The organism is Acinetobacter sp. YH12145, from assembly GCF_013418335.1.
Lineage (GTDB): Bacteria > Pseudomonadota > Gammaproteobacteria > Pseudomonadales > Moraxellaceae > Acinetobacter > Acinetobacter amyesii.
Genome location: NZ_VPCE01000003.1, coordinates 115343 through 172880 on the forward strand (window position 1 = coordinate 115343; position 57538 = coordinate 172880).

General features: G+C 39.7%; 59 protein-coding genes and 1 tRNA gene (2 of these 60 cut by a window edge). 34 read left to right on the plus strand and 26 right to left on the minus strand.

Annotation, left to right across the window (positions count from 1 at the left end; translation table 11 throughout):
- Positions 1–489, minus strand: the 5' portion of a protein-coding gene (locus FTU80_RS03395; protein ID WP_180084252.1) for a flavin reductase family protein. Its footprint begins 120 nt before the window's first position; the window shows 489 of its 609 coding nt (coding positions 1–489); it begins with the start codon at positions 487–489; its stop codon lies off the left edge, out of view.
- Between the two features lie 104 nt (positions 490–593).
- On the opposite strand from FTU80_RS03395, the gene FTU80_RS03400 reads away from it, so the two are divergent.
- The gene (locus FTU80_RS03400) at positions 594–1415 is read left to right on the plus strand and encodes a PhzF family phenazine biosynthesis protein (RefSeq protein WP_180084253.1); all 822 of its coding nucleotides are present in this window, start codon (positions 594–596) and stop codon (positions 1413–1415) included.
- Positions 1416–1564: 149 nt separating this feature from the next.
- A complete protein-coding gene (locus tag FTU80_RS03405; RefSeq protein ID WP_180084254.1) occupies positions 1565–4333 on the plus strand; it encodes a pitrilysin family protein in 2769 nt (922 codons plus the stop codon).
- An 81-nt stretch (positions 4334–4414) separates the two neighbouring features.
- Here FTU80_RS03405 and FTU80_RS03410 read toward each other — a convergent pair whose 3' ends face one another.
- Positions 4415–5479, minus strand: coding sequence for an amidohydrolase (locus FTU80_RS03410; protein ID WP_180084255.1), 1065 nt, complete (start codon positions 5477–5479; stop codon positions 4415–4417).
- A 172-nt stretch (positions 5480–5651) separates the two neighbouring features.
- Positions 5652–6053 carry a DUF3144 domain-containing protein gene (locus FTU80_RS03415; RefSeq protein ID WP_078188837.1) on the minus strand — a complete coding sequence of 134 codons (402 nt, stop codon included), beginning with the start codon at positions 6051–6053 and terminating at the stop codon, positions 5652–5654.
- Between the two features lie 106 nt (positions 6054–6159).
- Between FTU80_RS03415 and FTU80_RS03420 the strand changes: the two genes are divergently transcribed.
- Complete coding sequence (locus FTU80_RS03420) at positions 6160–6792, plus strand: hypothetical protein (RefSeq protein WP_180084256.1); 633 nt, start codon at positions 6160–6162, stop codon at positions 6790–6792.
- Positions 6793–6827: 35 nt separating this feature from the next.
- On the opposite strand, the gene FTU80_RS03425 is transcribed toward FTU80_RS03420, so the two are convergent.
- The gene (locus tag FTU80_RS03425) at positions 6828–8072 is read right to left on the minus strand and encodes an MFS transporter (protein ID WP_180084257.1); all 1245 of its coding nucleotides are present in this window, start codon (positions 8070–8072) and stop codon (positions 6828–6830) included.
- 117 nt (positions 8073–8189) lie between these two features.
- On the opposite strand from FTU80_RS03425, the gene FTU80_RS03430 reads away from it, so the two are divergent.
- Positions 8190–8906, plus strand: coding sequence for a TetR/AcrR family transcriptional regulator (locus FTU80_RS03430; protein WP_306669684.1), 717 nt, complete (start codon positions 8190–8192; stop codon positions 8904–8906).
- A 40-nt stretch (positions 8907–8946) separates the two neighbouring features.
- On the opposite strand, the gene FTU80_RS03435 is transcribed toward FTU80_RS03430, so the two are convergent.
- Both FTU80_RS03435 and FTU80_RS03440 read right to left on the minus strand, forming a co-directional pair.
- Positions 8947–9276, minus strand: coding sequence for a hypothetical protein (locus tag FTU80_RS03435; protein ID WP_180084258.1), 330 nt, complete (start codon positions 9274–9276; stop codon positions 8947–8949).
- 325 nt (positions 9277–9601) lie between these two features.
- Positions 9602–11062: an inorganic triphosphatase gene (locus tag FTU80_RS03440; RefSeq protein WP_180084347.1), complete on the minus strand. Its 1461-nt coding sequence runs from the start codon at positions 11060–11062 to the stop codon at positions 9602–9604.
- Positions 11063–11382: 320 nt separating this feature from the next.
- On the opposite strand from FTU80_RS03440, the gene FTU80_RS03445 reads away from it, so the two are divergent.
- The 4 genes from FTU80_RS03445 to FTU80_RS03460 all read left to right on the plus strand — a co-directional run bounded on the left by FTU80_RS03445 (position 11383) and on the right by FTU80_RS03460 (position 14838).
- Positions 11383–11766: a DUF962 domain-containing protein gene (locus FTU80_RS03445; RefSeq protein WP_180084259.1), complete on the plus strand. Its 384-nt coding sequence runs from the start codon at positions 11383–11385 to the stop codon at positions 11764–11766.
- A gap of 604 nt (positions 11767–12370) precedes the next feature.
- Positions 12371–12991: a thiamine phosphate synthase gene (gene thiE, locus FTU80_RS03450; RefSeq protein ID WP_078188828.1), complete on the plus strand. Its 621-nt coding sequence runs from the start codon at positions 12371–12373 to the stop codon at positions 12989–12991.
- 35 nt (positions 12992–13026) lie between these two features.
- Complete coding sequence (gene hemL, locus FTU80_RS03455) at positions 13027–14325, plus strand: glutamate-1-semialdehyde 2,1-aminomutase (protein WP_180084260.1); 1299 nt, start codon at positions 13027–13029, stop codon at positions 14323–14325.
- Positions 14326–14427: 102 nt separating this feature from the next.
- Positions 14428–14838, plus strand: a complete 411-nt coding sequence (locus tag FTU80_RS03460) for a heme-binding protein (RefSeq protein ID WP_180084261.1) — start codon at positions 14428–14430, stop codon at positions 14836–14838.
- 115 nt (positions 14839–14953) lie between these two features.
- Here the strand turns inward: FTU80_RS03460 and FTU80_RS03465 are convergent, their stop codons facing one another.
- Positions 14954–15868: a LysR family transcriptional regulator gene (locus FTU80_RS03465; protein ID WP_180084262.1), complete on the minus strand. Its 915-nt coding sequence runs from the start codon at positions 15866–15868 to the stop codon at positions 14954–14956.
- Positions 15869–16024: 156 nt separating this feature from the next.
- Between FTU80_RS03465 and FTU80_RS03470 the strand changes: the two genes are divergently transcribed.
- The 5 genes from FTU80_RS03470 (at position 16025) to rapA (ending at position 22147) form a co-directional block, all read left to right on the plus strand.
- Positions 16025–16807 (plus strand): hypothetical protein, encoded by a 783-nt coding sequence (locus tag FTU80_RS03470; protein ID WP_180084263.1) that lies wholly within the window; start codon positions 16025–16027, stop codon positions 16805–16807.
- A 383-nt stretch (positions 16808–17190) separates the two neighbouring features.
- The gene (locus FTU80_RS03475) at positions 17191–17331 is read left to right on the plus strand and encodes a hypothetical protein (RefSeq protein WP_180084264.1); all 141 of its coding nucleotides are present in this window, start codon (positions 17191–17193) and stop codon (positions 17329–17331) included.
- 354 nt (positions 17332–17685) lie between these two features.
- The gene (locus FTU80_RS03480; RefSeq protein WP_180084265.1) at positions 17686–18390 is read left to right on the plus strand and encodes a phosphopantetheine-binding protein; all 705 of its coding nucleotides are present in this window, start codon (positions 17686–17688) and stop codon (positions 18388–18390) included.
- 133 nt (positions 18391–18523) lie between these two features.
- Positions 18524–19168 carry an RluA family pseudouridine synthase gene (locus tag FTU80_RS03485; RefSeq protein ID WP_180084266.1) on the plus strand — a complete coding sequence of 215 codons (645 nt, stop codon included), beginning with the start codon at positions 18524–18526 and terminating at the stop codon, positions 19166–19168.
- 141 nt (positions 19169–19309) lie between these two features.
- Positions 19310–22147, plus strand: a complete 2838-nt coding sequence (rapA, locus tag FTU80_RS03490) for an RNA polymerase-associated protein RapA (RefSeq protein ID WP_180084267.1) — start codon at positions 19310–19312, stop codon at positions 22145–22147.
- Between the two features lie 112 nt (positions 22148–22259).
- On the opposite strand, the gene FTU80_RS03495 is transcribed toward rapA, so the two are convergent.
- Complete coding sequence (locus FTU80_RS03495) at positions 22260–22697, minus strand: hypothetical protein (RefSeq protein WP_078193593.1); 438 nt, start codon at positions 22695–22697, stop codon at positions 22260–22262.
- 510 nt (positions 22698–23207) lie between these two features.
- Between FTU80_RS03495 and FTU80_RS03500 the strand changes: the two genes are divergently transcribed.
- Positions 23208–23471 (plus strand): PAAR domain-containing protein, encoded by a 264-nt coding sequence (locus tag FTU80_RS03500; RefSeq protein ID WP_078193592.1) that lies wholly within the window; start codon positions 23208–23210, stop codon positions 23469–23471.
- A 106-nt stretch (positions 23472–23577) separates the two neighbouring features.
- Positions 23578–24375, plus strand: coding sequence for an alpha/beta fold hydrolase (locus tag FTU80_RS03505; protein ID WP_180084268.1), 798 nt, complete (start codon positions 23578–23580; stop codon positions 24373–24375).
- A 62-nt stretch (positions 24376–24437) separates the two neighbouring features.
- On the opposite strand, the gene fabR is transcribed toward FTU80_RS03505, so the two are convergent.
- Positions 24438–25112, minus strand: coding sequence for an HTH-type transcriptional repressor FabR (gene fabR / locus FTU80_RS03510; protein WP_372491111.1), 675 nt, complete (start codon positions 25110–25112; stop codon positions 24438–24440).
- 168 nt (positions 25113–25280) lie between these two features.
- Here fabR and FTU80_RS03515 point away from each other — a divergent pair, with 168 nt between their 5' ends.
- Together FTU80_RS03515 and FTU80_RS03520 are read left to right on the plus strand one after the other, a co-directional pair.
- Entirely contained in the window at positions 25281–26348 is a 1068-nt protein-coding gene (locus FTU80_RS03515) for a ferredoxin reductase (protein WP_180084269.1), read from the plus strand.
- Positions 26349–26361: 13 nt separating this feature from the next.
- A complete protein-coding gene (locus FTU80_RS03520; protein WP_078193588.1) occupies positions 26362–27456 on the plus strand; it encodes an acyl-CoA desaturase in 1095 nt (364 codons plus the stop codon).
- Between the two features lie 84 nt (positions 27457–27540).
- On the opposite strand, the gene FTU80_RS03525 is transcribed toward FTU80_RS03520, so the two are convergent.
- From FTU80_RS03525 to FTU80_RS03535, 3 genes are all read right to left on the minus strand, one after another.
- Entirely contained in the window at positions 27541–27744 is a 204-nt protein-coding gene (locus tag FTU80_RS03525) for a hypothetical protein (protein ID WP_078193587.1), read from the minus strand.
- Positions 27745–27920: 176 nt separating this feature from the next.
- Positions 27921–28550, minus strand: coding sequence for an HAD-IB family hydrolase (locus FTU80_RS03530; protein WP_180084270.1), 630 nt, complete (start codon positions 28548–28550; stop codon positions 27921–27923).
- Positions 28517–29722, minus strand: a complete 1206-nt coding sequence (locus FTU80_RS03535) for a DUF1615 domain-containing protein (protein WP_180084271.1) — start codon at positions 29720–29722, stop codon at positions 28517–28519. The genes FTU80_RS03530 and FTU80_RS03535 overlap by 34 nt, the downstream gene beginning before the upstream one ends.
- Before the next feature lie 276 nt (positions 29723–29998).
- Here FTU80_RS03535 and FTU80_RS03540 point away from each other — a divergent pair, with 276 nt between their 5' ends.
- Positions 29999–30181 carry a hypothetical protein gene (locus FTU80_RS03540; protein ID WP_078193584.1) on the plus strand — a complete coding sequence of 61 codons (183 nt, stop codon included), beginning with the start codon at positions 29999–30001 and terminating at the stop codon, positions 30179–30181.
- A gap of 114 nt (positions 30182–30295) precedes the next feature.
- Complete coding sequence (locus tag FTU80_RS03545; RefSeq protein WP_257221416.1) at positions 30296–30511, plus strand: acyl-CoA thioesterase; 216 nt, start codon at positions 30296–30298, stop codon at positions 30509–30511.
- A 91-nt stretch (positions 30512–30602) separates the two neighbouring features.
- On the opposite strand, the gene FTU80_RS03550 is transcribed toward FTU80_RS03545, so the two are convergent.
- Both FTU80_RS03550 and FTU80_RS03555 read right to left on the minus strand, forming a co-directional pair.
- A complete protein-coding gene (locus FTU80_RS03550; RefSeq protein WP_168377461.1) occupies positions 30603–30773 on the minus strand; it encodes a hypothetical protein in 171 nt (56 codons plus the stop codon).
- Positions 30774–31089: 316 nt separating this feature from the next.
- Positions 31090–31464 carry a hypothetical protein gene (locus tag FTU80_RS03555; RefSeq protein ID WP_180084272.1) on the minus strand — a complete coding sequence of 125 codons (375 nt, stop codon included), beginning with the start codon at positions 31462–31464 and terminating at the stop codon, positions 31090–31092.
- 475 nt (positions 31465–31939) lie between these two features.
- On the opposite strand from FTU80_RS03555, the gene dusB reads away from it, so the two are divergent.
- A complete protein-coding gene (gene dusB / locus FTU80_RS03560) occupies positions 31940–32944 on the plus strand; it encodes a tRNA dihydrouridine synthase DusB (RefSeq protein WP_313042773.1) in 1005 nt (334 codons plus the stop codon).
- Between the two features lie 155 nt (positions 32945–33099).
- Here the strand turns inward: dusB and FTU80_RS03565 are convergent, their stop codons facing one another.
- Positions 33100–34143 carry a nitronate monooxygenase family protein gene (locus FTU80_RS03565; protein WP_180084273.1) on the minus strand — a complete coding sequence of 348 codons (1044 nt, stop codon included), beginning with the start codon at positions 34141–34143 and terminating at the stop codon, positions 33100–33102.
- A gap of 214 nt (positions 34144–34357) precedes the next feature.
- Between FTU80_RS03565 and FTU80_RS03570 the strand changes: the two genes are divergently transcribed.
- From FTU80_RS03570 to FTU80_RS03580, 3 genes are all read left to right on the plus strand, one after another.
- A complete protein-coding gene (locus FTU80_RS03570; protein ID WP_180084274.1) occupies positions 34358–35617 on the plus strand; it encodes a putative DNA modification/repair radical SAM protein in 1260 nt (419 codons plus the stop codon).
- Positions 35618–35626: 9 nt separating this feature from the next.
- Positions 35627–36406 (plus strand): TIGR03915 family putative DNA repair protein, encoded by a 780-nt coding sequence (locus FTU80_RS03575; RefSeq protein ID WP_180084275.1) that lies wholly within the window; start codon positions 35627–35629, stop codon positions 36404–36406.
- 65 nt (positions 36407–36471) lie between these two features.
- Positions 36472–36993 (plus strand): hypothetical protein, encoded by a 522-nt coding sequence (locus FTU80_RS03580; RefSeq protein WP_180084276.1) that lies wholly within the window; start codon positions 36472–36474, stop codon positions 36991–36993.
- A 39-nt stretch (positions 36994–37032) separates the two neighbouring features.
- Here the strand turns inward: FTU80_RS03580 and FTU80_RS03585 are convergent, their stop codons facing one another.
- The 5 genes from FTU80_RS03585 to metK form a co-directional block, all read right to left on the minus strand.
- Positions 37033–38244, minus strand: a complete 1212-nt coding sequence (locus FTU80_RS03585; RefSeq protein ID WP_180084277.1) for a YeeE/YedE family protein — start codon at positions 38242–38244, stop codon at positions 37033–37035.
- A 135-nt stretch (positions 38245–38379) separates the two neighbouring features.
- Positions 38380–39081, minus strand: coding sequence for a VIT family protein (locus FTU80_RS03590; protein WP_180010154.1), 702 nt, complete (start codon positions 39079–39081; stop codon positions 38380–38382).
- 145 nt (positions 39082–39226) lie between these two features.
- A complete protein-coding gene (locus FTU80_RS03595; protein WP_078193577.1) occupies positions 39227–39571 on the minus strand; it encodes a hypothetical protein in 345 nt (114 codons plus the stop codon).
- Positions 39572–39722: 151 nt separating this feature from the next.
- The gene (locus FTU80_RS03600) at positions 39723–40163 is read right to left on the minus strand and encodes an SMI1/KNR4 family protein (RefSeq protein WP_180084278.1); all 441 of its coding nucleotides are present in this window, start codon (positions 40161–40163) and stop codon (positions 39723–39725) included.
- Positions 40164–40332: 169 nt separating this feature from the next.
- Entirely contained in the window at positions 40333–41499 is a 1167-nt protein-coding gene (gene metK, locus FTU80_RS03605) for a methionine adenosyltransferase (protein ID WP_078188779.1), read from the minus strand.
- A 445-nt stretch (positions 41500–41944) separates the two neighbouring features.
- Between metK and FTU80_RS03610 the strand changes: the two genes are divergently transcribed.
- The 4 genes from FTU80_RS03610 (at position 41945) to FTU80_RS03625 (ending at position 45856) form a co-directional block, all read left to right on the plus strand.
- Positions 41945–42370, plus strand: coding sequence for a pilin (locus FTU80_RS03610; protein ID WP_180084279.1), 426 nt, complete (start codon positions 41945–41947; stop codon positions 42368–42370).
- Between the two features lie 463 nt (positions 42371–42833).
- Positions 42834–44822: a transketolase gene (gene tkt, locus FTU80_RS03615; protein ID WP_180084280.1), complete on the plus strand. Its 1989-nt coding sequence runs from the start codon at positions 42834–42836 to the stop codon at positions 44820–44822.
- Positions 44823–45005: 183 nt separating this feature from the next.
- Complete coding sequence (locus FTU80_RS03620) at positions 45006–45221, plus strand: hypothetical protein (RefSeq protein WP_180084281.1); 216 nt, start codon at positions 45006–45008, stop codon at positions 45219–45221.
- Between the two features lie 191 nt (positions 45222–45412).
- Positions 45413–45856, plus strand: a complete 444-nt coding sequence (locus FTU80_RS03625) for a GNAT family N-acetyltransferase (protein WP_373685168.1) — start codon at positions 45413–45415, stop codon at positions 45854–45856.
- Between the two features lie 65 nt (positions 45857–45921).
- On the opposite strand, the gene FTU80_RS16370 is transcribed toward FTU80_RS03625, so the two are convergent.
- Entirely contained in the window at positions 45922–46437 is a 516-nt protein-coding gene (locus FTU80_RS16370) for a nuclear transport factor 2 family protein (protein ID WP_227591805.1), read from the minus strand.
- A gap of 293 nt (positions 46438–46730) precedes the next feature.
- Between FTU80_RS16370 and FTU80_RS03635 the strand changes: the two genes are divergently transcribed.
- The gene (locus FTU80_RS03635; RefSeq protein ID WP_078188771.1) at positions 46731–47327 is read left to right on the plus strand and encodes a YceI family protein; all 597 of its coding nucleotides are present in this window, start codon (positions 46731–46733) and stop codon (positions 47325–47327) included.
- A gap of 75 nt (positions 47328–47402) precedes the next feature.
- Here FTU80_RS03635 and FTU80_RS03640 read toward each other — a convergent pair whose 3' ends face one another.
- Positions 47403–48032 carry a LysE family transporter gene (locus FTU80_RS03640; RefSeq protein WP_180023833.1) on the minus strand — a complete coding sequence of 210 codons (630 nt, stop codon included), beginning with the start codon at positions 48030–48032 and terminating at the stop codon, positions 47403–47405.
- Positions 48033–48098: 66 nt separating this feature from the next.
- A complete protein-coding gene (locus tag FTU80_RS03645; RefSeq protein ID WP_180084282.1) occupies positions 48099–48806 on the minus strand; it encodes a glutamine amidotransferase in 708 nt (235 codons plus the stop codon).
- A 417-nt stretch (positions 48807–49223) separates the two neighbouring features.
- Between FTU80_RS03645 and FTU80_RS03650 the strand changes: the two genes are divergently transcribed.
- Positions 49224–49499 (plus strand): hypothetical protein, encoded by a 276-nt coding sequence (locus FTU80_RS03650; protein ID WP_078193570.1) that lies wholly within the window; start codon positions 49224–49226, stop codon positions 49497–49499.
- An 87-nt stretch (positions 49500–49586) separates the two neighbouring features.
- Here the strand turns inward: FTU80_RS03650 and FTU80_RS03655 are convergent, their stop codons facing one another.
- The 3 genes from FTU80_RS03655 to cysS all read right to left on the minus strand — a co-directional run bounded on the left by FTU80_RS03655 (position 49587) and on the right by cysS (position 53874).
- The gene (locus tag FTU80_RS03655; protein ID WP_180084283.1) at positions 49587–51686 is read right to left on the minus strand and encodes a TonB-dependent siderophore receptor; all 2100 of its coding nucleotides are present in this window, start codon (positions 51684–51686) and stop codon (positions 49587–49589) included.
- 628 nt (positions 51687–52314) lie between these two features.
- Positions 52315–52390, minus strand: a tRNA-Gly gene (locus FTU80_RS03660).
- A gap of 62 nt (positions 52391–52452) precedes the next feature.
- On the minus strand, positions 52453–53874 hold the full coding sequence (gene cysS, locus FTU80_RS03665) for a cysteine--tRNA ligase (protein WP_180003842.1): 1422 nt from the start codon (positions 53872–53874) through the stop codon (positions 52453–52455).
- 356 nt (positions 53875–54230) lie between these two features.
- On the opposite strand from cysS, the gene FTU80_RS03670 reads away from it, so the two are divergent.
- The 5 genes in view from FTU80_RS03670 to lptB are tightly spaced (at most 35 nt apart) and all read left to right on the plus strand, a layout consistent with a single transcriptional unit that may run on beyond the window.
- Positions 54231–55208: an SIS domain-containing protein gene (locus tag FTU80_RS03670; protein ID WP_168377848.1), complete on the plus strand. Its 978-nt coding sequence runs from the start codon at positions 54231–54233 to the stop codon at positions 55206–55208.
- 4 nt (positions 55209–55212) lie between these two features.
- Positions 55213–55752 (plus strand): HAD family hydrolase, encoded by a 540-nt coding sequence (locus tag FTU80_RS03675; RefSeq protein WP_078188762.1) that lies wholly within the window; start codon positions 55213–55215, stop codon positions 55750–55752.
- A gap of 35 nt (positions 55753–55787) precedes the next feature.
- Positions 55788–56330, plus strand: a complete 543-nt coding sequence (lptC, locus tag FTU80_RS03680; RefSeq protein WP_180078343.1) for an LPS export ABC transporter periplasmic protein LptC — start codon at positions 55788–55790, stop codon at positions 56328–56330.
- On the plus strand, positions 56320–56886 hold the full coding sequence (lptA, locus tag FTU80_RS03685) for a lipopolysaccharide transport periplasmic protein LptA (protein WP_111883783.1): 567 nt from the start codon (positions 56320–56322) through the stop codon (positions 56884–56886). The genes lptC and lptA overlap by 11 nt, the downstream gene beginning before the upstream one ends.
- Positions 56886–57538, plus strand: partial view of an LPS export ABC transporter ATP-binding protein gene (lptB, locus tag FTU80_RS03690; RefSeq protein WP_078188759.1) — the 5' portion only. Its footprint extends 91 nt past the window's final position; only the first 653 of its 744 coding nucleotides appear in the window; it begins with the start codon at positions 56886–56888; its stop codon lies off the right edge, out of view. Before lptA ends, lptB begins: the two co-directional genes overlap by 1 nt.

Below are 57538 nucleotides of genomic sequence, written 5' to 3' on the forward strand. Positions count from 1 at the left end.
GAAGACGCGGTCGTCTGCATAGGCAGCAATGACTTCGCCAATAAACAGATCGTGCGCTTGTTGATTGTGCGGCTCAGGAATAAGTTTGCACAGTAGCCAAGCAGCACAACCTTCAACCACAGGAATATTTGAGTTATTAAATTGAAATAATTCCACGCCACATTGGCGTAATTTTTCTGGCGCATCACGTTGGCTCATCATGCCAAGTGCATAGACCAGTTTGAGTTGTTTTAGTGTTGGTACTTGTAAGGCGAAATAGCCTGAATTCTCGATAATCTCACGTGTTTTAGTTGATTTATCCAGTACTACCGTCACTTTTGCAGGATTGAACTCTAAGGCGCATGCCCATGCCGCAGTCATCACACCGGTATGGGTTTGATCCTGAGCAGAGACGAGCACAGTCGGCCCATGATTTAAAAGTCGGTATGATTTTTCTAAAGGAACGGGGTGAATATGCGTTTTCAAAATTATGCCTATAGTTAAGTGCATCTAAAACTTAGATGTTTTATTAAAAAGTGTTGCTACATAGCATATAACGCATGAAATATTTTCAAAAGCCTTTAATATAAATCACTAAATCAGGAGTTCTATCAATGAAAATGTATCAAGTTGACGCATTTACCCAAGTGTTATTTAAAGGCAACCCAGCGGCGGTTTTGGTGTTGGATGAATGGTTAGATGAACACTTGATGCAACAGATTGCTTTGGAAAATAATCTGTCTGAAACTGCATTTGTGAAAAAAATTGACAGCAGTAATTATGAAATTCGTTGGTTTACACCGACCACTGAAGTGGACTTTTGTGGACATGCGACATTGGCCAGTAGTTATGTGCTTTTTGAGTTTTATACGGCTGAAAAAAATATCCAATTTCATGTCAAAAATCTCGGTATTTTTAGCGTAAATAAAGCTGAAGATGGAAAAATTCTGATGAATTTCCCTGTGCGTCGGGCACAGGTCGTGAGCGATTATCCTGAAGAGTTACGTCTAGGGTTGAGTCAACCTTTTAAGCAGGTTTATCAGAATGCGCAGGCGTATATCGTGGAATACGAAACGGCTCAACAAGTTTTGGACGAACAACCGAATTTTGAAATTTTAAAACGTCTTGGCAAAATCCGCACCGCCATCACAGCGCCGGGTACGATCACTGATGTTGCAATCACTGCGGCAGCCCAGCAATATGACTGTATTTCACGCTATTTTGCACCGGGTAATGGCATCAATGAAGATCCTGTTACGGGTTCTATTCATACCGGAATCGTGCCAATTTGGGCAGAACGTCTAGAAAAACGTCAAATCTTGGCGTATCAAGCATCAAGCCGTGGTGGTGAGTTACATTGTCAAATGCTCGAAAATGACCGTATAGAAATCTCAGGCTATGCGTGTTTATATATGCAGTCGGACATTTATATCTGAACATAAATCAAATACATGCTGTCGAAATCTGCGGCATGTATTTAATAAAAAGTAACTATTAATCCTGAAAAGCTCAGCATAAAATCAAAACCAATCTGATCGACAGCACAGCGCTGATCGATACTAAATATAAAGGACACTTGAATTACATGCGTATTAAACATTTAACGCTTTCATTTTTTTTTGCAGGTTTAAGTACAAGCCTCTTTGCTCAACCTGTATTGGTTAAAACTGAACAAGCCATTGAAGAATATAAATTAGACAACGGTTTTCGTGTGGTTTTGGCGCAAAACGATAAAGAAAGCAAAGTGTTTATGAATACGGTGTATTTCACGGGTTCATTAAATGACCCTGCGGGCAAAGGTGGTTTGGCACATTTGCTTGAACATTTGGCCTTTAAAGGGACTGAAAATGTCAAAGGTGATGAATTTCAGCGTCGCTTAGACCAATTCACGCTGATGACCAATGCCAGTACGGATTATTATTCAACGAAATATACCAATGTGATTCGTCCTGAACAAAGTTCAATCGATCAAGTTTTGCATTTAGAAGCAGAACGGATGGATAAATTGGTACTTCAGGAAAAATTTGTACCGACAGAAATTGATATCGTTAAGCGTGAACGTGAAATTCGTTTAGATCAGCCATTTTCAGTGTTAATCGACCAAGTTTTAAAAGAAGCCTATGGCAATCAATCTTTAGGCCGCTTACCGATAGGTGATTTGAAAGAACTTCAATCCATCAATATGAACGAATTAAACCAGTTCTATCGCCGTTGGTATGCGCCAAATAATGCAGTGATGGTGATTTCTGGTAAGTTTGATAAAGCTGCTGTATTAAAACAAATTGATCAACAATTTAGCCCAATTGCCGCACGCCAAATTCCTGAACAGGCCAAAGTCCCTAAATTAGATGGAACGAAATTAAAGCAACGCGAATTTACCGTTCATAAGGGCAGTGACTTTGGTAAATTTAATATTTATTTAAATGGTGCAGTCGAACCGATTAAAACCGCTTTGGCGGTATCTCCAACTTTGTATACCTTACAGCCAAGTGGGCATTTGTATCAAAGCATGGTGGAAACAGGGACAGCAACCGCAGTTCAATCCACCACATGGTTAGATAAAGATTTTAATTTGGTGTTTATGGGGGCGATATATGGCCCAAGTCATGATGCTAACAAAGTAGCAACCAGTCTGGCACAAGGTGTAGAGCAGAATAAAGCCTTTAATGACGTCGAGCTAAACCGTGTTAAAAGCTTGACTCGAAATATGGCTGACAATGTTAAGAATAGCGCTACGGCTCTTGGCGAACGTCTCAGTTCTTATACTGTGGCTTATAACGGGGACTGGTCTCAATATTTCCGAGACTTAGATAAAGTACAAAAGCTGAATGTAAGCGACGTGAATCAGGTGTATAAGGACTTTCTAAAGCCCGAATACCGTGTCACAGGAAATATTCTGCCTACACCTGAAGATCAAAAGAAAGCACAGCAACAGGCTGCGTCAAAACCTGCTGAAACTTTAGATCAGCAAGCGCCTGCAGAAGAGCCATTGAAAGATGCGAGTGTTTATCGTGCTGAAGTGAAGCAATATGTTGCAGAGTCAAAGCAATATTTAAATCAGAAAGAAAAGCAGATTCAGCGAGCTAAATTTAAAAACGGCATTCAGTATGCATTGTTTCCAACTAAAACCCGTGATGACAAAACCTATGCCACGATTGCATTGGATTTTGGTACAGCGCAAAGCTTAATGAATAAAGGTGAGTTGCTAGATTTGACAGCTTACCTCATGTTCCGTGCATCTAAAGATCAAAGTTTGCAGCAAATTGCCGATAAAATTATTGATGTTGGTGGTGGTGCAACGGTCAGTGCAAATGATAATGGCCTGATGATTCAAGTGGTTGCTCGCAAAGAAAAATTTGCTGACTTTTTGCAATATGTCATTGATGTTATTAAAGCGCCAGCATTTGAACAATCACAATTTGATTTAATCAAAGCGCAAAGTTTGTCGAGTTTGGATCGACCTTATACAGAGCCGGATACCGTTGCAGCAATGACTCTGTCGCGTATTGTCGAGATCTATCAACCGGGGGATATTCGTTATCACTTCGAACCTGAACTTGCGAAAAAACAAATTGAGTCGGCTACACGTGATCAAGTGCAGCAGTTACATCAGAAATTCTTTAAAACACATCACGCACAAATTGCGGTAACAGGTGATTTTGATACCAAGCAAATAGAAAAAATTCTGAAAAAAGAATTTGCAGATTGGAAAACCAGCGAGCCATATCAACGCTTAGAGTCTACATTTACAGCGTATCCTGCACAGAAAGTGCATGCATTGTCTGAACAGCGTGAGTTTGGTAGTTACCAAGCCATTATGACTCTACCTGTAGGTGTGGAACATACTGATTCTCCTGCACTACAAGTATTACGCCACATACTTGGTGATTCACAGTTGTCTTCACGTTTAGCTCAAGAGTTACGTGAAAAGAATGCACTGGTTTATGGTTTTAGTGCAGACATTAATTTTGATGAATGGGTGAATTCAGGTGTACTGAGTATTGATGCAAACTACACTGCGGGTAAATCAGCACAAGTTTCTCATTCTGTTCATAAAGTGTTGCAAAACTTATTGAAAAATGGCGTGACGGAACAGGAAGTAGAAGCAGCCAAAGCCAGTATTTTGAAAAAGCGTTTAACTGCACTTGAAGATGACCGTCGCATTCATAGTATGTTGATTCCACAGTTAGAAAAAGGTCGTGATTTAAACTATCGTGAAAAGCGTGATCAACGCATTGCTAGTTTGACCAAAGCGGATGTTAATGCTGTCATCAAAAAATATATTCAACCTGAGCGTTTGGTTGAGGTGATGGCTGACCAATATGGTCAAGCTGTAAAATCTACTCAAATATAAACTTAATAAAAAAATCCTCCATCTGGAGGATTTTTTTTGAGCTACAATGGATAACTTGATAGCGAGATTTTCTTAACGAACTTATAGGCGGTAGAACTGACGGGCATTTTGTTGGAAGACTAAAGTCAGTGCTTCAGGATCATAACTCGCCACCGCATCTGAAAATGCGTCAATAATATTCACCAAAGATGCACTCACACTATCCATCGGGAAGTTTGAGCCAAACATCACACGGTATTTCCCAAAGCATTGTAGAGCATGCGAAATAAGCGGGAAGGCACAATCGAAAATCTCTTGTTTAGATGCAAGGCGTTGTTCTTTATGAAACTGATGACCCAGCACCGGCATGAATAATCCAGACATTTTGGTATAAACATTTGGGCAACTTGCCAGTTCAGCTAAATCATCTTTCCAACGAAACAAGATATTGTCACGTGAAGTTTGGGTTAAGCCTGTATGTGAGCCGACAGGTCCAAAGGCACCGACAGGTGTCCCAAAATGATCCAGCACGATAGATGTTTCAGGGAAAGCACGTGCTAAAGCGGTTAAATCACGAATTTGGTCTGAATAAACCCATGCATCAAAACTTAAATTCATTTGAGCAAGAGCTTCAAAACCTTTCATAAATTTTTTATTGGTATAGAGATGGGGCTCATTGGTCCATGCATGAACTTTTGGGTCTTCATGTACAGCTGCCATTTTTCGTATGCCACGAAAATGTGGGGAGGCTTGTTTATGCATTTTAAGAATTTTCTTAAAACTACTGTCACATGGGTCTGCAGTGCCGACTATGGCGCCAAGTTTAATTTTTTGAGCGTTAAAGTCTAAGGATTCAATGAACTTGGTTTCACCAACTACCCCTTTACCTTTATGGTCATGCCAGCTCGCTTCTACATGTACGATTTGATCGACCTGATAATGTCCTGCATCTTGCTTATAATTTTCAGGCAAATACGGTGTCGTCACATGTTTGGTCAATCCAACAGTGTCAATTAACTCTTGCGGATTAACTAAGCGCATCATTTTGTCGAGCAAGTAGGGATGTTTACCCAATAATTTCACGGCAAGTGAAGCGGCATGTGGGGTATTGTATGGATCCCATTGATGTATATGTGAATCCACGATGGCAAAATCGAGCGTCTGCATTGCTATCCTTGTCCTTAAAACCATGTCCATTTCTTGCGTATTTCATTGTATTTTCGAATACGCGAGGCACTGAAAATAGCATGAATGATGAAAATACAACGTTATGACTAAATATTAAATCAAAGCTTTGTGAAAGAGAAGTTGTATAAAAAAAGCCCCGAAGGGCTTTTGATTAATGCTGATGATCGTGGTCGTGATCATGCTTATTTGCATGGAATTCTTCGTTATGACGGAAGCGAAGATAGTTTTCAAACTGTTCGCAATATTCATCATAATTATCTTCAAGCATCATTTGAAATTGTTGAAGAATATAAGACATCACTTGATCTTTGGCATCACGCATTTCTTTGCCATCTTTGAAGCCATTTGCAGCAACCCAAGTATTAAAGCGAGCAGTACCAAATAACATGGCAGCACTCACTTGACCGCGCATTTCTGCAGGTTTGACTTGAGAACCTTTTTCAACACGACAAAATTCATTGGCTTGTTTAATAAATTCATCCGCACGTTCAAAGAAAGCTGCATTCAACGCTTCTTCTTCGGTTACATCAGTAGCTTCAATCTTTTGAACCATGAATGTGTCCTAGCATAAAAATCTAATGCAGTATTATAGGCAAAGCCTTGCAGAAACTAAACCTTTGACTTAATCTAAAAATAGCCTAAGTAGAATGGAATGCTCCATGCAAGATGCAATCGCAGTGCAAAGTCTGAAAAGTGATATTGCATTACTTCGACAAAATATTTGGCCGCCCTCAACCTTAGCCAATGTAGAAGGGCTGCCCATTTATTATGGTACACAATCTGAAGTAGCCGAATATTATGCGCAGTGGACTGGCTTAATTGAACGTGCTCAGGACTTATTTCAGCCCTTTATGGAAGATGAAGTCCTCGATGCAGTCCATTTGCCGAGTCATTTGAATCTGCCGCTTTTTTATTTTCACGTGGATCGTATTCGAATCAACAAAACACGGGCGAAAGAATCTAAAACCTTTCGTGGTATTGCCAGCTTAGTTGAAAAATGTGGGCAATTTGAAGCAGATCAAATTCAAGCGATGCGGCTATGGCTAGACAGCGATGATACGGCAGCTTTGGTCGCACACCGTGAATTTATTGACCTCAGAACCTATGTATTTCAACATGGACAAAGTGAATACACCCGTACCCGTTTTTATGTGAATGGCATTGTACTCAGTGTCGAAAACGACTTTAAATTGGTGGATGCCCGTGACAAACCACGTAAAGCTCGTAGTGATAGCTATAGTGACCCTTTAGCAGATAACAATACGTGGAAAATCTTTGGGAAATATCGTTAATCAAATGTTTTGACGACATTAGTTAGAGCGTGGACTTAGTTCGCTGCACAAGGAAGCTTTGGATTATTTAATCCACGTCCTAAAGTGAATATAGCCACTATGGCAGATGCGACAAAGATCATCACCGAATACAATAAGGTATTGGCATTAAAATGATCAACAATATAGCCGCCAAACAGTGAGCCACACGCAATCATGAGTTGGAAAATACCAATAAACAGTGGCATACCTTTTTCAACAGCTTCAGGGGCATGTACAAACATCCAGATATTGGCCGTTGTAGGAAATGCCCCAAAGGCGAAACCCCATAATGCGGTTAAAAGATATGCACCAAATAAATGAACTGCAAAGTGTGGAAAGCTAAAAAATACCACGATAAAACTGAAGGCAACAAAAGCAAGGGTATAGCGGACATTGATGTTGCTGCTATAACCTGCAAATAAATTACCAAAGAAACCTGCGATGCCGTAGATCAATAATAATGAACTGATGGTGGTCGCATCAAAGCCTGCATGATTTTTAAAAAATGGGGCGAGATAACTATAAGAAGAAAAATGAGCAAAACCAATTAATAAAATAATAATCAGTCCTTTACGTGCTTTATCATGTTGAATCAGTGCAGGTAAATCACTAAATCGAATAGCCGATGTTGGTGGAAGTTTTGGCAGGAATTTGATTTCTAAAACTAAAATGATGATGCCAATCACTGCAATGATTTGAAATGCACTACGCCAACCTAACCAGTCACTTAGCCAAGTGCCTAATGGAACACCTAATACCGTCGCTAAAGTGACGCCCGCCATGACGATTGCAGTGGCTTTGGCTATGGCGAGATGACTGGGTGCGACACGTCCACTCAAAGCTATGGCTGTTGCCCAAAATCCACCGATAGCAATACCCAGTAGAAAACGGCTAAACAACAACAGTGCAAAGCTTTCTGCGAAGCCAGTTATAAAATTAGAAATGACCATAATCACGGTTAAAGCAATCATTAAGATACGACGGTCAAGTTGCTTCACAGCAACAGAAAGCAGGGGCGCTGCGATCGCACCCATAATGCCAGGGAGGGTAATCACCCAACCTGCGGTACCTACACTAATTTTTAAATCCTGAGCGATGGCATTTAACACGCCAATGGGTAAAAACTCACTAGTGACAAGTGCGAAAGCTGTAATAGCAACAGTGAGGATTGCAAACCAATTCCCTTGATTGGGGGAAGACTCATCAGGCTGCTGCGTCAACTGTTCATCTTGTTTTAAAGCTGTAGCATGCGTATTCATAGCGTTACACCTTAATTATTTAATTTAATAGTGACTGTTATAAAAATAAACTATTTGATTAAATTGTGAGCGTCAATTATTTTATTAGTGAACGTTATAAAATATAAATGTTAGCTTATGATGAATGATTCAAAGCAAGAAAATCAGCACGCTAATTCAGCCGATTCGGTCAAGAAGCGTGGACGTCCTAAATGTTTTAATGAACAGCAAGCTTTGGAAAAAGCCATGATGTTGTTTTGGCAATTTGGCTATGAAGGGACATCCATCAGTAATTTGACTCAAGCTTTGAATATCACAGCACCTAGCTTATATGGCACATTTGGCGATAAAGCCGCGCTCTTTGAAAAATGTATTGAATACTATAGTGAACACGAAGTTCAGCCTGCAGAAAAAATTCTACAAGCAGGTCAAACGGCTAAAATTGCGATGGAATTGTACCTATATGACAGTATTCAGCATTTGGTACAAGCCAATAAACCTAAAGGTTGTATGGTGGTGGTGGCAACAATGAATTGTTCACAGCAAAACCAAACCGTACAAGAACAGCTCAAACAACGTCGTGCCTATACTAAAACAAAAATTATGGATCGGCTCGCTATAGGCGTGCAAAATTCGGAAATTGAAAGTTTGGCTCATGCAGAGCAATTGACTGATTTTTATATGACCTTATTGCAAGGGATGACCATACAAGCACGTGATGGTATGGCCTTGACGCAATTACAGCGTATGGTGAGTAATGCGATGAAATCATGGGGATTATTAGCACAAGGTCAAATCAGTATGGATTATGAATTAAACCCCAATAGCAGCGTAGCCTTAAGGCAATTTTCTTAGTTTTTTGAATGACTGTTATACAAAAACAATTTTTTGACGCTTATTTGCAGGGATGAATTTTAATGTCGCCCAATTCCATCACACTGATATAACCATCAACCGCAATTAAATTGTCACTTTGACTCGATAGAGTTAGACATTCTCCAGACTTGACGCTGGATAGTAGCTGACCTTGCTGCGGATTCAAGTTCATACTGTAAATACTCAGTGTGCCAGCATCGGTTTTGATTTGGTAAGACTCATCACCATAGTCCTCATTATTATTGCGCAGGACTTTAAAGGTTCGTCGTGTCTGATCAAAGTTTTGAGTTGGAGAAAGCGGTTTTTCGACTTGTAAGGATGCCGTGCGCCTTAATTCGGTGCTTTGCACAGGCTTATGTTGTTCACTACAAGCACTTAGTAATGGGAAAAGGATAAATATAAGTGAAAATGAAAATAGGGGATGAATTACAGGTATGTGACTATTCAACATAAAACCACCCTGAATCTAATTTTTCAGATAGCTTATTTTAAAAGTTTTTATCCAGAAAACAAAAATAATAGCTTCTCAAAATATTTCAATGTAACTGAGTCAAACTAAGGAATTGATGAATTGAAAATAGCCGAATTCGAATCTGAATGTCCAATAAATGAATATCTATATAAGAATGTGGGACGCAAATAAAAAGGGAGACTCATTCAATCTCCCTTAGGTTTTATTTAATGAGTTTTCGACTCACAAGGAATTGTTCTGTCGCTTCTAATAGCTTATCAGCATAAACCTCTAGTTTTGCCGTCAACCAACCGAGAACAAACCAATCGCTAGCTTCCAGCTCTGTTTGCTGAATATACTGTGCAGAAGAGGAAAGGACTTGGTATTCCTGTGCCGCAACTTGTGCATCATTGAGTGCTTTACTGTATTTCTGCAAATTTTTTACATCGTAAATCGACGTCAAAACTGGGAAGCTAAATTTAAGCTCTTGTATGCGTTGAGAAAGCACGTCTAAGCTTTCAAAATTGTTAATGTCGGCATCATTTAAAGCCTCTTGGAGGGCTTTATATTGGTTTTGCAGGGTTGTTTGAGCATACCATTTAAAATCGTGTTGCTGCGGTGCATCCTCCACTTTCAAACTAAACATTAAAAGCTCAAGATAATGATGCACATTTTGAGTCGATTTAACCAAATTGCCTAACTTCTCTTTGCAATACAAAATATCTTTAGTTAAATTTTCTGAAGTCGTTGGGTTTTGTAAAAATCCACCCAAGGTATTTTGCATGTGTTCAAAATGGTGTAATTGTTCAAATTGCTGCTTAAATGCGCCTAATTGCACAGCCCATTTTTCAACGATATCACTGTTCCAATCTTTAAATAGCGAAATGGTTAATTGTAAATGATGGAGTGCTTTCTGAGCTTGTATAATGTGCTCAGCCTGAGCCACACCTGCAGAAATTGCGGCAATATTAGGCAGAAGATGCTGCATTTCCTGTGCAATTAAAAGTCGTAAGTTTTTTGCGGCAGTATCTTTTTTACTGAGTTGAAATTCTTTAGCCTCAACTGCTGGACTCACAGTTTGATTAAACGCCAGCAAATTCCCGATTTCCGCTTTACTGCGAACATCTAACCATAAATGATACTTTTTAACCCATTCAAAACTAAAGGCAAGGAGTGATTGAATAGAGCCACTTTTAAGCTCAAATTCAACTTCATGAACTTCTGTTTCTGTGCTGTTGCTGCGGATACAGCCGACATCTAAGCAAACTTCGATCTTGGCATCTTCAAACTCTATGACGCGATAAGTTCTGAGAATATCTGTTTCAAACTGAAGTTGTAACGAATCCTGCTGATCGCCTAAAGTGGTTTTTAAAACCGATTGAACTTCAGCTTCATTGGCATAGACCGATAAATCTAGGGCAGGGGCTTGTTCATGCTCGCCCAAATCTAAGTTATGTTCAAACCGTTCAATGTGACTTTTACCTGCAGCTTTCAGGGTTTGAATCCAGCGCGTTCCTTCTAAACGTTGACGCAAAGCTGCATGCTGCTGTGCCATTTTTCGATCTGGGGTATCAAAATATTTAGCTTTAAGTTGAATTTGTTCCGATTTTTTTGGATCGAGTGCTTTTAATAATGCAGTTCGACGTGCTTCTGGAATCTGGAACTTTAATTCAACTTCAACCATGGTTTTCTGTCCTGATGTTACAACTTCATAATCTGGCATGAAGCGATCTCTAAATTTTTATAAAAATGAAAAACTAAATCGTACGTAAATTTTCTATGAGCTAAACGCGTTTCGATTGTAGCGAAAAACAGTTGAGAAGTAAGACTTGACTGATTTGAAAGCGCTGATTTTGGCCAAAGAAAAGTTTTAAAAATGGATATTCCATCAATTGTATAATTCACAATAGTTCAATTTTCATTGGAACAAAATAAAATTTTACGCCTTTAAAGTGGGCGAGTTTTGAGCTATGTTGATTAAAATAAGTTCAGGATGAGCACAACATGAATTCACAAGTACAACCCGAGTTTAATCGAGATTTAAAGCCCGAATTTCAGTTACCTATTCGTGACTATTCGCAATTTTATCGGTTTTATTTGACTGAACATCGAAATATCATGAGTCGACGTTTACATGCCACCGGCAGCAGTATAGGACTCTATTTCTTCGCAAAAGCAATTCTAAAAAGACAACCGAAATATTTTGCTTATGGCCTGGTTTCAGGCTATGCCTGTGCATGGGTCGGACATTTTTTCTTTGAAAAAAATAAGCCAGCTAGTTTCAAGCAACCTTTGTACAGTTTTATTTCCGATTGGCGCATGCTGTCTGATATTGTGAAGGGGAACTTAAGCTTACAAGACCGCAATTTAGATAAGATTGATAGTTAATTGTTTATTAATCAAACGCTTAATTTTTATGGATATGGGTGTGATTTTTTTGAGTAAATGACTTGCAAAATTAGAGTGATTAGTCTAATAATGTTCATATTGTTTATTTACTTCCTGTCTATAAGATGAAAAGTCGATAAACCCCAGTTTTCCGAGCCTAGAGTGACCTTCTCTAGGCTTTTTTTATGGCCTTAGAAAAGTTCTATTGTTTGAAAAATATAATAATAAAAATTTTAATAAAATAGGCTAGACTTTTTGATGCTCTGAACGCTCCCCAAAACGTTTCTTACCAAGCACCAAAAAGTCTAATAGGTTACACATTTTTATTTTTATTTTTATTTTTATAAAGTGTTGTGTTTTTATGCGCTGCGTTTTGTGTTCTTCTGTTGCAGTATTAAATAATTTGTATCAGTTTTGTTCTATACCTGAAAATAGGTATTTTTTGCCATTTTCTACAGAAAATTCAATTAAACATTTATATAAGCAGTCCTGTGAAAAGGAATATAACTTTCTCAGCGGCAAAGCATTAAAATTTTATGCCCCAAGCAACATTTCATAGACCTAATCGTTATAATATTCAAAAGTTTTAAGTTGTGATTGAACTATGCGTGGTTTATACCTCATTACCAATGATGATCCTATCGAATTGCTTTTAGCCAAACTCGAAGGCGCGATGGCAACTTATGAAGTTGCTGTTTTGCAATATCGCCGTAAAAAAGTGGCAAAGGAAGATCAGGCTTATGAAATTGAATACATGAAAAATATGTGTAATCAGTACAAAGTGCCTTTTGTTATTAATGACGATCTAGAAACTGCAGTTCAATATGGTGTGGGTGTCCATTTAGGGCAAGATGACGGTTCAATTGCTGAAGCTGTAGCACGCTTACCTAAAAATGTTTTGATCGGTCGAAGCTGTAATAACTCTTTAGAGCTGGCTGAGCAGGCGATTGCAGACGGTGCAAACTATGTGGCTTTTGGCGCCATTTTTGCAACTGAAACCAAGCCTGAAGCAGGCAATATTGGCTTAGAAACGCTAAAACAAGCCAAAGCGAAACTAAATGTACCTATTTGTGCAATTGGTGGTTTAACTGTAGAGAACTCCGCTGAAGTGATTGAAGCGGGTGCTGATCTTTGTGCTGTGATTAGTGATGTATTAGGTCGTTCAATGTCTGCTGTAAGCAGTCGTGTTTATGAATGGTCTGAGCTTTTTGCTGAACAAGCTTAATTTTATTTTTTAGATTGAATAAGTAGAGAATTTTTATGAGCTTATCTGCTAAGCAAGAACAATTATTTAAACAAGCCAGCAAGCATATTCCTGGCGGCGTAAACTCTCCTGTACGCGCATTTAATGGTGTAGGCGGTACACCGGTATTTATCGAAAAAGCGCAAGGCGCATATCTCTATGACGTAGACGGAAAACGCTATGTCGACTATGTCGGCTCTTGGGGCCCAATGATTTTAGGTCATGCGCAGCCCGACATTATTAAAGCGGTTCAAGAAGCGGCTGTTGATGGTTTAAGTTTTGGTGCGCCAACTGTGCATGAAACGACATTGGCGGATATTATTTGCGAAATTATGCCGTCTATTGAATTGGTTCGTATGACTAATTCAGGGACTGAAGCGACTATGACAGCCATTCGTCTTGCTCGTGGCTATACCGGCCGTGACAAGATTGTAAAATTTGAAGGTTGCTACCACGGTCACTCAGATTCACTCTTGGTTAAAGCGGGTTCAGGCTTACTCACTAAAGGTGAAGGCGAAGCGACTTCTGCAGGTGTTCCTGCTGATTTCGCCAAACACACTTTAACCCTGCCGTACAACGATATTGCGATGCTGAAAGAATGTTTTGCAAAATTCGGTTCAGAAATTGCAGGTGTAATTGTCGAGCCAGTTGCAGGCAACATGAACTTGGTGAAACCTATTGAGGGTTTCTTGCAAGCAATTCGTGATGTCTGTGACGAGCATGGTTCTGTTTTCATCATTGATGAAGTGATGACAGGTTTCCGTGTCGGTCTTGGCGGTGCGCAAGCGCATTATGGCGTAACGCCTGACTTGACTACTTTAGGCAAGATCATTGGTGCTGGCCTGCCTGTGGGTGCATTTGGCGGCAAGCGTGAAGTGATGGAATGCATTGCACCTCTTGGCAAAGTTTATCAAGCAGGTACATTGTCTGGTAACCCATTGGCTATGCGTGCCGGTATTGAGATGTTTAAACATTTGCGTCAGCCGGGCTTCTATGAAACTTTGACTGAAAAATTATCAGGTTTGCTTGCAGGCTTACAAGCTGCTGCAGACGAAGCGGGCATTCCGTTCTTTACTCAGCAAGTAGGTGGTATGTTTGGTATTTACTTTACAGATCAAACTGAAATCACAGGTTTTGATTCAATTTTGAAATGTGATGTAGATGCTTTCCGTACCTTCTTCCACGGCATGTTACAGCGCGGTGTAAACTTAGCGCCTTCTGCGTTTGAAGCAGGTTTCTTCTCAAGCGCGCATAGCGATGAAGATATTGCATTTACCATTGAAATGGCGAAAGAAGTTTTTGCTGAAATGAAGTAATTTTCATTTAAATCGGTAAATTCTGCTTTAGAATAAAGCCCGCAGCCTGCTGTGGGCTTTTTTGTTGTTTTAAGTTCAGCTTTTTAAGAAAAGGATTTTTAAATGAAAACCAAGCATTATTTAACTTTGGCAGATGCAGAATTTTTACTAAACACAGCACATGCTTATGCAGTCGAAAATGGCTTTAATGTCAGCATTGCGGTTACGGATGAGACAGGCAATTTATTAGCGATGAAACGAATGGATGGTGCATCGCCAATGACAGCAAATCTATGCTTAGAAAAAGCCAAATGTTCAGCCATCAGTAAGCGCCCATCTAAATTGTTTGAAGACTTGATAAAAGGCGGACAGATGGGTTTCTTAACTATGCAGACGTTTAACGGTATGCTGGAAGGTGGTGAGCCGATTTTGTATGAGGGGCAATTGGTGGGTGCAATGGGTGTGTCTGGTGTGAAGTCATTTCAGGATGCAGGAATTGCACAGCAGGCGATAGAGAAGTTTTTAGCACAGTAAGACTAAGCATGATCTTGAGTGAAATAGATAATTCAGCCCAATCGATATGTTGGGCTTTTTTTTATTTTGATTTAAATGTCTAGGAACTTCGCCCATAGCATTAAATCGAAATTTTCTAAGATTGAGCCGAAGCATTCAGCATGAAATTGATAAATGCTTTGAGTTTAGAAGACTGATAGTTAGACTTTGGATAGAGTAAATAAAAAGGCCGAGTTGTTTGGCTATAAGATTTGAGAACTTCCACCAACGCGCCGCTTTGTAATTCTTGCTCCACTGAAAAGCGGTAGACCTGCATCAGTCCCGCACCTGATTTAGCTAAGATTAAGGTCGAGAGATAATCATCTTTACAGGTAATTTTTCCTTGCACATCAACCATAATTTTTTTGCCTGCATCCATGAGTGACCACGGTCCAGACTTACCTGAACTCGGCAATTCAAACAAAATACATTCGTGATGCTGTAAGTCTTCGATGTTTATAGGTGCAGGGTGCCTTTTCAAATATTCAGGTGTAGCAACAATGCATAATGCAGCATCTTCAAGTTTTCGTGCAATTAAGCCAGAGTCGGTTAACTCATTACCGCGAATCGCAATATCATAATCATCAGTTACTAAATTTACATTATGGTTGCTGACATGAATCTCGAGCTTGATGTGTGGAAACAGCTCGGCAAATTTAGCCATTTTAGGCAGCAGTCGATAATGTGCATAAGCTGTAGGTACGCTAATTTTCAGTAAGCCGATGGGGTGTTCCTGTTCACCGCTGATTTGCATTTCACCTTCGAGTAGGCTATTCAGGGCTTGTTTGCAAAAATAATAATAATGCTGCCCAGCATCGGTAATTTTAAGTTGGCGTGTAGTGCGGACAAATAGCTTTACCCCAAATTTTGCTTCTATGCGTGATATCGCTCTACTGACTGCGGCAGGAGAAATGCCTGCTGCAATTGCTGCAGCAGAGAAACTTTTCTTTTCCACGGTTAAACAGAATAATTCAAGACTGCCGATTTGCAGATCATCATAGTGACGCAACATAATATTTCTGCTTATTAATTACATGATGTAATAAGTAAATTAAATTTGAAGATCTTTTTCAAGAATTTATTTTCGATAAAGTGGGTTTAACAGCTGATTCAGCACTGGCTGAGAGCAATTATTTATACAACTCCACAACGAATATCGGAGATACATATGGCGATTCTCAACTACGAAACAGGCCCGATTCAGGCAGAAGCAGCGTTTACTTCAGACTTCCCAGTTGCAAGTGAAATCAAGATGCATGATTTAGTGAATATGCAGGAAATTGAACGTCGCACCATGGATGTGCGCCCGGGCATGCGCCACAAATATATGCCACTTGGTTTTGACCGTTTTAGTGGTGCGCTTTGGACTGGTGGACGCTACTTATTTGATACTTGGGAAAATGTAAAAGATTATGAGCGTTTCACCAGTGAAGAATTGGAATTTGAGCCGGATGTAAAGTTTTGGAGCCGTCCATTTTTCTTGAATGTACAGCGAAATATTTGGCGTGTTGCTGGTGCTCATGATTTTAAACCCTTAGCAACATCACATCATGTTGTGCGTTTTGAACGGTTTTCTACACAGCATGATCAGTTAGATCAGCTGCTAAAAGAGGTTTGGCCGACTTTGCGAGAGCAAGCGCAGGCGCTAGGTTTGTCCAGTGCTTGGCTGATGTTTAATCAAGATGAAAAGCAAGTCAGTATTGTGACTGTGGCTGCCAAAGTGGATACAGGTAATGCGGCTGAAGATAGCATTAAGGCTTTGGCTAAACTTGAAAGCATGAGCTCTTTGAGTGAATTGTTACCTTCTGAGTTAGAGTTAACGCCACTATTCGACCGAACCAATCCAATACTTGCACAGTGGCTGCCTCTATCTCGTGTTGCAGGCGGTGAACCTTCGGCACATCCGATGTCACCACCATTGGCGGCACCTACCGTCGAACCACAAAAATAAATACGATAAGCTGACAGGGGTCGTGCTCTTGTCAGCATTCATATTGTAGTAAAACAGTCTAGAAAATGTGGTCGTTTGAAGTATCAGGGCTTATTGGAGTGCTAGCAGTGTGTTTTATAATGATCAGTTCTAGTTTGATATACTATGTAATATACAGATTTAGGAAATACATTAAAAAAATGTAATTCTTAATGCGATGTATACTAGGGAGGATCAGTTATACATATATTTTACAATGATGAGTATTGATGTATCTCGAATATTGTTTGTGAATGAAAAGAATATTAAAGAAATTATCGTAAAATAAAAAAATGATATTTGAAAATTTTTTATGTTCTTTTAAAAAGAATGGACGTTATACAAACTAAAATAAAGGGAAAGGTATGGACTCAAAAGAATTAGCTCATCTGCTCAAAAAAGGAATTATTAACGAAAACCTAGAAATTTATAAAGGATTGTTCACAGACCGCTCACCATCAGAAATAAAAGATCCTTATTTTATTGAAGCAATAAGTTTTTTTTAATACTTTGCCAGACGAACATAAGAGAATTTTTTTCTCAATCTTACGACAAGTAATGATTGATTCAATTAGTAATGTATTAGGTGTTATTGATGACAGCTCAAGTTTAGAAGAGCACGATGGTGATTTTTCTTTACTGTATGAGGGTAAATCACTTGAATATTTACAAGATTATTTTTTATCCCAATTTGAATAAAACCAAAACTTAGGTTTATCTAATAAACTTAATAGAATTAAAAAAATCTATAAGTTTAAAGTTGACCAAAAAGTAAATCATCAGTAGCCGAAAGTCACTTTCAGATATGATTCTGCGTTAGCATATCAATTGTTCCAACTTGAGTTATGTACCGAGTCTGTATGCTGTATTCCATGCCCAAAAAAATCCAATTTGCACCATCTCAAGCGAAATGGCAGCTGTCATCAACACAGTCGGTATTGGTGCTGGATGGTTTACAAAATCTACGCATGCAGCAGGGCATACAAGATACGCAGTTGATGGAAAATTTGATCCAACTGACCAATAAAGCCAAAGCCTTAGAGATTCCCATTGTCGACTTATATGGCGATGATTTACTTCAAGGCATGCAGCAGCTCGGTGAATATGCAACAACACACCCTCAGCTCATCTTTGCAGGGCAAATCATGCCTATGCTGAAACAGATCTTGCCGCATCTATATAGCGTAACAGAGCAAATCTGTATCGTGGATGATGCGATTGTGATGAATAATCAGGAGCAGCATATTCAGTGGGTGGACTCCATGTCAGGCCTAGGGATTCATCACATGAGTAGTTATAATTTGATGCGGCTTTTGAATCTGTCAGCACCAACGGAATTCGTTTTGTCAGCCAAAGGCATATTATTGGCTATCGCAGAGCAGTTAGATATGGACGCATTGGAAATAGATCCCTTAATCGATTTACGTAGTTATGGGCTCGATTCCGTTGCCATGGTCAGCTTAATTGGGTTGTGGCGTGCCAATGGTGCAAACATCCGTTATGAAGACTTTTTAGATGATGCAAGTCTAAAAGCATTGCTAGAAAAATTGCTCAGTACAGACTAAACAAAGCCAATTGGAATTATTTTTGTTCTAAATCGGAAAATACGTCGGGAAATATGGCTTTGTGCATTGTAATTGTTGGCTAAGCTTTTTATTATTGCCGCCTTGTTTTTCGAGATCAGAACTGGATTGAACTTTGAGTAATTTTCTAACCGAACACCTGATACATCGTGACACTGACTTTATGGTGATCCATAAACCAGCAGGTTTACTCACAGTTCCGGGAAAAACAGCAGATTTACAAGACTGTGTTATCAATCGATTATCAAAAATTGAACCGAATACCTTGCTCATCCATCGTTTGGATCGTGATACCTCAGGTATTTTGGTTTTTGCATTAACCCGTCAAGGGCAAAATCGAATTTCACGCCAGTTCCAAGAACGTCAAACTTCAAAAACATATCAGGCATTGGTTGCGGGTACGCTCGAAGGTGAAGGTACTGTTGATGTACCCGTCGTGTATGACCCAGAACATCCGCCACTGCATATTGCCGATCCTGCACACAATAAGCCTGCGCTTACGCATTGGAAAGCCACTGAACATTTTGAGATTCAGGGTCAAGCCGTAACACGTGTAGTTTTAACTCCTATTACCGGTCGATCACATCAGCTTCGTGTTCATATGCAATATTTAGGTCATCCTATTGTAGGTGATACTTTATATGCAACACTTGAACAACAACAGCTGATGCCGCGCTTATGTTTACATGCTGAGCGTTTGAGTTTTAACCATCCTGAAACAGAGCAAACAGTGGAATTTCACTGTCCTGTACCATTTTAGGAAAATCATTTAAATCCCTAAGAATTCTGCTCACTATTTAGTGGGCTTTATGTCAAAATATATTGCTTTATGGTCTAGATTTTTGCTCAAATAACGTTCACAGTTTGAGCATAATATTTTCAGACCGAACTTGAGAAAAAGGTGGAAAAATTGCAGCAGTTTGCTATTGGTCAACGTTGGTTATCAGATACAGAAACGGAACTGGGTTTAGGTGTTCTTATTGATGTTGATGAGCGATCGGTCAGCATTTTATTCCCAAAAAGTGATGAAACTCGTGTCTATGCCCGTCACAATGCACCTTTATCTCGTATTGTTTTCAATGTAAATGACGAAGTCCAAGACCAAGAAGGTCAAATTTGGACTGTTGAATCTCTTGAAGACCGTGGTGGCGTGGTTCGTTATAACGCGGTACGTAAACTTGCCGATGGCACAGAAGAGCGTAAAGCACTGAATGAAACACGTATTGGTGCAAGTATTCAGTTAGCAAAACCATTAGATCGTTTGCTTGCAAGCCAAGTGGACTATAAAGAATGGTATGACCTGCGTATCGAAGCACTGCTTCTTCAAGCCAATATGAAGTCTAGCCCTCTACGTGGCTTGGTAGGTTCACGTGTGGGTCTCATTCCACACCAACTGTATATTGCGCATGAAGTGGGTAAACGTTTTGCTCCACGTGTATTACTTGCTGATGAAGTGGGTCTAGGTAAAACCATCGAAGCAGGTCTGATTATTCATCAGCAACTCAAAACGGGTCGTTCAGAACGTATCTTGGTCTTAGTACCTGATTCATTGCAATATCAATGGATGATTGAAATGCGTCGTCGTTTCAATCTTGAGTTCTCATTATTTGATCTGACACGTACAGCATCAATTAAAGAACACGATCCAGATCTCAACCCATTCTTAACAGAACAATGCATCATTGCGAGTGTCGATTTGATGATCGACCATGATGACTTGCGTGAACAAGCCCTTGACGCTGGGTTTGATTTGCTCGTAGTCGATGAAGCCCATCATTTAATGTGGTCAGAAGAAGAAGGCGGCAATGACCGTTATGACCTTGTTGAAGAACTTGCTGAAAAAACGCCGGGTGTCTTGTTATTAACCGCAACGCCTGAACAATTAGGTGTGGAAAGTCACTTTGCACGTTTACGTCTGCTCGATCCACAACGTTTTAGTTCTCTTGATCGTTTCTTGGATGAAGAAGAGCAGTATCACCAAACAGCTAAAATTGCTGAAGTGCTGATGTCTGATCTACCACTCGAAGAAGGGCATTTGGCAGCGATTGAAAGTCTATTAGGTCATCGAATTACTGACGAGCCAGAACAACGCTTTCGTGCCATTCACGAGTTGTTAGACCGTCATGGTACAGGCCGTATTTTATTCCGTAATACCCGTGAAGCGATTCAAGGCTTCCCGGGTCGTGACTGTCAGCCTGCGCCATTACCTGCACCAGAAAACTGGTCTAAAGATGGCAAGCTACGTGAACAAATGTGGCCTGAAGAAGCGCAGCTTGATGGCTCGTGGATGGAAACCGACCCACGTGTGATGTGGTTGATGGAACGTCTGCGTACAGACCTGAAACACAAAAAAGTGTTATTGATTGCACGTAGTGGTCCAGTGGTTGAGTCTTTAGAAAATGTACTTCGTTTGCATGCGGGTATTCGCACAGCGATGTTCCATGAAGGCATGAGCTTATTAGAGCGTGACCAAGCAGCGGCTTACTTTGCGGAAGAGTCATACGGTGCGCAAATTTTACTCTGTTCAGAAATTGGTTCTGAAGGTCGTAACTTCCAGTTTGCATCGGACCTTGTGTTATTTGACTTACCTGCCAACCCAGACGTACTTGAACAACGTATTGGCCGTTTAGACCGTATTGGTCAAGAAAATCGTATTCAAATTCATGTGCCTTATCTGGTTGGTACTGCTCAAGAGCGTATGTTCCGTTGGTATAACGAAGCATTAAATATTTTCTGTAATATCTCGCCGACTGCGCAAACTCTCCAAGAAAACTTTATCGTCAATCTGAAAGATTGTTTGTTGGCTGATAAAGGCCAAGAGTTTGAAGATTTGCTCGAAGCGGTAAGTGTGCAACGTGAAGCACTTGAAGCTGAACTTCAAGAAGGTCGTGACCGTTTACTTGAGTACAACTCTTGCCGTCCAATCGTGGCACAAGAAATTGTGACTGCACTTGAAGACTACGACGACAATACTACTTTGCCAATGTTTATGAAGCGCTTCATGGCGTCTACAAACATTGATTTTGATGAGCAAAGTAATGGTACCGTGATCATCAAGCCAACAGATCAAATGCAAGTTCAGGGTCTGACTTTGGACGAAGAAGGCATGACGGCGACGTTCTATCGTGACCAAGCACAGATCCGTGAAGATGCTCAGTATCTAACACTTGAGCATCCATTCACTGAAAGTGTGATGGAAATGATTAATACGCAAGGCTTTGGTAGTACTAACGTTGCTGTATTGAAATCGGCCGCTTTACCGCAAGGTTCTGTGTTAATGGAAGTGTGGTTTAAAGTCGATGTCGTTGCACCGAAAGCATTGAATTTGCCGTCAAGTTTGCCACAACAGTTGGTTCGTGTATTACTGAGCGAAAAAGGTCAGGATTTATCGCAAAAAATTGCACCTGAAATTTTACGTCCTTATTTACATCATCTTGATGGCAACAGTTGCCGCCAAGTGGTTAAGGCGCGTCGTGATGTCATTGAACAGCGTTATACGCAAGCGCTTGAAATTGCTCGTGGTGCATTACCGGGCTTTAAACAACAAGCTAAAGAAATCTACGGTAGCAAATGGCAATATGAAATTGACCGTTTAACTTATTTGAAGCAGTTCAACCCAAGTATTCGTGAAGACGAAATTGCACGTTTACAAAAACTGCAAAAAGAAGGTTTAACACTGCTTGATGGTCTAGCGGTTACACCAGAAGCGATTCAAATTATGGTAGTGGTTAAGCCATAAGTTAAGAATCTTCAAAAAGCACCTTAGGGTGCTTTTTTTTATGGCTAAAATTATAACTGTAAAATTAATCACGACAGATTTACGCTAAATCAAAGTTTTGTATTGTTTATTTTTAATCTAAATTGTCGACATCGGCATAAAAAAAGTAACTATTCTTCAGCAATTCTACAGCTTGATCAAAATCTTCATTTTCATCCAACATATAAAATATGCCATCAAGCTTTGTATAGTCAGGATGATTTTTTGCTAACTGAATTTGGATCGTACTTCGTTCTGCTTGGCTGCGTGTTACATAATGAACACTAAGTAAATCAAAGTCGATGTCATTACATAGCGGCTGTTTTAAGGCAATGGCACCACAATAATCATGTATTTCAGGTAATAAGCGTAGAACTAAATCAGCCTCTTTGCTTTCCGCCACGATGAGCTCTGGGTCTGCAGTCTTACACAAGGCCAGTATTTCTGTTAATAGGGTTGTTTCATCTAGTGTATGGTCTAACACGATGACTTTTTGTGGTTGGGTTAAATCAAAGTCATTTATTAAAATCATAAAACCTCCTGAAAATAGAATGGTTATGCTTTATTTATCTGCGTTATAAAATGAAATGGTGCTACGTTTGGAATCTAAAATTTATAAAAATAGTTTTGAATAATGTGTTTAGTCTAAGAATGTTCTAAAGTTAATCATGGCGTAGAAAAGCACCATTTTCTGATTCGAAGCTCAGTTAAATACTGAAATTTTAAAATAGGGTCTACGCTTCATGGTCATTGCTAGACTCAATATACATGCTTTGATTAGTAAAAGAATCGGCATCGCGACATAAGCTGTCGTGATTGATGTCAATTGAATTATGAAAGTGAAATGATTAAATGTATTTGGACATATAGCGATAACATCATATTCAAATGATTGATCACGAACTGCCTTAATGTCGTGTTTTAATGCTTTAGTTAAGTAAAGTTTTGGCTTGGTTAAATTTATACGTCGATGCTAGCGAGTTGTGGGTAGTTCCGTTAAAATGCTTCAAATTTCAGCAGTTCGTTAGAAGAAAATAAAAATATGAAATCCTTAATTACCTTAGGTAGTAAAACGTCACACGGTGGTGTGGTTTCAGAATGTGAACCTTCATTTGTGATTAATGGTATTGCGGTGCATTTAAACGGCATGAAACATTATTGCCCGAAATGTAATTCGACTGTGGCTGCGATCGCGGCAGATCAAAGTACAACGGTAAAGGGGCGCGGTGTTGTGGTTGCTGGAGATAAAACCACTTGTGGCGCAACATTTTTACCGAATCAATCAATGGTCGGTTCACAAAAATAATCTGCAAACTGACTTTGGGGTCATATAGATAAACTCATTGAGTCCTGTTTAAATCGTATAGATCTCTTTATGATGGGTCATCATCAGCTGATTGGATGAGTTTTAGATGAAAAGCGCGATCCATTTTACCCATGCCAATGGTATTCCTGCTGCAAGTTATCGAAAGTTTTTATCCTACTTTACACCGCAATTTGATGTGAAGGCGATTCCGCTTATTGGTATGGATGAGCGCTATCCGATCACCAAAGATTGGCGATATTTGGTCGAACAAGTCATTGCAGATATTGAATATCAATTTCCAAAACAAAAAGTGATTGGGCTTGGACATTCTTTTGGTTCTTTAGTCACTCTTATGGCGGCTTATAAACGTCCAGATTTGTTTTCACAACTGATTATTATGGATCCACCTTTCGTAATCGGTCCTAAGTCCGCCATTTTTGAAGGTATGCAAAAATTAAAGCTCAAAGCTGTGGATAAAATTACCCCAGCGGCAATTACATTGAAGCGTAATGACCATTGGCCAAATTTGGATGAAGCCTATACGGCACTACGGAATAATCGTTTATTTAAAAGTTTTGATCCGCAATGTTTTGAGGATTATTTTGCACAAGGTGTTCGCACTGATGAAAAACGCGGTGGCGTGACCCTCAGCATTCCAAAAGCCGTGGAAGCGCAAATTTTCCGTACAGTACCTGCATGGTGGTGGCGTACTCCACGTAAAGCCCCTCAAATGCCTGTACACCTTATCACCGCAGATAACAGCCATTTTTATAAACAAGGTTTGCCTGACGGAATGAAGAAAACCTATGGTATAGATTATAGTGTAGTTGAAGGTGGGCACATGTTTCCACTTGAGCAGCCGAAACAGACAGCGCTACACGTCATACAGTACTTACAGCATTAGAAAAATAAATTTTGTTCATAAAAAAGGAGACCTGAACGTCTCCTTTTTTTGACCATTAATTTTTAGCGAATCTGTGCTTCGTCTAAATGGCGAGCGCCTTCCAGGATCATACGAATCATAATCATGGTTTGTTCGGCAACTTCTTTGCGTTGTTCTGTCGGTAGATCAATGACTTTTGCACCCATGTTAAACACCAATTGGGTAATACCACGTGCCACGATGTCAGGATGAGCCAACTTGCTTTGATTTAAACGTTCAAGCACGATTAAATCTTCTCTTAATTCTTGTTGGAAATAGTTAAGTTGACGCTCAACTGCATTTTTATAGGAATGCGAACCAGTATAGCCTTCACGAAGTAAAAGGCTTAAGTTGCCTTCATCGGCATCTAGCTGCTGAATAAATACTTCAACTGAACTACGAATAATACTGCTTTGGCGTGATGCCTGAAGGCGTGCTTCATGCAAAATTTGACGTAACACACCACCAGCTCGATCAATCAACTCAATGGCTAATTCATCAATATCTTTGAAGTGACGATAAAAACTATTTGGAGCAATGCCAGCTTCACGTGCAACTTCACGCAAACTCAGTGATGAAATACTTTTTTGTGGACCAATTAAATTAAGCGCTGCCTGAAACAGTTCTTCCTTGGTAATTGTTGCTTTACGACCTACAGTGCGAACTGCAAGTGGAGTTTCAGCTTCAGAATGTAATTCTTCCTGGTACATGTTAACCATATTCGTCTGTGCAGACTGAGTCATATTTTTTAATAGATTAAAAACATTAACATATTATAGCGTCTGCTAATAGCTTTTGTGAAAATGTCGATTAAATGCACAATCGTATATACAAATATATATACATATGTATAATAATTAAAAACCTCCCATGAGTTGTATTTGATTATGCATGTACTCGAAAAAGCGAAAAAGCCTTTAAACGCACTCAAAGACAGTGTTGTAGACGTCAATGCAGTAAATTTCTGGTTGCAGAAATTTAATCCGTTATGGTCTGGTAATCAGGCTCTCGGCAAAATTGTACAAAAAGAAAATGCAGCAAATGAGATGGTCAGCCTAACTATACAGGTGAACCGTTTGTTTAAAATGGGTGAAGCTGGTCAGCATCATCCTGTTTTTGCTCGTGTAAATGGGATCCGTTACGAACGTACTTATAGTTTGACTCAGTTAGATGATCAACACGTATTGCTAAGTGTAAAAAAAGTGAATACGGGTATTGTGAGTACTTGGCTGGTAGAACAAGCACAAGTTGGTGACATCTTAGAATTTGGTCAGCCTTTTGGTGATATGACTTTGGTGTCAAATTCTACACCGTTGCTACTATTGGCTGCGGGTAGTGGTATTACGCCAATGTTGAGTTTGTTGAAAGGGATGAGCAAAACTAAGCAAATTGCGGAGCAACCAATTCAGTTAATGTATTGGGTTAAGTATCACGATGATGCCGCATTCAAATTACGCTTCGAAGCTTTGGCAAATCAATATCCAAACTTTAAATTTCAAATTTTCTTTACCCAAGAAGAAGTTGCTGATCCACGATTAAATGCCGCTCACGCTGCTCAAATTGACGACATTGAGCACAGTACTGTGTTTGCATGTGGTCCATCGGGTTTCGTCACTCAGGCCGAAGCGTTATTTGATCATGCACAATGCTTTATGAGTGAAGCATTTAGCATGAGCCCAATTGCAACGGATGAAATTGGCTTTGTGAATGTCACGCTTACACAATCCAATAAAACCGTCAGTATCCCAAAAGGCCAATCAATTTTAGCCAGTCTTGAACAGCAAAATATCAAACCAAATCACGGTTGCCGTATGGGCATTTGTAATAAATGTGCCTGCAACAAAGTTGAAGGTTCGACTAAAAATATGGTCAATGGTAGCCAAAATACAGAACCGGGTAATTTACTCAAAATTTGTGTGAACTCAGCACAGTCAGATCTCGTTATTGATTTATAAGGTAGAAAAAAATATGAACATGCCTGTAAAAATTGAATATTTTAAAAATCCTAAAAACCGTGAGTTAACCCAATCGCAATTAGATGAACTTGCGCGTGAGCTTGACGCGATTAAGCAAGAAGTTTTAGATGACTTAGGTGAAAAGGATGCGAAATACATTCGTCGTGTGTATTCAACTATTCGATATTCATCTATGGCGGGTCGTGCATTATTGTTTGCAGGTTGGTTTCCGCCAGCGTGGATTTTAGGCACAGGTCTTTTAGGTTTTGCCAAAATCATGGAAAACATGGAATTAGGTCATAATGTCATGCATGGTCAATATGACTGGATGAATGATCCTAAATTCAATGGTCAGACTTATGAATGGGATATCGTGGGTACTGCAGATAACTGGCGCCAAACTCACAATTTTAAACATCATACCTATACCAACATTAAAGGTATGGATGATGATATTGGTTATGGTCTAGTCCGTTTGTTCCCAGAACAGCGTTGGAAGCCGGGCTATCTATTACAACCGATTTATAGCATTCCATTTTGCTTATTGTTCCAATGGGGTGTTGCCATTCAAAACCTTGAATTGGGTAAATACTTTAAAGGTCGCAAAACAAAACAGCAGACCAAAGAAGAATGGAAGCCAATGCAAGCCAAAATCGGCAAGCAATTATTTAAAGACTATGTGTTCTTCCCGCTTATTGCAGGGCCTGCAGCATTACCTGTGCTCACAGGGAACCTCGTTGCGAATGGTCTTCGTAATATTTGGACGTTTAGTATTATTTTCTGTGGTCACTTCACCAAAGATGTTGAAGTTTTCCCGAAAAAAGTACTTGAAAATGAAAGCCGTGGACATTGGTACATGCGTCAAATCCGTGGTTCTTCAAACCTTACTGGTTCAGAAGCATTTCACATTTTGACAGGGCATTTAAGCCATCAGATCGAACACCATTTATACCCAGATGTTCCTGCGCGTCGTTATCGTAAAATGGCGCCAAAAGTACAGGCCGTATGTGAAAAATATGGTTTGAACTATAACAACGCAAGTTTAGTGAAACAGTACGGCAGTGTACTAAAACGTATTGTGAAATATGCGTTTCCATTTAAAAAGTAATAAAAGCTGCACTTGAGTTACTGGATCAAAAAAGCCATGCATTTGCATGGCTTTTTTATATTAACTTTGGGGGAAATATTTACTTCACTTTTTGATATGTAAATTGAGGATCTTAATCAAATTCATATAATTTCCTTTTTTAGCCATACGAATGACCAATTCAATTTCTTCTTTCGTCCACATCTGGCGAGTGGCTGAGAAGGCAAATTGAGCAAGGAGAACAAATGGATTTTCGCCAAATTTAATATGGAGGCCTTTGACATATTTCGGTGGATTGAATTGATTCATATTCTTTTCCCGCTTTTAATATTTGACCGCATTATTTCTAATTAATGAGAAAAATAGCACACTATAAAGTCAAAATAAAAGCAGAATTTTCAAAATTTAATCATATATTAGAGCGACTTAAATTTAAGTTTGTGATTGTTAACTTTGATTAATAAACCAAACTAAATCACTCGACTTTAGTCGAGTTCAGGTAGGCGTTTATCCTTTCCATTCATGAAATGGTGGGTGGCCAATTCAAACATGGCGAGGTCTTCATCGCTATTTCCATAGGCATAAACATGCTCATAGTCTTGAAGGTTAAATTGCTCCAAAACTCGAATTTTCTTTTGCTCACCACTACAGTCTAAGGTTTCATACAAACCAGTCAGTATTTGGTTATTGGTTGCAGTTTCAGTGCAGATCAGTTTGACCCCGAGCTTTTTGGCCACAGGTTTAAGATATAAATCGACGGATGCAGAAACCAATACGACTTCATGACCGCGTTTTTGGTGTTGCTGTAATTGTTCATACAGTGAAGGATTGAGTTCTGCCATCAAATGTTCAGCATATTGCGCTGCTTGATTTAAAATGTGCTCATGATTGGCTTGGCTAAACATTGCGGCATATAGGCGAGGACGCATTGCGTGTGCAGGATATAGTTTAAGATAATAGCCTTGAATCCAAGGGAGAATTTTAATCCCTTGGAGCACGATATGTCTTTTAGGCAGGGAATAGAAGATGAACCCTGTAAAACTGTCTTTATTACACAGGGTTCCGTCAAAATCAAATAAGGCTAGAGTTTTAGGTTTTTGATGCGGCGCATGCATGTTTGATAACGTCCATCGACTCGTGTGGCAAACCAATTGGTATTGTAATCACGGCTTAATTTCGGCCCAGAAATTACGACTTCAGGCATCATGGCATAAAATGGTTCTTTTCCGGTCTTTTCTTGGTACAACTTTTTGACCGCTTTATACGTCAAAGTATCTTCAAAGTCCTGATCTTTTTCTTTTTTAAGATCTGAACGAATTTGACGTGGCGTCGCGATCACATTGTTTTCTGCAAAAACGGCAATCAACGCGGTTTCAGACTGGCTTTTTGCAGAACGTGGAGAACCATCTTTATTATAAAGTAAGAGGTCACCATCTAAGCCGAGCTCAGCAGGGGTTAAGTCATTCAACATGCTTTGGAATGCCGCATTACGACTCGAATAACGACCCGAGTTATAATCTGCAAAACGATAAATTGGTTTGTCATATTCAGCTGGATACATCATTAAACGGTGAATGCCGTAATACAAACCGCCATATTGGCTATACATATCTGTACGTAGTGCCGCAATATTTCCACCTTGGCGTTTGTGGTCTTTGGCATAGCCTATATGGACTTGCATTGAACCCAAAGTGGTAATTGGGTTGAGCTTTTCACCAATATCTTGTCCAACCAGTTTCGCTGCGCCTGTTAATGCACTCACGTGATAGTGTTTAGACATATAGTCAAAAATTTCACGATATAGCTCGTCTAGCTCACGTTCAGTTTGAACACGGCGCATTTGGCTCAAATAGTTATCTTCAGGACTCGGTTGATTTTTTAACACATCTTGGAAATAGCCAGCGACTGTACCACCGATGCCATCACCCAATTTATCTTTAAACTTTTCTTCAAGACGATCTTGAACTTCTTTGACGGCTTTTTCACCGAGTCCCGGCACATGTGGGTCAGCAACAAAATTGGACTCTTGATCGACCACAGCAACAATCGTACAGACATTTTCTTTCGTGGTCGGAATACCGAGCTGATCACTAATGTCGTAGATATCATTGGCCCATGACAGACGATCATTCACGCGAGGTGGAATGGCTTTTTTAATCTGTTCCGCTTCCATAGTGGGTTCATCTTTGCTCCACCATGAACCATTACCACAGGCAGTCAAGCCAATGGATAAAGCCAGTACAGAAAGGGATTTAAAGCATAATGTGGTCGAAAAAGTTTTGTTCATATTTTCCAATAAACTCAGCCATATGGGAGCGACAAAGCAGGAGCAGTATACTATGCAAATTACATAAATTATGAATAAATATGTATATGCCTCATAGGTGACTGTCAATCTATTTATGGAGATCTACGCGTGTTAAAACAAGCAGTTCTGTCAGGATGATTGGAAAAAGAATGCTTTTTGAGCTAAATAGATGAATATTCCAATATCATTTTCAACAGATTATAAAAAATGAAGGTATATACTAGCTGAAATCCATAATTTTTTAAGGGGATTGTTATGCCTGCTAAATTTTTCAGTCGTTTCTTAGGTTTGATTGCGTTAGTTATGGTATTGGGGGCAATCGTTATAAACTTTGTTGTGGCTAAACCAATGGTGGAATATTGGATCTTACTCTTACTACCTTGTTTTGCAGTTCCAATTTTAACCTCAGTGATGATCACAAAGGATGAAAATCTTTAACATCATCGTTCAGTAAATTTATTTTTCAATCCGATAGATGATCACTACTCAGCCTTTGCAAAAAGCTCACATCGGGTGGGCTTTTTTGTGAATTAGCCAAAAGTCTTTTATACTATGCAAATGAGAAGGGCAAAACGTCAGCAAAAATTAACAGCTTCAAAAGTTATTTGGTCAACTGAACAAGATGCCGAGTTGATCGAACATGCAGACTTAGCAATGCCTGAGTTAATCCAGCGCTTGGGATTTTGTGAAGAAGATATTTTGCAAAGAAAAGAAATATTAGGTTTAAACCGGCGGGCACGACAAATTCAACGTTTATATTTTAAATAACAGATGTCAAAGTGATTGTATACTGTGACAAACATAAAATGTCTGTGAATTTAATAACCCACAAACTGTGGGCTTTTAAATTTTTGCTCAATTATTTTGCAACAGCTTCAGAAGCAGGAGCCGCTTCAGTTGCGTCTTGAGCAACTTCAGTTGTTTGAGCTTCAGATGCAGCAGCTTCAACTTTTTGTTCTTCCGCAGCAAATGTAGTTGCAGTAGCAGCAGAGATAAGTGCAGCAAAAAGTGCTTTATTTAAAGTTTTCATGATTCAATCTTCAGTCTATTTTTGGAAAAAACAACTTAATGTATTAATCATGATAAAAGTGTAATTAAAATGGGTTGTTATGTGGCTAGATTGTGAACTTTTACTAAAAATTTATCACAATAAATCAATAGCTTGAAATCCATCACAAAATAATATGTGTCATTCAAATATCGTTTAATATTTTAAAGACTTTAAAAAAAAGAAAAACCCGAATAAATCGGGAAGTGTATTTTACGTTGTTATTACAGCGAAACTTACACACTTTTCGCTTAATAACAATTTATCGCTGAAATATGACGCCATGATGAAAGGGAGGTTATTCAACAGGGCATTCAATTTTGAGTTTTTCTTTGTAATAGTCCTGTGCGATCTTCAAATCGTTCAACATTTTATCTTGAGTATAGTCTTGGGCTGCGAGTTTGAGCATGGCAGGCATGTAGTTAGTTTTATATTCATGAGGGTAGTCATGACATAAGACTTGGGTTTTTTCCTTGATCGATATGCTTGGGGCATCTAAAACATCAAGGTATTGACTGATTTGCGCATCTGACTGCTCAAATTGTTGAGTCGCTTGTTCCGTTGTTAAATCAGCGTTTTGACTTTCAGCTGCAGCCACCTCGTCATTCGGTTGTTGGCAGGCAGTCAAAAAAGTAGCGAAAAATATAAAAGAGAGAATTTTCAATTTTTTCATAAATTTCAACTCACAGATGTGAATTTATCGGGTTTAAGTTTTCAATGATTTTAGCAGTATCCCTCTATAGTAACACCTGTACAGGCAGATCTGCTGAAAGTCTGATGTTGAATCGATAGTGTGTTAACTACATGGCTGATGCATAAGTTTCAACGACTCTTAAGCAAAAGCGTAGAAATTTTTGTATGGAATTACTAAACTATCGCATTGCAAATTTGCCGTCCAATTCCGAAGCTTCAAATTCCTCAATTCAATCGTTGAGCAATGTTGATATTCATTGTCATCATTCAATTGCATAATCATTGCCATGAAACGTTTTTACGCTCAACAGATTTTGCGAACATACATTTGAATTTAGCATTGTAAAAGTGGCTTGGAAGATTTCGAATGTGGTTCGGGCATCATTTGCTAAATATAGCTAGAGGTTAAAACATTGAGTCAACATCCTGTCATTCAAGAATTATTCGATCGTCCCATCGAGAGAAAACTGTGGGTGGCACCTATGGCAGGGGTTACAGATCGCCCATTTCGTACTCTTTGCAAATACTTTGGCGCAGGTCATGCTGTCAGTGAAATGATGACGGCAGATAAGACCTTACGCATGAGTAAAAAGAGTCTTTATCGTGCCAATTTTGATGGTGAAATAGCGCCTATTTCTGCTCAAATTGCAGGGTCAGATCCAGCTGAACTGGCTGAAGCTGCACGCTATCAAGTGGCAAATGGTGCGCAAATTGTCGACATTAATATGGGATGTCCGGCGAAGAAAGTCTGTAATAAATTGGCAGGTTCCGCGCTGCTCAAAGATGAAGACTTGGTGGCTCGCATTTTAGATGCTGTGGTCGATGCAGTTGATGTACCCGTGACTTTAAAAACCCGCTTGGGTTATCTCAATGGCCATGAAAACATTATGCGCGTTGCGAAACGTGCCGAAGAAGCTGGCATTGCTGCATTGGCACTTCATGGTCGTACACGTGAAGATATGTATCTGAATACGGCGCGTTATAGCTTAATTAAAGATGTGAAATCGTTGATCAATATTCCTGTGATTGCCAATGGTGATATTGATACACCTGAAAAAGCCAAATATGTACTGGATTATACTGGTGCCGATGCAGTCATGATTGGTCGCGCAGCTCAAGGTCGCCCATGGATATTCCGTGAAATAGGACATTACCTGACGACAGGTGAGCATATGGCGGCACCAAGTATTATGGAAGTTCGTGACGTATTGCTTGGACACTTGTCTGAATTATATGGTTTTTATGGTGAATATTCAGGTTGTCGAATTTCACGCAAACATATTGCTTGGTACACCAAAGGTTTACGCTCTAGTAATGAGTTCCGCCAAAATATGTATAAAGTTGAATCTACAGCAGATCAATATAAAGTCGTCGAGAACTATTTTAATCACTTACTCGATCATGGTCAGATCATGAGTGATGTTCAAGTTGATCAGGTTAATTTGCTTGAAACCAAGTAACTGAAAGCCAAACGAAATAGATCTGTGCAATTCGATGCAAAGTAAGTCGATTTAAGCTAGTTAGATTGATTTGAAATATGTAGATAATAAAAAGCCCTCAATGTTGAGGGCTTTATTGTAGGCATTCATGATTGAATGACGCGTTGAGCTAAGTATTAGTTAAAGCGCATTTCTAAAACCAATTGATTGATCAAGTCGGGTGCTTCCAATTCACGTATTTGAGAGACGTTGGTTCCCGCCCAAAAAGCACCATATTCATGTACACCATGCTTGCTAGCAGCGGCATGTAATTGTTTGCCTAAATCATAGCTATACGGGTAAGCCGGGACGGTCGGGCGAGTCGGTGTGTCAATATCTGTGTGCCAGTTATTGATAATGCCACGAGCAGGGCGGCCTGAAATACTTGATGTAATCTGCGTGATGGGTGCATCAAATAATGCTTTGCGATAAGCTTCATTTGCATTTGATGTTTTGCATTGCACAAAAGCAGTGCCCAATTGAACAGCATCTGCACCTAACTCCATAATTTGATAGGCCTGATGTCCATTCATAATACCACCAGCCGCAACGACTGGACATTGAATATGGCGTTTCAAGAGCTGAACCAAGTCACGTGTCTTAACGCTACTATCAAAGTTTTCATTGAAAATGCCACGGTGACCACCAGCTTCAATACCTTGAGCAATCACGATATCAATGCCTGCAGCTTCGATCAGTTTAGCTTCTGCTAAGTTGGTTGCAGAAACTAGAGTCAAAATACCCGCTTGTTTCAAGGCTTGGATTTGATGTGGATGTGGAATACCAAAATGGAAGCTTACCGCTTTAGGGCGCGTTTCCAGTACGAGGTTTAGAAAATGGTCATTGTCTTTAAAGCTTGGATAAATACAGTTCAGTGCTTCTGGAGCTTCTGCATTATATTGAGCAAAGCGTGATTTAAATTGCATGATCCATTTGGCAGCAACTTGTTCATCGAGTTCTACTGTGTCATGACAAAAAAAATTGACCTGAAAAGGTTGTTCAGTGAGTTCTTGAGTTTGTAATATTTGTTGACGTGCATTCTCAACACTGCTTGCACCTAAACCCAGTGAACCAAGTCCACCTTGATTTGACACTTCTGCAGCAAGTTCAGGTGTAGAAACACCTGCCATTGGGGCAAGAAATATAGGGTGTTTGATGCCAAGTTTTTCTAATAAAGTCATGTGCATACTCCAATCACTCTAAATACTTTGCCCAAGCGAGTGAAATTAAGCAAATAATATTCGTTATTTCTTATCAAAATGGTCTTATGCTTACACGAAAGTTGTACTTGAAATTAAGCGACACCTCGTGTCGTAGTAATGATGTATGACCCGACTTTTGAGGTGGATCCTTTTAAAATAATGCTGTGTTCACTTTAAATTTTATAATTCTCCCATGTCTGAACGTATCCGTGAAAAACTGCAAATTTTAGCCGATGCTGCCAAATATGATGTCTCATGTTCTTCGAGTGGTAGCAAGCGTCAAAATAAAGACAAAGGTCTGGGTAATACTGGAAACGGTATTTGCCATAGCTATACAGAAGATGGCCGCTGCGTTTCGTTATTAAAAATTCTATTTTCTAATGTCTGTATTTTTGACTGCGCATATTGTGTGTCCCGTCGAAGTAACGACGTAAAGCGCGCAGCATTTACGGTACAGGAAGTGGTCGATTTGACTATGAATTTTTATCGTCGGAACTATATTGAGGGGCTATTTTTAAGTTCGGGGATTTTTAAATCTGCGGATTACACCATGGAACGTATGTTGCAGGTGGTAAAAAAACTGCGTTTAGAAGAAAATTTTAATGGTTATATTCATCTGAAGACCATTCCGGGGGCATCTCAGGAAATCATTACCGAAGCAGGTTTATATGTCGACCGTATGAGCATTAATTTAGAAATGCCGACAGAAGATGGTTTAAAAAAATTTGCACCTGAAAAAAGTCATGTTGAAGTCCAAAAAGATTTAGGTATCGTGCGAGATCGTTTGATTCAATTCAAAGATGAACGAAAAATAATACGCACAGTTCCTAAATTTGTACCCGCAGGACAAACGACGCAAATGGTGGTGGGCGCACATCAAGAGTCTGACCGTGATGTAATACTGATGGCAGACCGTCATTACAAAGAGTTTAAGCTCAAGCGTGTGTATTATTCGGGTTATATTCCAATTAATGAAGAGGAGCGTGCGCTGCCAGCTGTGGGGTCTGCGCCACCTTTATTACGAGAAAATCGGCTGTATCAAAGTGATTGGTTAATGCGTTTTTATGGATTTGAAGCGACAGAGTTGGTCGATGAAGAACATCCAAATTTAGAATTGGATATTGACCCAAAATTAGCGTGGGCACTGCGTCATCCCGAGCAATTTCCCGTGGATATCAATCGTGCTGAATTTCAAATGATCTTACGTGTGCCGGGCATCGGTGTGCGTTCTGCTAAAAAAATTGTTCAAGCACGACGTTTTGGTAAAATTCATATCGACCAATTAAAACGTATGGGTATTTCCTACAATAGGGCGCAGCACTTTATACGCTGTGAAGATTCACCCAAATTTATTCGTGAACAACAGCCTCATCAAATAAGACAGCAGATTTTGCAAAGTGGCCAGTCGAAATATACGCAGCAAATTTCTCCACAATTGAACTTCGGTTTTTAGGATACAGTCGTGAGTATTTATGTCTTTGATGGCACGATGACAGGATTGTTGAGCTGTGTTTTTCGGGCCTTTCAATTTAAGCAATTTGACATTCAGATTTGTACAGATGGGCAAGTGCAGGCAGGTCTTTTCGCCGAAGTCATTGATGTGGCTAGTCACGATGAACAAGCACAGCGGGTATGGCAAGGATTAAAGCTTAAAGCATCTGAAAGTGCTTTGAAGCAGTTTTATTATGCGTTTTTATCCGAGCAGCAGCAGGCTTTTCAACATTGTTTTAATTTTGCGATTTATGTGTTCCAGCAACAGCGTGATGTGTCTAAAAACTATGGTCATGCTGATGTATTAGGGATGAGTCAGTGGGCGAAGCAAGTGGGGCGTGAAAAGCACCGAATGGAAGCTTTTGTGCGTTTTAAAAAATGTCAGGATGGCTTGTTTATTAGTTTAGTCTCACCTGATTTTAATGTATTGCCTTTGATCGAACGGCATTTCAAATCACGCTATCAAGATCAACGTTGGCTGATTTACGATGAAAAACGCAATTATGGCATTTATTATGATTTAAAACAGGTGCATCAAGTGGATATGGATGCCACAACCATAGATAGGCAAATACAATCAGGCCATAGTCAATCCTTTAATATCGAACTGGATGATGATGAGGTTTTGTATGATCAGCTTTGGAAAGATTATTTTAGAAGTGTCAATATTGAAGCCCGACGTAATATGAAATTACATGTGCAGTATGTGCCACGTCGTTATTGGCGTTATATGAATGAGAAAGCGATTTAAGTGTGAATCATCTAGTTGTTTTCGGGCATAATGATCGAGCTTTTGATTGTTTAAGTGAGACTTTGATGAAATTATTTCTTGTTACAACCGTTCTGACGGCAATGACGCTCACGGCGTGTTCTGCAAATGAACAAGAAAAGAAAACATTCAATCCGCAAAGTTATCAAGTTGCCGATACAGCGGGATTACAACAACGCTTTGAACAATTAAATCAGACTCTAGCAGCTGATTTCAGCCAACTAAAAAAAGTAGAAAGTATGGCTTTTTCAGATCAATCCGCTTTAGATGTTCATAACTTAAAAACTTTAAATCAGCATTTTGTTGCCAATACCGCTTTAAAAAGCTCCAAAATTGCCTATTGCGAAGTAATGAATCATTATTTTTCTGAAATGTATCATCTCGGACATGTGAACTTAGCCTTGGTGAAAGACGTTAAACTGCCAAATGCCGCAAACGAAGATTTGAGTCAGGTATTTGCGAATACAGACCAATTTTATGATTTTATTATCAACCGCTATACCACATACAAACAGGCACAAGAAACCATGCAATATGGTTGTAATCTAAAAGCAGCTCTGACAGATTAAAAAAGCCCCTCATTTGAGGGGCTTTTTATTTCACAGAAATTAGCAGCCTGTTAGTTTTTCAGTTTGTGGACGTTCGCCGGGGAAGAAGATTGGACGTAGTTTGACGCCAATACTGTTCCCAATGAAGGCAAATACTAACCATAACCAACCGTGTAAACTACCTGAAGCAATACCGCTGAAATACGCTCCAATGTTACAGCCGTATGCTAAACGTGCGCCATAACCTAACATCAAACCACCGATCACAGCCGCTAACAGTGAACGTTTTGGGATATTAAAGTTCGGTGCAAATTTGCCTGCTAGGCTCGCTGCAAGTAATGCACCGAGCATGATGCCGAAATTCATCATCGACGTGATATCAAACCATAATGATTCGGTCAGTGCTTTGGCATTTGCAGGTTGCTGCCAATATGCCCAAGATGCAACATCGATCCCCATGATACTTGCTGATTTTGCGGCCCAAACGGCTAAGGCAGAGGTCACGCCCCAAGGACGGCCTGCAAGTGCGAGTGTGGCAAAGTTCAGTAAAGTTAGGATAATTCCGCCCCAAACCAATGGCCATGGTCCACGTAGAAAACGTTTCAAGCCGTGTTGCATTGCTTGCGGCTCAACCTCAAGCTGACCATGGCGTTTCTTTTCAAAGTAAACTGTTGCTGCGGCAATCAATATAAAGAGCACAAAGTTTAATGCCAGTGCAGGGACTACACCAAAGCTTTTGACTAAAGAAATCGGCTCAAAGTGGGGAAGGTCAAACCACCATTGAATATGCGAAGTTGCAATCAATGAACCTGTACAGAAGAAGATCAGCGTTACAATCATACGTGCGCTACCTGCGCCCACAGTGTACAGGGTCCCTGATGCACAGCCGCCGCCAAGTTGCATACCAATACCAAAAATAAAGGCACCGATCATCACGGACATTGAAACAGGATTAACATTACCTTTGACTGGGTTGCCAAATAATTCACCCGCACCTAAAGCAGGGAAGAAGAGCAATACAGCCAAAGCCAACATGATCATTTGTGCACGCAAGCCACGACCACGACGCTCTTTAATAAAGACACGCCAACTCGAGGTGAAACCAAAAGACGCATGATAAAGCGTCATACCCAAAGCACCGCCAATTAAAAATAGCAATGCTTGGTTAACGCCTACAACCAGATAAGCACCAATGGTGCCTAAAATTAATAAAACAAAAGCCACCCAAATCGATACATTGGATCGATTGGCTGGCGCAGCAATAACAGACATGGAGAAAAAAGCTTAAAAAATGTATTTCTATTTTACGGTTTTTATATATTGTAAAAATTAATATTGTTTAGAATTCACACAATCATTGCTGTGAATAATTGATTTTCAATATTTGTAAAACTGATAAAAGAAACATTAAACTGGATTTACATTAAATAAAGAACCAATCCAACTTGAAAATAGCATGGCTGCAATGCCCCAGAGTGCAACACGTAGACTGCCTTTCAACATAGAAGTACCTGCTGCATAACTGGCTAAGGCACCGAGGAGTGCTAGAGAAATCACGCCAACGGCCATAACGGTTTTTTCAATATGCATGTCAGCACTGATCAAGATCGCAACCATCGGAAATATTGCACCAATTGAAAAGGCTAAAGCCGATGATAGCGCTGCTTGAACGGGTTTTGCAGCTGTATTGTCATGGATTCCAATTTCATCTCGGGCGTGGGCTTCAAGTGCATCATGTGCAGTTAATTGGACTGCGACTTCATGGGCCAGTGTAGGCTCTAAACCACGTTGAATATAAATTTGGGTAAGTTCTTTAAGTTCTAGCTCAGGGTTCTTTTGTAGTTCTTTATGCTCCATGTGAAGATCTGCTTTTTCGACGTCTTCTTGAGATTTCACAGAGATATATTCGCCCGCCGCCATAGAGGTTGCACCAGAGATGAGTCCTGCAATGCAGGTAATGAGTAAGGTATGGCTAGAAGCACCACTTGCAGCCATGCCCATAATTAAACTAGTAACGGAGATAATGCCATCATTTGCACCGAGTACAGATGCACGTAGCCAACCTGTACGTTCCATAAAATGTTTTTCGGCATGATGTGAGTAAGACATTATTTTCTCTAAGTTTGTTATTTATATGACCTCATAAGATTGACCTGACATCAGTTAAATTTCAAGTTAAAAATAGATTGAAACAGTAAGTTGAATAAAATACAGATGTAAAAAAAGCACCCGAAGGTGCTTTTTTATAAAATGCTTATTGCTGCGCTTTTTCTTTCACGTCAGCTGCACCTTGTTCAACAGCACCTGCTGTTGCAGCAGTTGCGTCTTTAGCTGCTTCTTTGGCATTGTGTGCAGCAGCTTCAGCATTTTCTGCAGCATTTTCGGCTGCTGTCGCAGTTGCAGTTGCAGCATTATCAACAGCAGTAGCTGTCGCAGTTGCCGCATCTGAAGTTGCATCAGCGATGTCATGGCCTGCTTGATCAGCAGCGTTTTCTAGGTGTTCACCAGTTGTTGCACCTGTTTCTGGCGCTTTGTCTTTATTACAGCCAACAAGTGCAACAGTTGCAGCCAAACCTAAAGCAACAAGTAATTTATTCATTTTGATCTTTCCTTTTGTTGTTATGCCCGTAGCATGGGCTGAATTTATATTAGCTGAAAAAATATTCGATATTTGATCAAAAATTGTTGATTTAGTGTAATTTTATCCAGCTTATTTTGTAGTTTAAAAGGCTTTATATCTGCTTATAACGTTAAGGATTTTGACTAAATAATTCTTCAATTGAAGTCACAAGTAGATAGATAAATTCACTGTCTTCATGGCGCCATAAATATATTTCTTCCCCTAATTGTGTATCGTCTATCGTATGCAGCAATAAATAATCGCCATCGCCGTTATGCGCAATAGCAATGCTGTTTTCAGGGAAGTCTTCAATTTCACTTATAGTTTGATGTTCTGCGGCTAGATGATTCGTTGTACGTTTTATTCTTTTCACATCGCTGGTGTCTTGGAAGGGAAAAAGCCACCAAGCTTCGATGTCATCACCATCTTTAAATTCATCCGCACTAGAAAAGCTAATGCCGAATTCGCCACCATTTTCAATTTGCATTTTGGCTTTATATTTTTCTGGAAACTTAAATCCTAATTGTTCTTCAGTTGCAGTAATAAATTTTAAGTCTAATGGAAAGGGCATGATGTTGTTCTTAAATTATTTTGGTGTTTTATGAATAAGCTAGGCGTAAATTTTAGTCAATATTTTTTACACTCGTTATTTTTATCCTAGATGTTTTAGTTATGGACATACGGGCCATAAAAAAGCCTGCAATCAATGCAGGCTTTTTGGGGAAATTAATCTATTAAGATTAAAGACCAGCAGATGCTTTAAGCGCTTCCACTTTGTCAGTTTTTTCCCATGTAAATGCGGTATCAGAACCTTCACGACCGAAGTGACCATACGCAGCAGTTTGTTGGTACATCGGTTGGATTAAGTTCAACATACGAGTAATACCGTATGGACGTAAGTCAAAGTGTTCACGTACAAGTGCAATAATCAAATCTTCAGATACTTTTGCAGTATTGAATGTGTTGATCGAGATAGATGTTGGTTCTGCAACACCAATCGCATAAGACACTTGAATTTCACATTTGTCAGCTAGACCAGCAGCCACAATGTTTTTAGCAACATAACGGCCTGCATAAGCAGCAGAACGGTCCACTTTTGATGGATCTTTACCAGAGAACGCACCACCACCGTGGCGAGCCATACCACCGTAAGTATCTACAATGATTTTACGGCCTGTTAAACCACAGTCGCCTACAGGGCCGCCAATGACGAACATACCTGTTGGGTTGATGTGGAATTTAGTGTCTGCATGGAACATTTCAGCAGGAATCACTTTTTTCACGATTTCTTCAATTACCGCTTCTTTTAATTGAGCTTGGGTAATTTTTGGATCGTGCTGAGTTGAAAGTACAACTGCGTCTAAGCGAACTGGCATACCATTTTCATAAGCAAATGTTACTTGGCTTTTTGCATCAGGACGTAACCAAGCAAGTTTGCCTTGTTTACGTAGTTCAGCTTGTTTTTCCATCAAGCGATGTGCATATGAAATAGGTGCCGGCATAAGCACATCAGTTTCACGGCTTGCATAACCAAACATTAAACCTTGGTCGCCCGCACCTTGATCTTCAGGTTTTTGACGGTCAACGCCTTGAGCAATTTCAGGTGATTGTTTCCCGATCATGTTGATCACGGCACAAGTTGAGCCATCAAAGCCAAGATCTGAATGGTGGTATCCGATACCATTTACGGTATTACGAACAATCGCTTCAAAGTCAACATTTGCAGTTGTTGTGATTTCACCGGCAAGTACAACCGCACCCGTTTTTACAAGCGTTTCACAAGCAACCCGTGCATATGGGTCTTCTTTTAAGATTGCATCCAAAATAGCATCACTGATTTGGTCAGCCATTTTATCCGGATGGCCTTCGCTTACAGATTCCGAGGTAAATACAGCGTACTCGCGCATAAGTCCTATCACAGTTAAATTTAAAGACGCAATATGTTACATCGAGAAAGCGTTTAGGACTAGCTTAACATGACCAAATTGGATGAAATTAATTCATTTCAATGACTTTTTAATTGATATAGGCATCTAAAAAATTGATATGAGCTATGGATTTATCAATTTAATTTTTTATGATGAGATAAAATTGAGATATTTTTGTTTTGGCACAAGCAACAATGTGATTAGGCGTTAAAATGCCTAAAGTAGCATTTCAAGTGAATCAATTATAAGAAAAAATCAAATCAATATCCTGAGATTTATCAATAATGAATGTCATGAACTGCCAGAATATGACTGTAAACGACAATTATTCGTTTAATTTGAAAAATAAAACACAATAAGTACGCGCTTTTGAGACTTGGTACGCAAATTGCCTATTTGTCATTACGTTGAATGGGGAAACGTAATGAAACAGTCTGGTTTTACACTCATTGAAATCATGATGGTAGTGGCAATTATCGGCATTTTGGCTGCAATTGCTACTGTATCTTACAATGGCTATGTCGCTCGGGCGCAAGTAGCTGAAGTATTAACAATGATTTCACCCTATAAAATTAAATTGGTGGAAAATTATTCAGAGGAACAAAGCTGTGTAGATTTGAATACAGCGCTGAATGAAAGTATCAGTACCAAATATATTGCGAGTAGTGACATTACTGATGTGGCAGGAACGTGTTCAGTGGTTTTTACGTTTAAATCAACAGATGTCAATTTTGCTCTTCGCTCAAAGCAGATCTATTTTAATATTCCAGATGATTTAAATGGTGCTTGGAATTGTCAATCGGATGATATTTTGCAGCGAAATTTACCTGCTACATGTCGTGGTATCTAAAGTTCTGTATCTAGGGTCTCGAAGATATTGGATCAGTGCTGATTTCAAAGGGATGATTACGACGTTTGAGTTTCCCAAACCATAGTGGGTTTAATTATTGAAAGTATTTCATATTTCTAATGGCCATTTATCTGGATCGGCTTTGGCTGCTATTTATATTCACATTTTCCATTCGATGTATTGGACTTTTATCAATTACGAAGCGTTTGCTTTCGCCACTAAACTCTAAATATGCATTGCGCTGTCATTGATTCGCCATATAAAAGCGTCACTGTATACAAAATAAACGACATGCATAGGCTTGAAATTGAGCAATAAGCGCCTAAAATACAGGTGGTGCAGGAATAATTAGCGAAAATTTGCCCCTGAGGCTTTACCCATTCCGCTTTTTTTAAGACAATATACGCATCTTTGAATTCTTATTCATCTTACTCTTTTAAACCATTTGTTTGGACTCTGACCTATGACAACCCCGCTTAACGAACGTCGTATTGCAAACGCAATTCGTGTATTGGCAATGGATGCTGTGCAAAAAGCAAATTCAGGACATCCAGGTGCTCCAATGGGGATGGCAGATATTGCTGATGTGGTATGGCGTGAATTCCTCAACCACAACCCTGCAAACCCACAATGGGCAAACCGTGACCGTTTCGTATTGTCAAACGGCCATGGCTCTATGCTGCAATATGCGTTATTGCACTTAACAGGTTATGACCTTTCAATTGAAGATTTGAAATCTTTCCGTCAATTGCATTCTAAAACGCCAGGTCACCCAGAATTGGGCTATGCACCGGGTATCGAAACAACGACTGGTCCATTGGGTCAAGGTATTGCAAACGCTGTAGGTTTTGCACTTGCTGAAAAAACTTTAGCGGCTCAATTCAACAAAGAAGACATCACAGTTGTAGATCACAACACTTACTGTTTCTTAGGTGATGGCTGTTTAATGGAAGGTGTTTCTCACGAAGCATGTTCATTGGCTGGTACTTTGGGTCTAGGTAAATTAGTTGTTTACTACGATGACAACGGCATCTCGATTGACGGTGAAGTAGAAGGCTGGTTCTCTGATGATACAGAACAGCGTTTCCTTGCATACGGCTGGCAAGTACTTAAAGTTGACGGCCATGATGCAGACGCAATCCGTGCGGCAACTGTTGAAGCAAAATCTGAAACTGCGAAACCAACCTTAATTATCTGTAAAACCATTATTGGTTTAGGTTCACCAAACAAACAAGGTAAAGAAGATTGCCACGGTGCGCCGCTTGGTAATGACGAAATCGCTTTGACTCGTGAAGCTTTAGGCTGGACTGAAGTTCCATTTGAAATTCCTGCTGATGTTTATGCAGCTTGGGATGCAAAAGCCAAAGGTACTGCTTCTGAATCTGCTTGGAACGACACATTTGCTGCTTATGCTGCTAAATATCCAGCAGAAGCAGCTGAACTAAAACGTCGTCTTTCTGGTGACCTTCCTGCTGACTTCGTAGCAAAAGCGGATGCTTATATTGCTGAAGTAAATGCTAAAGCTGAAACAATCGCTACTCGTAAAGCTAGCCAAAATGCCATTCAAGCATTTGCACCACAGCTTCCAGAAATTCTAGGTGGTTCTGCTGACCTTGCAGGCTCTAACCTGACTTTATGGAAAGGCGCAGAAGGCGTTGAATCTAACCCAGCGGGTAACTACGTTCATTACGGCGTACGTGAATTCGGTATGACTGCGATTGCTAACGGTGTTGCACTTCATGGCGGTTTCGTTCCTTATGTAGCAACATTCCTGATGTTTATGGAATATGCGCGTAATGCAGTACGTATGTCTGCATTGATGAAACAGCGTGTGATTCATGTGTATACCCATGACTCAATTGGTCTAGGTGAAGATGGTCCTACACACCAACCTGTAGAGCAAATTGCATCTTTACGTGGTACACCAAATCTGAACACTTGGCGTCCATGTGACACTGTAGAAGCGTCTATTTCTTGGAAATCTGCGCTGCTTCGTTCAGAAGGCCCTACAGCATTAATCTTCTCTCGTCAAAACTTGCCATTCCAAACTCGTACAGCAGATCAAATTGCTGACGTTGCGAAAGGCGGTTATGTACTTGCAAAAGAAAAAGGCGAATTGAAAGCAATCATTATTGCGACTGGTTCAGAAGTTTCATTGGCAATGGATGCTTACGCACAGCTTGACGGCGTACGTGTTGTTTCTATGCCATGTGCTGAAGAATTCGTAAAACAAGACGCTGCTTACCGTGAAGCGGTTCTTCCTGCTGCGATCCGTGCGCGTGTTGCTGTTGAAGCTGCGCATGTGGACTACTGGTGGAAATTTGTAGGTCTTGATGGCCGTGTAATCGGTATGACGACTTACGGTGAATCTGCTCCAGCAAAAGACTTGTATCAACACTTTGGTATTACTGCTGATGCTGTTGTTGCTGCTGTGAAAGAAATTACCGCTTAATTTATAAAGATTAACCGTAAAAAAGACGCCCCAGAGAAGGGGCGTTTTTTATTGCAGAGATTAAATATATTTTTTAATTGTGAAATAACGATTTGTAACGAATGAATTAAAGCATTGGTTTAAAATTAATTCATTCATGCAGTATTCAGCCACGGGTGCAATGTTGCCCCAAGTGAGGAAACGATGAGCCTTTATGATCAGATAAATGATGAAATTGTACTGATGGATGCTGGTGAACAGAAATGGATTGGCACAGACTTAGAGCTTGAAGCCATGGTTGCAGTAGAGTTGATGTTGCAAGATTTGCAAGAAGACAAAGTGATTAAGATTCGCCGTAAGAACCATGAAAAGCATACAGGTTTAAAGCATGTAGATCGGATCTTGGTTGAAAAGCTATAAGCTGAATGGTTAAAAAGTCCGAATCTTCGGGCTTTTTATTTGCCTATCGTATTTATAAAACAGATAAGAAAACGTCCTTTCAAGACTCATCATGTTTAAAAAGAGCGCATAAAATAATATAGTGTTTTCAACACAAAAAGCTTTATTTCAGTTATAAAAATCGAGTGATCATTTAAATAAAGACATCGAACGTGCAAATACAAATTAAAAATTTAACTGAAATTTCAAAAAGCCAATGGCAGCCGCTCTGGGAGCTGTATTTAGAATTTTATAAAAGTCAGGTGGCGGATGCTGTGAGCGAGCGAACGTGGCAAAGATTACATGCTGCTGAGTGCGAACATATGTATGGCTTCGCAGCTGTGATTGATCATCAAGTGGTTGGGATAGTGCATGTCATTGAACATGAGAGCTGCTGGACATTACAGCCTTATGCCTATTTGCAAGATTTATATACCCTTGAAGATTATCGCGGGCACGGCATTGGTAAAGCGCTGATCGCGAAAGTGAAAGAATATTGTGATCAGCGGCAGTGTGACCGTGTGTATTGGCTTACGCATCAGGACAATGAAACAGCACAAAAGCTGTATGATCAAATCGCGAGAAAAACTGGGTTTATCCAATATCGCTGTCATTAACTTAATGTAAAAGGCCATTCCAAATCAACAGCAGCTCTTGCGTGAAGAGCTGCTGCATCTCAGTATTAAGCTGAAACTTTAAAGTTTTTAGCTGAGTCTGCATCTTGCTGAATGATCCATTCTCCGCCTACGCGGAAAGATGATGCTGAGGCATAGGTATCTTCCATGAATTGGAAATAGCTGATTAAACCATTTTGAACTTTGGCTTTGATTGAAAAAGGCGAGGTGAAAGTATTTTTTGCATAGACTGAGGTGTAGGTGAATTGACCAAATACAGCTACGGTTTCATCTTCAGCGATCATATCCGTGATTTGAAAGTCGTCGATATTCCAGTAGGTCCCGACGTTGGCAAAGGTATAAATATAAATGTCTCTGCCTGTGCCAGACCCAGCCCACGGCTCAATTTGTTTAAGTTCTGGGTTGCTGAAGTTTAAGGAAACATATGCTGCGTCTTCGGCTACCAGTAGCTGAGTTGCATTTTCAATGAGTTCTTTTGAAGTATTCATAAGAAATGCCAAAACGACATCTTTGGGCGTTTTAGTATTTAAGGCTTTTTCAATAGCCAGCGATTGTTCTGTCATTTTTGGGTACTCAGATTTTTATGATGTCTAAAAATCTTAAGTGGATTTGTTTAGAAAACCTACGACTCTGATAGGTTGATGTTTCCTAAATTTAGGATAAATAACTCATGGATCAATTAAATTATTAATTATTTGAAATATATGGGAAATTGAATAATTGAGAGTGGTTGTAAATGCTGCTACAGATTTTACAAAACTATCGTTCTAAACATGCAACAAAACGTTTTATCTTTAAAGCTGTAATACGGCTAAAAATCTATAGACTTAATGGTATTCGAAAGTGAGATAAAAACATGAACTTTAAAGCATTAACAATCGGTTTGGCGGTAGCATCAGTTACAACAATTTCTATGGCAAAACCTGTTGCCTATCAAATTGATCCTACTCATACAGCAACAGTATTTACTTGGAATCATTTTGGTTTCTCAACGCCTTCTGCAAACTTTAGTGACATTCAAGGGACAATCAATGTCGATAATGCAAAACCTGCAAATTCGTCTGTGAATGTGACGATTCCATTATCGAGCTTAAATACCAATGTCAAAGCATTAGATGATCATTTAAAAACAGCTGATTTCTTTGATGCTGAAAAATATCCAAATATCACGTTTAAAAGTACAAAAGTTCAAGCCATCAGCAAAACTAAATACAAAATCACGGGTGATTTAACAGTTAAAAATGTGACTAAACCAGTGGTATTGGATGCTGTATTGAACAAGCAAGCCGTTCACCCAATGACTAAGGCAGAAACGATTGGTTTCAATGCAACGACTTCTTTTGATCGTTCAGCATTTGGTGTTGGTGCATATGTACCGAATGTAGGCGACAAAATTACGGTAAATATTACGACTGAAGCCGCTGTATCTACAGCAAAGGCAGCAGCGAAATAAGATTTAGCTCCCTCAGCTAAGTTAGGAAAGCACCCATTTGGGTGCTTTTTTATGTCTTATTTAACTGGTGTGTGATCAATCGCGATTGAGTAGTAACAGGCAGCCAAAACTGATGAAGATTCCACCGGTAATGGCGTCAATTTTTTTACTAAATTTTTGATAGTAATGGGTCATTTTAGGTGCTGAGAATAAGACCGCAACCAATGCAAACCAAATCAAACTTTCAATAAAGACTAAAGCCAATAAAGAGCTTTGATCAAAAATACTGACCTTTGCACTGATCCCAATGGAAAATACACTACTGAAATAAACCAATGCTTTAGGATTGGCCATATTGGTCAAGAAACCTTGGAATAACAGCGTCAAAGGCGATTTTTTCTGTACAGCTTGCTCGGTTGGTTTCGTTATTGTGCCGAGGTCTTTACTCCATGCAGATTTTAATAACTGAGAGCCTAAATATAAAAGATATAAGCCACCCAAAATCATGAGGCATTGTTGTAACCAAGCCATTTTTTGAAATAGAAAATGTAAGCCACTTATTGCACAAATTGACCAAACTAAAATACTAAGTGATATACCTAATGCGGCAAATAATGCATGTGATCTGGATTGTCGAATAGCACTTTGAGTGACAAAAAAGAAGTCTGGGCCTGGGCTGATGAGAGCAAAAAAGTGGATGAGCGCAATGCTGAGTAAGGGAGTCATTCTAATGGCTTATACGTTTTGAAGTGCAACCGTTATAAGCCATTTAGCTTTAAATTAATAGCTGTTTTAAAGCTCAAGCTGTTGTAAGAATTGTTGCAAAATAAGGGGAGCAACACGTTCTAAATGAGGTGCATGTTGTTGGCTTTCCATGCGTAAATTTGGGATGTTAATTTGTGCTTTATGCAGTTCACATGTATGCCCAATTAGCCATTTTTCCATGGCCTGTGTTTCTGCTTCAATATGAAACTGTAGAGCTAGAATATTGGGCCCATAGCTAAACGCTTGATTTGGATAAATTGCTGAGCTGGCTAGTAACTGTGCATTTGTAGGTAAATCAAAGGTATCACCATGCCAATGCAGTACAGGCACTTGATCTAATGGCGCTAAAATATTGTGAGTAATGGCATCAAGCTCTAAGGCACTCCAACCGATTTCTTTGCTATGACCTGGATAGACTTTCGCTCCCAATGCATGTGCAATAAGCTGAGCACCTAAGCAAATGCCTAAAGTCGGTAAGTTACTCTCTAAACGTACTTTAAGTAAGTCTATTTCTTTTTGTAGGAAAGGGTAGTCATTAGTTTCATAAACTCCGATCGGGCCGCCCAAAATGATGGTAAGCCCTGTATGTTGCATAGCTTTACTGAGGTCATCGACACCAGCTTCGAAGTATCTTACCCGATAATCCAGTTGGTAAAATACATCTTCCAATGAACCCAAATCTTCAAATGCAAGGTGTTGAATGACGTAAATGGTTTCGTTTAATGCAGTACTCATAGGGATTTTTCAGGATTAAAATTTCAAAATAGAATGTAGCTTGAATTGTCGGAGATTAAAAAGGAAAACTGTAAATTTTTCATAATTGCGAAAAGAGATAAATATAGAAGTTGGCTGAAGCGTATTGTTTTTCTTTGAATGATTAGGTTTGATCGTTGAACTTAGCATTTAAAACCTTTGTATTGTGAATTAGGGGATTCCCGAAAGGCTTTATTGGTAAAATTTATGAGAAAAAGTGCATGAAATTTTGATAAAGCTTTGGTTTAGTATAAAAAAAAGATGAAAAACCAATGGAAAAGCGTTTAGAGATGCGTATGATGAAATCTTCGACAAACAACAGTTCATTTTTCTTTTAATATCATCACATAATTAGATAACTGATTTTAAAAGTAAAAAAATATAAGCCAGGGAACTTGTATGCAGTCAAAACATAATCGAGATGCCAGTCTCTTGCATGCGATACATAAAATTTTATTGAAGGAATGGGACCCTTTAGGGATTCGCCGTATTCCTGCTTTACGTGATGAATATGATGATTATTTGCCCAATATTTTTAAATTAATTCAAGAGGATTCAAGTGAATCAGAAATTTTTGAATATTTATGGTGGGTTGAGCAAAAGGTCTTAGAGAAAAAAGGGCAGAAGGAACATACCCTAAAAATTGCGAAAATGTTGAAGGCAATTGAGCGCTAGTTTGCGGTCGTGTACGCATAAAAAAACCGATTCGTTGTCCGTATCGGTTTTTTATTTTAAATCTCTTAGAAGTCTCTTAGAAACGGTTTAGAATTTCTTTTCTAAGGTAAACATAAAGCTTGGAATTGCTTCATTGATACGAGATTGGTATAGCGCGCCAGAACTTTGTTCTTTTAACACTTCTTTATAATCTGAGCTGAGAATATTACGTGCATTCACCGATGCAGACCAATTTTGATCAAAGCGTTTAGTAAAACTCACATCCATATTGACGCGTTCATTGCTGGTGCGATTGTACGGTTCGTTACTCAGCGCACGTGTATATTCAGGGGTATAATTGAGGTTCACACTTGTTGCAATACGCCACGGTTGATAGTTATAAGATAAACCAGCACTTGCGGTATAAGGTGCAACATCGCTTGCCAAACGGTCAAAGCCGTCAGTTTCTTCAATTTTTGCACGTACAGTTGAAAGCTGAGCATTCAACATAAAAGAATGACCATTCTCCGTTTGCTTCAGTGCATAACGTCCAGCAATTTCCACACCATAGGTGGTTGCACTGTCTTGGTTATAAGGACGTTCGACAAAACGGCAATCGGTATTTCCTGTTTCGCAACGACCGCCTGTAGCATTTTCTGACAGGATCGATTTTTCGATATAGTCATTAATTTCTCGATAATATGCAGTGATATTTACGCCGCCAGCAGGGGTGTTATAACCTAGGGTTGTTTCGTAAGCATTAATAGTTTCAGGTCTTAGGTCAGGATTACCACCACGATCAGGGTTGTTTAGTGTCCCAGCATCACTATCTGTAGAAACTGAAACCGTCGGCATCAATTGATTGCTACGTGGATTTTTAAAAGCTTGACTCAAGTTGGTTTGGAGTGACCATTGGTCATTAAAGTCAAAGCGGTGTGCTAATACAGGACTCAAATGCTGATCTTGATAATCCACTAAACCTGAACGATCAATCCACTCTTGGCGTACACCTAGAGTTAAGGTTTGGCGCGGCGTATATTTCCAACTTCCTTCAACATAAGCAGCATACAATTGTTCATCTAAGGTCTCTGCAATATTGCTTTCAAGTTCATTGCTACGTAGATCAGTACCAAATTTTATTTGGCGTTTTGAGTCAAACTTGCGGACACCGTCGTAGCCTAAGCCATATTCATTAATTTGTTCATCAATATACGATTGAGTATTTCTATACTCTGTTAATTCCGTTTCATTTTGCTGTTCGATTGATAAGCGAATTTTGTCTGAATTTCCTTGGTCTTTACGCTCATATCGTGTGTTGAGTCGAATACTGTCATTTTTATTTTTTTGGATTTGAGTGCCACTTGTGCCTTCGCTTTCATTGTTGCGATAAAACATTTCAGCGACCAGTTTTTGTTGATCATCAAGTTGATATTCAACACGTGGGGTTAACATTTGCGACGTACGATTGGTGATGCGTTTCTGGGTTTTCGTTCCTGTTGCATCTTGTGTACGGATGAGCGTATCTGAGTCATTCCACATTTGGCTCCCAGATAAACTATAGATCCAAGGGTCTGAACGACCATCCATTTGAAAGTTTAAATTAGTGCGTTCTTCTTCACGTGTATTTGACTTCGTTAGGCCATAACCAGCACGTACAGATCCACTCAAACGCGTGCCATTCAATGGTTCTTTTAAAATAATATTGATGACTGCAGAAGAAGCAACCGAGCCTTGAGCTACACTTGGTTGTTTGGTGATTTCAAGGCGTTCGATCATTTCCGGTGTAATGCTATCAACAACTGACATGCCACCACGAGGACCACCTTGTACAGGTTCACCATTGATTAAAAACACGGGTGCGCCACCACCACGAAAACGCATGCCGCCAGCACCTGCACCACCACGTGGACCACCGCCGGCACCGGGGAGTTGAAACCCTGCAGCACGGCGCAGCGCATCATTGATTGACTGATCGCCAAATTTCAACATTTCATCACGGCTTATAATAGTTTTTGCGACAGCACTGATATCTGGGTCTTTGGGCTTAGTGCTTGCTGTTGGAACTTCAAATGTTAAAGCTTCCATTTGCTGAACTGCTGCAGATTCTTGAGGATTTTGAACAGTATCTGCAGCCAAAATTGATGTTGAGATCGTAATTAATGCGTAACTTAAGCTGGTCAGTTTGAGTGTGGTGTGCGCGCCGTGCATTATTTGGTTGTCCAAATGTAATTTTGGCAAAGAATAACGGAAAATTATGGAGAAAAATTGAGGAAAATAACCAAGATGAGCATTTCATCAGATTATTTTTTAACAGGTAGGCGAAAGGTTGTGTGGCAATAGGGGAAGCCTTATTCGTTGGGGGAAAATTAAGGCCTATTAACGTCGCTACAATATAATAAATAACAGATGTTACGCAGTAGCATCAGAAGCGTACTTTGCTTCAAATAATAAAGATACGCGGTCATGTCATCCGCAATTGTTTGAGACAGGACGACTTCTAATCAAAATGTATTTTTAATACTTTGAATAATTTGACGGTAGTGAACGAGTTTTGTCTGTGAGGTGCATTGCGCCGCAAGATGGTTTCCTTGCGAAGCTTCGCATCTCATTTTCCCGAGTGAGAAACAACGTTTCGTAAGAGTACTTCCAGCCGGAAGCTAATCCCTGTATTCAATCCCTAAATGTAAGACTCCGTCGAATAGACTTAAATATTATTTTAAAAATGCGAAATTACTTTCATGTGCATAACATGAGTAAATACATCTAAAAATAAGCCTTTGAAGAAAGATTTAGACATAAAAAAACCCTCATCTTTCGATGAGGGTTTTTCGTATTCTGGAGCGGGAAAGGAGACTCGAACTCCCGACCCCAACCTTGGCAAGGTTATGCTCTACCAACTGAGCTATTCCCGCAATGAGGTGAATTATAGAGAATTTCACGCAACTGTCAACTCTCTATGCTTCTGTTTGCTTAATTAATCAGCGCGACGCCAAATAGTACCTTGACGTGTATCTTCCAGAACTACGCCCTGATCCAGTAAAGATTGACGAATTTCATCTGCTTTGGCAAATTCTTTAGCCTTTTTCGCATCTTTACGTTGTTGAATTAAATCTTCAATCTGTTCTTCTGATAAGCCTAATGCTTCCTGACCGATATCAGATTTCAGGAAATCATCCACATTGTGTTGCACCAAACCTAAAATATTGGTCAAGTGACGCAATGTCGAATAATACACAGCCGCTTGTTCAGCATTTTCATCTTTCACGGCACGGTTCAATTCTTTGTTGACTTCAAACAATACCGCAATTGCTTCTGCGGTGTTGAAATCATCACGCATAGCGGCATTAAAGCGCTCAACTAAAGCATCATCCAAAGTTTCTACGGTTTTTTCACCATAGACTTGCTGATAAGCTTTAAATGAATGATAGAAACGGGAAAGGGTATTTTTCGCTTCTTTTAAAGCAGTGTCAGAGAAGTTTACTGGGCTACGGTAATGTGATGACACAATAAAGAAGCGGATCACTTCAGGGTGGAATTTATCCATGACATCACGAATAGTGAAGAAGTTACCTAAAGACTTCGACATTTTTTCGCCATCGACATTAATAAAGCCGACATGCATCCAGTAATTAACATACTGTTCGCCAGTAGATGCCTCAGATTGCGCAATTTCATTTTCATGATGCGGGAAAGTTAAGTCTGAACCGCCACCATGAATATCAAAATGGTTGCCTAAGCAGCAGGTCGACATCGCTGAACATTCAATATGCCAGCCCGGACGGCCATTGCCCCAAGGTGAAGCCCAAGAAGGTTCATTTTCTTTGGCATGTTTCCAAAGCACGAAGTCAAAAGGATGTTTCTTTTCTACTTCTACATCAACGCGTTCAGAAGCACCAGCCTGCATATCGTCAAGTTTACGACCCGAAAGACGACCATATTTGGCAAACTTTTCAACTTCAAAATAAACATCGCCATTTGCAGATGGGTAGGCTGTACCTTTGTTAACCAAGTTACCAATCATATTCTGCATTTGATCGATATAGTCTGTTGCACGTGGTGCTTCATCAGGTGCTGCACAACCTAAATTGGCAGCATCTTCGTTCATGGCCTTGATAAAGCGATCGGTTAAAGCAGTAATGCTTTCGCCATTTTCATTGGCACGGGCAATGATTTTGTCGTCAATATCGGTAATGTTGCGAACGTATTTAACGTTCCAGCCCTGACTGCGCAGGAAACGGATAATGTAGTCGAATGCAACCATAACTCGAGCATGACCAATATGACAGTAGTCATACACGGTCATTCCACAGACATACATGTCGATATGTCCTTCTTTACGAGGTACGAATTCTACTTTTTTACGTTGCTCTGAGTTATATAGAACAAAAGGTTGCATAGGTCTTCAAATTGTTTCTACCAAAAGATGGCTCATCTTAACCTAAGCATTTTTTTTCATAAAGTTAAAACCCCAAAAAGCAGATATTTTTTAATGCTTGATGTAATTGTACTGCTGGAAAAAGAAGTTGAAGGCTCATTTGATTCGGGCTGAATTTCATTTGAGAGTTTAATTCAATTTATCTGTTCCTAAGATAAAAAAGAAGAAATGCATCTTTTCTGCATAATTCATGAATTCTTATACATTTGGAAACGTGCTATTTGCATAGATATGATAAAATTGTGAAAATTTTTTATTTTGAAAGTGAGAGCGCACCTCTCACGGCTTAAGGTATAACAACTTTGAATCCACCAAATATGCCGAATCAAGTCGATTTTCAGAAAGTCGCATTAGAAACTTTGCGTATTGAAGAGCATGCTTTACAAGTATTAGCGACGCAAATAGATGATCGTTTTAGCCAAGCCTGCGAAATCATTTTACAGTGCAAAGGGCGTTTAGTGATTACTGGTATGGGTAAATCGGGTCATATCGGTCGTAAAATGGCCGCTACATTTGCCTCGACTGGTACGCCATCTTTCTTCATGCATCCGGGTGAAGCTGGACATGGTGATTTGGGCATGTTGGTTAAAGGTGATGTGCTCATTGCAATTTCAAACTCAGGTAAGAGTGATGAAATTATGATGCTCATGCCATTGATCAAACATTTGGGCATTCCTCTAATTACCATGAGTGGCGACAATAAAGGCCCAATGCCACAAAATGCCGATGTCGCATTGACCTTGGGTAATATTCAAGAAGCATGCCCTTTGGGTCTAGCTCCGACCTCAAGTACCACTGCAACATTAGCCTTAGGTGATGCACTTGCAGTTGCATTATTGGATGCACGTGGCTTTACTTCAGATGACTTTGCACGTTCTCATCCTGCGGGAGCATTGGGTAAGCGTTTGTTATTGCATGTAAAACATCTCATGCATACAGGTGAAGACTTACCCAAAGTGTCGCCAGAGACACCTATGAATAAAGTCTTGTACGAAATTTCAAATAAACGTTTGGGACTCACCACGATTGTCGATGAAAACGATACCTTATTGGGTATCTTTACCGACGGTGACTTACGTCGTTTGATTGATAAACAGCAAGGCTTTGACGTGAATATGAAAGTCTCAGAAGTGATGATTAAAAATCCTTTGACCATTTCACAAGAAGAACGCGCGGTACATGCTTTAGAACGTATGAACGAAAAGAAAATTACACAATTTGTAGTTGTTGATGATGCCAATAAAGTGATTGGGATTATCAGCATGCATGATCTGATTCAGGCTGGGGTAAATTAAGAAAATGGCATCGTATGTATTGCTAGAACAAGCGCGTCACATAGAAGCACTAGTACTGGATGTAGATGGAATTTTAAGTGATGGATTTGTAACGTTGACCAATAGCGGCGATGAAATCAAATCTTTTGATATTCGAGATGGCTTAGGCATGAAGTTGGTGCAAAAAGCGGGTATCAAAGTCATCATTATTACTGGCCGTAAAAGTAATATTGTTGAAAAACGCATGTCTGACTTAGGTGTCGATTTGGTCTTTCAAGGTCGTGAAGATAAAGGCGTTGCCTTGACTGAAGCCTGCGCACAGTTCGGTATTGATCCTTCAGATTGCCTATATATGGGCGATGACTGGCCCGATCTTTCAGCCTTCGCTATTGCGGGGATGAAAGTGACCGTACCAAATGGACATTTAGAAGTACGTCGCCGTGCAGATCTTGTTACGCAGGCGATGGGTGGACGTGGTGCTGTTCGTGAAATCTGCGATATGCTTTTAGTTTCTAAAGGTGTATACCAGGAACTACTTGAAAAATATGCAAGTGCACCTTATTAATAAATTGATGCAGTCACTGGATTAAATCTCCGCTTATGGATACTAAAGTTTTATACGTGACAGCTGTGGTCATTGCTGCAGTAAGCGGTGGTTTTTACTATTTCGGTGGAAAGGGTAATAAGCTTCAGGCGGACTCTTCGAAAAGTATGACTTACTCAGCTGAAAACATTAACCTGACGCAGACTGATGAGCAGGGAAAATTGCATATTCGTGCGCAAGTCGATCGACTTGAGCAGGATTTGCAAAAGCAAACGTCTCATTTGGTCAATCTGAAAGCATCGACCTATCAAGATGGTGCTGTTGATGCCACGTTCTTTGCCAAACAAGCCAATGGTATGGACGATAACCAAAAAGTCGTACTGAGTGACAATGTGGTTGCGACAAAATTGATGAGTGAAGGGCAAATGGAGTTTCGTACTGAGGAACTAACTGCTTTTCCAAAACAGCGTGAAATAGAAACGGACAAGACTGTAACGGTGATTTCACCACAAGCCGAATTTGTCAGCCAAGGTTTAAAAGCAAATTTAAACGACGGTCAATACGAATTTTTTAATATTCGAGGAAAGTATGAACCATAATTTTAATCGAAAAACTGCAAAAACTTTCCTAAAACGTACAGCGCTACTCGGTTCACTGGCGTTATGTTCAGTTGCAGCTTTTGCTTTGCCTTCAGATCGTAATCAACCGATTTCATTGGTTGCCGATCGTGCAACATTTAATGAAAAAACTGGGATTACGACGTATACCGGTAATGTCATCATTGAACAGGGTTCGATGAAGCTTCAGGCAAACTCAATCGTTGCGAACTTAAACAGCAAAAAAGAGATCAGTACGATTACAGCAACGGGTGGGCCAGCACATTTCCAACAAAAAACTGACCCTGCCAAAGGCTATGCAAAAGGCCAAGCACAGAAAATCGTCTACAATGCTGAAACAGGAATTATCACCATGACGGGTGGTGCTTTGTTACAACAAGATGGTGCAAGTATTCGTGGTAATAGCCTGAAATACAGTATGAATAAAGGTGACATCGTTGCTGAAGGTACACCAAATAAATCTGGATCTTCTTCAGGTCGTGTTCAAATCGTGATTCCACCGTCAAGCACTAAGTCCTTCCCGGGAGCACGTGATTAATGGAGCAAACCTCGCAAGTTCAAACTTTATGTATTAAACATTTAGCCAAAAACTACAGTAAGCGTTGGGTGGTAAAGGATGTATCCTTTAGCATGCAAAGTGGTCAAATTGTGGGTTTACTTGGTCCAAATGGTGCAGGTAAAACCACAAGTTTCTATATGGTTGTTGGCCTGGTGCGTATGGATAAAGGTGAGATTCATTTAGATGATCTTGATTTGTCTGACTTGGCAATGCATGAGCGCGCACGTAAAGGTATTGGTTATCTACCTCAAGAAGCATCTATTTTTAGAAAATTAACCATTTCTGAAAATATCATGTCGATTTTAGAAACCCGTAAAGATTTAAATAAGCAACAACGTCAGCAACGTCTAACGGAATTGCTTGCCGACTTTAAAATCACACATATTAAAGATTCTCTTGGTATGAGTGTGTCAGGTGGTGAGCGACGCCGTGCGGAAATCGCGCGTGCTTTGGCAGCAGATCCTAAATTTATGTTGCTCGATGAACCTTTTGCAGGGGTTGATCCTATTTCGGTGGGTGATATCAAAGACATTATCCGAACATTGAAAGATCGCGGTATTGGTGTATTAATTACCGACCATAATGTGCGAGAAACCCTTGCGATTTGTGAGCATGCCTATATCGTGAGCGA

Coding starts and splice junctions, on each gene's coding strand:
- FTU80_RS03400 (WP_180084253.1), top strand. CDS start 594: ATGAAAATGTATCAAGTTGACGCATTTACCCAAGTGTTATTTAAAGGC.
- FTU80_RS03405 (WP_180084254.1), top strand. CDS start 1,565: ATGCGTATTAAACATTTAACGCTTTCATTTTTTTTTGCAGGTTTAAGT.
- FTU80_RS03410 (WP_180084255.1), bottom strand. CDS start 5,479: ATGCAGACGCTCGATTTTGCCATCGTGGATTCACATATACATCAATGG.
- FTU80_RS03415 (WP_078188837.1), bottom strand. CDS start 6,053: ATGGTTCAAAAGATTGAAGCTACTGATGTAACCGAAGAAGAAGCGTTG.
- FTU80_RS03420 (WP_180084256.1), top strand. CDS start 6,160: ATGCAAGATGCAATCGCAGTGCAAAGTCTGAAAAGTGATATTGCATTA.
- FTU80_RS03425 (WP_180084257.1), bottom strand. CDS start 8,072: ATGAATACGCATGCTACAGCTTTAAAACAAGATGAACAGTTGACGCAG.
- FTU80_RS03430 (WP_306669684.1), top strand. CDS start 8,190: ATGATGAATGATTCAAAGCAAGAAAATCAGCACGCTAATTCAGCCGAT.
- FTU80_RS03440 (WP_180084347.1), bottom strand. CDS start 11,062: ATGGTTGAAGTTGAATTAAAGTTCCAGATTCCAGAAGCACGTCGAACT.
- FTU80_RS03445 (WP_180084259.1), top strand. CDS start 11,383: ATGAATTCACAAGTACAACCCGAGTTTAATCGAGATTTAAAGCCCGAA.
- thiE (WP_078188828.1), top strand. CDS start 12,371: ATGCGTGGTTTATACCTCATTACCAATGATGATCCTATCGAATTGCTT.
- hemL (WP_180084260.1), top strand. CDS start 13,027: ATGAGCTTATCTGCTAAGCAAGAACAATTATTTAAACAAGCCAGCAAG.
- FTU80_RS03460 (WP_180084261.1), top strand. CDS start 14,428: ATGAAAACCAAGCATTATTTAACTTTGGCAGATGCAGAATTTTTACTA.
- FTU80_RS03465 (WP_180084262.1), bottom strand. CDS start 15,868: ATGTTGCGTCACTATGATGATCTGCAAATCGGCAGTCTTGAATTATTC.
- FTU80_RS03470 (WP_180084263.1), top strand. CDS start 16,025: ATGGCGATTCTCAACTACGAAACAGGCCCGATTCAGGCAGAAGCAGCG.
- FTU80_RS03475 (WP_180084264.1), top strand. CDS start 17,191: ATGGACTCAAAAGAATTAGCTCATCTGCTCAAAAAAGGAATTATTAAC.
- FTU80_RS03480 (WP_180084265.1), top strand. CDS start 17,686: ATGCTGTATTCCATGCCCAAAAAAATCCAATTTGCACCATCTCAAGCG.
- FTU80_RS03495 (WP_078193593.1), bottom strand. CDS start 22,697: ATGATTTTAATAAATGACTTTGATTTAACCCAACCACAAAAAGTCATC.
- FTU80_RS03500 (WP_078193592.1), top strand. CDS start 23,208: ATGAAATCCTTAATTACCTTAGGTAGTAAAACGTCACACGGTGGTGTG.
- FTU80_RS03505 (WP_180084268.1), top strand. CDS start 23,578: ATGAAAAGCGCGATCCATTTTACCCATGCCAATGGTATTCCTGCTGCA.
- fabR (WP_372491111.1), bottom strand. CDS start 25,112: ATGGTTAACATGTACCAGGAAGAATTACATTCTGAAGCTGAAACTCCA.
- FTU80_RS03515 (WP_180084269.1), top strand. CDS start 25,281: ATGCATGTACTCGAAAAAGCGAAAAAGCCTTTAAACGCACTCAAAGAC.
- FTU80_RS03520 (WP_078193588.1), top strand. CDS start 26,362: ATGAACATGCCTGTAAAAATTGAATATTTTAAAAATCCTAAAAACCGT.
- FTU80_RS03525 (WP_078193587.1), bottom strand. CDS start 27,744: ATGAATCAATTCAATCCACCGAAATATGTCAAAGGCCTCCATATTAAA.
- FTU80_RS03530 (WP_180084270.1), bottom strand. CDS start 28,550: ATGCATGCGCCGCATCAAAAACCTAAAACTCTAGCCTTATTTGATTTT.
- FTU80_RS03535 (WP_180084271.1), bottom strand. CDS start 29,722: ATGAACAAAACTTTTTCGACCACATTATGCTTTAAATCCCTTTCTGTA.
- FTU80_RS03540 (WP_078193584.1), top strand. CDS start 29,999: ATGCCTGCTAAATTTTTCAGTCGTTTCTTAGGTTTGATTGCGTTAGTT.
- FTU80_RS03545 (WP_257221416.1), top strand. CDS start 30,296: ATGCAAATGAGAAGGGCAAAACGTCAGCAAAAATTAACAGCTTCAAAA.
- FTU80_RS03550 (WP_168377461.1), bottom strand. CDS start 30,773: ATGAAAACTTTAAATAAAGCACTTTTTGCTGCACTTATCTCTGCTGCT.
- FTU80_RS03555 (WP_180084272.1), bottom strand. CDS start 31,464: ATGAAAAAATTGAAAATTCTCTCTTTTATATTTTTCGCTACTTTTTTG.
- FTU80_RS03565 (WP_180084273.1), bottom strand. CDS start 34,143: ATGACTTTATTAGAAAAACTTGGCATCAAACACCCTATATTTCTTGCC.
- FTU80_RS03570 (WP_180084274.1), top strand. CDS start 34,358: ATGTCTGAACGTATCCGTGAAAAACTGCAAATTTTAGCCGATGCTGCC.
- FTU80_RS03580 (WP_180084276.1), top strand. CDS start 36,472: ATGAAATTATTTCTTGTTACAACCGTTCTGACGGCAATGACGCTCACG.
- FTU80_RS03585 (WP_180084277.1), bottom strand. CDS start 38,244: ATGTCTGTTATTGCTGCGCCAGCCAATCGATCCAATGTATCGATTTGG.
- FTU80_RS03590 (WP_180010154.1), bottom strand. CDS start 39,081: ATGTCTTACTCACATCATGCCGAAAAACATTTTATGGAACGTACAGGT.
- FTU80_RS03595 (WP_078193577.1), bottom strand. CDS start 39,571: ATGAATAAATTACTTGTTGCTTTAGGTTTGGCTGCAACTGTTGCACTT.
- FTU80_RS03600 (WP_180084278.1), bottom strand. CDS start 40,163: ATGCCCTTTCCATTAGACTTAAAATTTATTACTGCAACTGAAGAACAA.
- metK (WP_078188779.1), bottom strand. CDS start 41,499: ATGCGCGAGTACGCTGTATTTACCTCGGAATCTGTAAGCGAAGGCCAT.
- FTU80_RS03610 (WP_180084279.1), top strand. CDS start 41,945: ATGAAACAGTCTGGTTTTACACTCATTGAAATCATGATGGTAGTGGCA.
- tkt (WP_180084280.1), top strand. CDS start 42,834: ATGACAACCCCGCTTAACGAACGTCGTATTGCAAACGCAATTCGTGTA.
- FTU80_RS03620 (WP_180084281.1), top strand. CDS start 45,006: ATGAGCCTTTATGATCAGATAAATGATGAAATTGTACTGATGGATGCT.
- FTU80_RS16370 (WP_227591805.1), bottom strand. CDS start 46,437: ATGACAGAACAATCGCTGGCTATTGAAAAAGCCTTAAATACTAAAACG.
- FTU80_RS03635 (WP_078188771.1), top strand. CDS start 46,731: ATGAACTTTAAAGCATTAACAATCGGTTTGGCGGTAGCATCAGTTACA.
- FTU80_RS03640 (WP_180023833.1), bottom strand. CDS start 48,032: ATGACTCCCTTACTCAGCATTGCGCTCATCCACTTTTTTGCTCTCATC.
- FTU80_RS03645 (WP_180084282.1), bottom strand. CDS start 48,806: ATGAGTACTGCATTAAACGAAACCATTTACGTCATTCAACACCTTGCA.
- FTU80_RS03650 (WP_078193570.1), top strand. CDS start 49,224: ATGCAGTCAAAACATAATCGAGATGCCAGTCTCTTGCATGCGATACAT.
- FTU80_RS03655 (WP_180084283.1), bottom strand. CDS start 51,686: ATGCACGGCGCGCACACCACACTCAAACTGACCAGCTTAAGTTACGCA.
- cysS (WP_180003842.1), bottom strand. CDS start 53,874: ATGCAACCTTTTGTTCTATATAACTCAGAGCAACGTAAAAAAGTAGAA.
- FTU80_RS03670 (WP_168377848.1), top strand. CDS start 54,231: ATGCCGAATCAAGTCGATTTTCAGAAAGTCGCATTAGAAACTTTGCGT.
- FTU80_RS03675 (WP_078188762.1), top strand. CDS start 55,213: ATGGCATCGTATGTATTGCTAGAACAAGCGCGTCACATAGAAGCACTA.
- lptC (WP_180078343.1), top strand. CDS start 55,788: ATGGATACTAAAGTTTTATACGTGACAGCTGTGGTCATTGCTGCAGTA.
- lptA (WP_111883783.1), top strand. CDS start 56,320: ATGAACCATAATTTTAATCGAAAAACTGCAAAAACTTTCCTAAAACGT.